This window comes from Paenibacillus sp. JT22N1, assembly GCF_059692155.1.
Genome location: NZ_JCAUAW010000006.1, coordinates 115343 through 173013 on the forward strand (window position 1 = coordinate 115343; position 57671 = coordinate 173013).

General features: G+C 46.0%; 42 protein-coding genes (2 of these 42 running past the window's edge). 8 read left to right on the plus strand and 34 right to left on the minus strand.

Annotated elements, in window-relative coordinates; genetic code table 11:
* The 9 genes from AC58UU_RS13585 to AC58UU_RS13625 all read right to left on the minus strand — a co-directional run.
* A protein-coding gene (locus tag AC58UU_RS13585) for a glycosyl hydrolase family 95 catalytic domain-containing protein (RefSeq protein ID WP_497316401.1) crosses the window boundary here: on the minus strand, positions 1–144 show its beginning. It extends 2232 nt beyond the left edge of the window; 144 of the gene's 2376 nt are visible here — the first part of the coding sequence; its start codon is at positions 142–144; its stop codon lies off the left edge, out of view.
* 26 nt (positions 145–170) lie between these two features.
* Complete coding sequence (locus AC58UU_RS13590) at positions 171–2882, minus strand: hypothetical protein (protein WP_497316403.1); 2712 nt, start codon at positions 2880–2882, stop codon at positions 171–173.
* Positions 2883–2913: 31 nt separating this feature from the next.
* Complete coding sequence (locus AC58UU_RS13595; protein ID WP_497316405.1) at positions 2914–4218, minus strand: alpha-L-fucosidase; 1305 nt, start codon at positions 4216–4218, stop codon at positions 2914–2916.
* 36 nt (positions 4219–4254) lie between these two features.
* Positions 4255–5025 (minus strand): SDR family NAD(P)-dependent oxidoreductase, encoded by a 771-nt coding sequence (locus AC58UU_RS13600; protein ID WP_497316814.1) that lies wholly within the window; start codon positions 5023–5025, stop codon positions 4255–4257.
* Positions 5009–7717 carry a family 78 glycoside hydrolase catalytic domain gene (locus AC58UU_RS13605; protein ID WP_497316407.1) on the minus strand — a complete coding sequence of 903 codons (2709 nt, stop codon included), beginning with the start codon at positions 7715–7717 and terminating at the stop codon, positions 5009–5011. Before AC58UU_RS13605 ends, AC58UU_RS13600 begins: the two co-directional genes overlap by 17 nt.
* 196 nt (positions 7718–7913) lie before the next feature.
* The gene (locus AC58UU_RS13610; protein WP_497316409.1) at positions 7914–8552 is read right to left on the minus strand and encodes an SGNH/GDSL hydrolase family protein; all 639 of its coding nucleotides are present in this window, start codon (positions 8550–8552) and stop codon (positions 7914–7916) included.
* A 92-nt stretch (positions 8553–8644) separates the two neighbouring features.
* Positions 8645–9586 (minus strand): dihydrodipicolinate synthase family protein, encoded by a 942-nt coding sequence (locus AC58UU_RS13615; protein WP_497316411.1) that lies wholly within the window; start codon positions 9584–9586, stop codon positions 8645–8647.
* A gap of 19 nt (positions 9587–9605) precedes the next feature.
* Complete coding sequence (dapA, locus tag AC58UU_RS13620) at positions 9606–10499, minus strand: 4-hydroxy-tetrahydrodipicolinate synthase (RefSeq protein ID WP_497316413.1); 894 nt, start codon at positions 10497–10499, stop codon at positions 9606–9608.
* A 440-nt stretch (positions 10500–10939) separates the two neighbouring features.
* A complete protein-coding gene (locus AC58UU_RS13625) occupies positions 10940–12088 on the minus strand; it encodes an iron-containing alcohol dehydrogenase (RefSeq protein WP_497316816.1) in 1149 nt (382 codons plus the stop codon).
* Positions 12089–12326: 238 nt separating this feature from the next.
* Here AC58UU_RS13625 and AC58UU_RS13630 point away from each other — a divergent pair, with 238 nt between their 5' ends.
* Complete coding sequence (locus AC58UU_RS13630) at positions 12327–13331, plus strand: glycoside hydrolase family protein (protein ID WP_497316415.1); 1005 nt, start codon at positions 12327–12329, stop codon at positions 13329–13331.
* A gap of 34 nt (positions 13332–13365) precedes the next feature.
* Positions 13366–16038 carry an alpha-L-rhamnosidase gene (locus AC58UU_RS13635; protein ID WP_497316417.1) on the plus strand — a complete coding sequence of 891 codons (2673 nt, stop codon included), beginning with the start codon at positions 13366–13368 and terminating at the stop codon, positions 16036–16038.
* Positions 16039–16854: 816 nt separating this feature from the next.
* On the opposite strand, the gene AC58UU_RS13640 is transcribed toward AC58UU_RS13635, so the two are convergent.
* From AC58UU_RS13640 to AC58UU_RS13690, 11 genes are all read right to left on the minus strand, one after another.
* Entirely contained in the window at positions 16855–19140 is a 2286-nt protein-coding gene (locus AC58UU_RS13640) for a glycoside hydrolase family 95 protein (protein ID WP_497316419.1), read from the minus strand.
* A 74-nt stretch (positions 19141–19214) separates the two neighbouring features.
* Entirely contained in the window at positions 19215–20675 is a 1461-nt protein-coding gene (locus AC58UU_RS13645; RefSeq protein ID WP_497316421.1) for a four-carbon acid sugar kinase family protein, read from the minus strand.
* Between the two features lie 7 nt (positions 20676–20682).
* Positions 20683–21942: a ribulose-bisphosphate carboxylase large subunit family protein gene (locus tag AC58UU_RS13650; protein WP_497316423.1), complete on the minus strand. Its 1260-nt coding sequence runs from the start codon at positions 21940–21942 to the stop codon at positions 20683–20685.
* Positions 21943–21970: 28 nt separating this feature from the next.
* Positions 21971–22630, minus strand: coding sequence for an aspartate/glutamate racemase family protein (locus AC58UU_RS13655; protein ID WP_497316425.1), 660 nt, complete (start codon positions 22628–22630; stop codon positions 21971–21973).
* A gap of 24 nt (positions 22631–22654) precedes the next feature.
* Positions 22655–24379: a glycoside hydrolase family protein gene (locus AC58UU_RS13660; RefSeq protein WP_497316427.1), complete on the minus strand. Its 1725-nt coding sequence runs from the start codon at positions 24377–24379 to the stop codon at positions 22655–22657.
* A gap of 6 nt (positions 24380–24385) precedes the next feature.
* Positions 24386–25987 (minus strand): response regulator, encoded by a 1602-nt coding sequence (locus tag AC58UU_RS13665; protein ID WP_497316429.1) that lies wholly within the window; start codon positions 25985–25987, stop codon positions 24386–24388.
* 36 nt (positions 25988–26023) lie between these two features.
* On the minus strand, positions 26024–26845 hold the full coding sequence (locus tag AC58UU_RS13670) for a carbohydrate ABC transporter permease (protein ID WP_497316431.1): 822 nt from the start codon (positions 26843–26845) through the stop codon (positions 26024–26026).
* Positions 26842–27711, minus strand: coding sequence for a carbohydrate ABC transporter permease (locus AC58UU_RS13675; RefSeq protein WP_497316433.1), 870 nt, complete (start codon positions 27709–27711; stop codon positions 26842–26844). The genes AC58UU_RS13670 and AC58UU_RS13675 overlap by 4 nt, the downstream gene beginning before the upstream one ends.
* A gap of 25 nt (positions 27712–27736) precedes the next feature.
* Positions 27737–29098 (minus strand): ABC transporter substrate-binding protein, encoded by a 1362-nt coding sequence (locus AC58UU_RS13680; protein ID WP_497316434.1) that lies wholly within the window; start codon positions 29096–29098, stop codon positions 27737–27739.
* 117 nt (positions 29099–29215) lie between these two features.
* A complete protein-coding gene (locus tag AC58UU_RS13685) occupies positions 29216–31051 on the minus strand; it encodes a cache domain-containing sensor histidine kinase (RefSeq protein ID WP_497316436.1) in 1836 nt (611 codons plus the stop codon).
* A 315-nt stretch (positions 31052–31366) separates the two neighbouring features.
* The gene (locus AC58UU_RS13690; RefSeq protein ID WP_497316818.1) at positions 31367–31864 is read right to left on the minus strand and encodes a DinB family protein; all 498 of its coding nucleotides are present in this window, start codon (positions 31862–31864) and stop codon (positions 31367–31369) included.
* 276 nt (positions 31865–32140) lie between these two features.
* Here AC58UU_RS13690 and AC58UU_RS13695 point away from each other — a divergent pair, with 276 nt between their 5' ends.
* The gene (locus AC58UU_RS13695; RefSeq protein ID WP_497316438.1) at positions 32141–32569 is read left to right on the plus strand and encodes a VOC family protein; all 429 of its coding nucleotides are present in this window, start codon (positions 32141–32143) and stop codon (positions 32567–32569) included.
* A 91-nt stretch (positions 32570–32660) separates the two neighbouring features.
* Here AC58UU_RS13695 and cls read toward each other — a convergent pair whose 3' ends face one another.
* The 5 genes from cls to glgB form a co-directional block, all read right to left on the minus strand.
* Complete coding sequence (gene cls, locus AC58UU_RS13700) at positions 32661–34118, minus strand: cardiolipin synthase (protein ID WP_497316440.1); 1458 nt, start codon at positions 34116–34118, stop codon at positions 32661–32663.
* Positions 34119–34281: 163 nt separating this feature from the next.
* Positions 34282–35721 carry a glycogen synthase GlgA gene (glgA, locus tag AC58UU_RS13705; RefSeq protein WP_497316441.1) on the minus strand — a complete coding sequence of 480 codons (1440 nt, stop codon included), beginning with the start codon at positions 35719–35721 and terminating at the stop codon, positions 34282–34284.
* A 22-nt stretch (positions 35722–35743) separates the two neighbouring features.
* Positions 35744–36853, minus strand: coding sequence for a glucose-1-phosphate adenylyltransferase subunit GlgD (glgD, locus tag AC58UU_RS13710; protein ID WP_497316443.1), 1110 nt, complete (start codon positions 36851–36853; stop codon positions 35744–35746).
* Between the two features lie 6 nt (positions 36854–36859).
* Positions 36860–38008: a glucose-1-phosphate adenylyltransferase gene (locus tag AC58UU_RS13715; protein WP_497316445.1), complete on the minus strand. Its 1149-nt coding sequence runs from the start codon at positions 38006–38008 to the stop codon at positions 36860–36862.
* A complete protein-coding gene (gene glgB / locus AC58UU_RS13720) occupies positions 37951–39957 on the minus strand; it encodes a 1,4-alpha-glucan branching protein GlgB (protein WP_497316447.1) in 2007 nt (668 codons plus the stop codon). The genes AC58UU_RS13715 and glgB overlap by 58 nt, the downstream gene beginning before the upstream one ends.
* A 172-nt stretch (positions 39958–40129) precedes the next feature.
* Between glgB and AC58UU_RS13725 the strand changes: the two genes are divergently transcribed.
* From AC58UU_RS13725 to AC58UU_RS13735, 3 genes are read left to right on the plus strand one after another with little or no spacing between them, the layout of a single operon-like run.
* Positions 40130–41260, plus strand: a complete 1131-nt coding sequence (locus AC58UU_RS13725; RefSeq protein ID WP_497316448.1) for a peptidylprolyl isomerase — start codon at positions 40130–40132, stop codon at positions 41258–41260.
* A 54-nt stretch (positions 41261–41314) separates the two neighbouring features.
* On the plus strand, positions 41315–42181 hold the full coding sequence (locus AC58UU_RS13730) for a class I SAM-dependent methyltransferase (protein WP_497316450.1): 867 nt from the start codon (positions 41315–41317) through the stop codon (positions 42179–42181).
* A gap of 2 nt (positions 42182–42183) precedes the next feature.
* A complete protein-coding gene (locus AC58UU_RS13735; RefSeq protein WP_497316452.1) occupies positions 42184–42897 on the plus strand; it encodes an RluA family pseudouridine synthase in 714 nt (237 codons plus the stop codon).
* Positions 42898–42923: 26 nt separating this feature from the next.
* Here AC58UU_RS13735 and AC58UU_RS13740 read toward each other — a convergent pair whose 3' ends face one another.
* Positions 42924–43328 carry a MarR family winged helix-turn-helix transcriptional regulator gene (locus AC58UU_RS13740; RefSeq protein ID WP_057301854.1) on the minus strand — a complete coding sequence of 135 codons (405 nt, stop codon included), beginning with the start codon at positions 43326–43328 and terminating at the stop codon, positions 42924–42926.
* 270 nt (positions 43329–43598) lie between these two features.
* On the opposite strand from AC58UU_RS13740, the gene AC58UU_RS13745 reads away from it, so the two are divergent.
* Positions 43599–43766 (plus strand): hypothetical protein, encoded by a 168-nt coding sequence (locus AC58UU_RS13745; protein WP_200957347.1) that lies wholly within the window; start codon positions 43599–43601, stop codon positions 43764–43766.
* Here the strand turns inward: AC58UU_RS13745 and gyrA are convergent.
* The 5 genes from gyrA to AC58UU_RS13770 are packed head-to-tail and all read right to left on the minus strand — an operon-like array spanning position 43757 to position 51019.
* Positions 43757–46198, minus strand: coding sequence for a DNA gyrase subunit A (gene gyrA / locus AC58UU_RS13750; RefSeq protein WP_497316454.1), 2442 nt, complete (start codon positions 46196–46198; stop codon positions 43757–43759). The two genes, AC58UU_RS13745 and gyrA, sit on opposite strands and share 10 nt — an antisense overlap.
* 24 nt (positions 46199–46222) lie before the next feature.
* The gene (gene parE, locus AC58UU_RS13755; protein WP_171692665.1) at positions 46223–48190 is read right to left on the minus strand and encodes a DNA topoisomerase IV subunit B; all 1968 of its coding nucleotides are present in this window, start codon (positions 48188–48190) and stop codon (positions 46223–46225) included.
* A gap of 28 nt (positions 48191–48218) precedes the next feature.
* Positions 48219–49211 carry a DUF2705 family protein gene (locus AC58UU_RS13760; protein ID WP_173184827.1) on the minus strand — a complete coding sequence of 331 codons (993 nt, stop codon included), beginning with the start codon at positions 49209–49211 and terminating at the stop codon, positions 48219–48221.
* 15 nt (positions 49212–49226) lie between these two features.
* The gene (locus AC58UU_RS13765) at positions 49227–50189 is read right to left on the minus strand and encodes an ABC transporter ATP-binding protein (protein ID WP_497316456.1); all 963 of its coding nucleotides are present in this window, start codon (positions 50187–50189) and stop codon (positions 49227–49229) included.
* Between the two features lie 14 nt (positions 50190–50203).
* Positions 50204–51019, minus strand: a complete 816-nt coding sequence (locus AC58UU_RS13770; RefSeq protein WP_497316458.1) for a GDSL-type esterase/lipase family protein — start codon at positions 51017–51019, stop codon at positions 50204–50206.
* Between the two features lie 294 nt (positions 51020–51313).
* Between AC58UU_RS13770 and AC58UU_RS13775 the strand changes: the two genes are divergently transcribed.
* Positions 51314–51535 (plus strand): hypothetical protein, encoded by a 222-nt coding sequence (locus tag AC58UU_RS13775; RefSeq protein ID WP_497316460.1) that lies wholly within the window; start codon positions 51314–51316, stop codon positions 51533–51535.
* A gap of 561 nt (positions 51536–52096) precedes the next feature.
* Here AC58UU_RS13775 and AC58UU_RS13780 read toward each other — a convergent pair.
* From AC58UU_RS13780 to AC58UU_RS13790, 3 genes are all read right to left on the minus strand, one after another.
* Positions 52097–53944 (minus strand): ABC transporter ATP-binding protein, encoded by a 1848-nt coding sequence (locus AC58UU_RS13780; RefSeq protein ID WP_497316461.1) that lies wholly within the window; start codon positions 53942–53944, stop codon positions 52097–52099.
* Positions 53941–55770 (minus strand): ABC transporter ATP-binding protein, encoded by a 1830-nt coding sequence (locus tag AC58UU_RS13785; protein ID WP_497316463.1) that lies wholly within the window; start codon positions 55768–55770, stop codon positions 53941–53943. Before AC58UU_RS13785 ends, AC58UU_RS13780 begins: the two co-directional genes overlap by 4 nt.
* A 270-nt stretch (positions 55771–56040) precedes the next feature.
* Positions 56041–57671, minus strand: partial view of a dynamin family protein gene (locus AC58UU_RS13790; RefSeq protein ID WP_497316465.1) — the end only. Its footprint extends 2104 nt past the window's final position; the window shows 1631 of its 3735 coding nt (coding positions 2105–3735); its start codon lies off the right edge, out of view; the stop codon is at positions 56041–56043.

The window sequence follows — 57671 nt, forward strand, 5'->3', positions numbered from 1 at the left end:
AAGCGTGTCCTCGTTCAATTGAATGTGTTCTCGGTCCGTACCGCCATACACCATACCGCCAAACCGGCCGTTGCCGATAGGTAGCGCTTCGAACCAATCCTTGGCCGGCTGAGTATACCAGAGTGTGGATCTCTTTTCGGACATAGACTCTCTCCCCATCTGTCGATTACTTACTCATACAGCCAATCCAATGTGTTGATGCCATCATTTTTGTGCTCGACATTCCTTGGTCGAATTTCTAGATCAGCAGGTACGACGCCTAAAACCAAGTAAGCTCCCTTGCCGAAATCAAGCGAATGCCGTCCTGCTTCGTAACGAAACGTATGGACATTGACAGACGGATACGCGTATAGACGCAATCCTTTTTGCAATACCGGAGCATACCCGCCCAAGTCGTCCGCGTGTGTGTTTTCCTCCAAGCTTGGGACTTGGAGCCACTGCTCATCCTTCGAATTGAAATATCCGATCAACACCTTGGATGGCTGATGTAATTCGATATCGATCGTTACTCCGTTCAGACTCGCTTCCATTTGGCTGAATCGGATTCCCGTCAAACCATCCAGCTCTTCCGCACAACCGACGATGTGAATATCCCCATCCATAAACACTTGTGCTTCTTTCTCAACTAGGAATGTTTCCGCGTTACCGGACAGCAATGTGAACGGCACCTCCCGGCATGGAACAATCGGTTCTTTCATGTTCTTCAGCGCCTCAGGCATTGTGCCTGACTTTAATTCATTCAGATGGAACTGGAAGCGTTCCAACTCTAACTCATAGACTGGCAAGCACCCCGTCCAGTGCTTGAATTCAAGACCATTACGGATCGGAACTTTCCGCTGCGGCGTCTGCATACTGTTGGCGAATAAATATGACTTTTCCGTCAAAGCCGTCAGCAGTCGATAGCTATTCAAGCTGCTCTCTAGCTGATCAGCGGCTTCTTCCAACCATTCCAATTGTTTGAAAAACTCCCCGAAAACCGTATGCTTGTAGGTCAAAATTAGCAGTGCCGCCCGGACTTTATGCACATACACCTGCACCATATGATGAATCGCATGCATGTCATCGAACAAGCGATTAAATTCATCCCAGTTTCGTTTCACCAACTTGCGCGCCCGTTCAATCGCTTGCACCGCATCTTTCGCATGCCTACTGACATCAGCAATAATTTCCGGCGGCGTCTCTCCGACGTGCGGTTCGCCTTTCAACTCCCGGATCACATATTCCTCCAGTCGTTCACCTTGAGGCGACTGGGACTCCCATAAATCTGGCCACGGCATGTGCCGTTCCGGATTCGTCAATTGACTCATGGTCATCCCCAGGCTCATCGTTTGACGGTTGCCTTCGGTAATGCCGAACCGCCGCAGCAACTTGGGCGCACATTCTCCGGACGCTTCGTATGCGTCCAGTATCGCTTCGCCTGCTTCCGGGCTGCCGTATCTGTTGCCAAGCACTTCAATCCAGTAATGCCTTTCGGCTGCTGGATCGCGATCCGGGTTCCAAGCGTAACGGAACCAGGCTGTGAACCAAATCCAATCGCGATCCAATTGTTTCAGCCTAGGCTGTGCCAAATCTGGTGAAAATGGCCAATCCCAGAAAAACAACGGATACAGATGAAGCCCGTTCGCTTTCAGCCGATATTTGGCCGCCTGCATGCATTTTTGGATAAACGAAGGCGCCCCGTAGCGGAAAGGTTCCAGGTTAGCAAGTATATGTACATTGACGATATGAATCGTTTTCAGCGAGCCGAGACGGTTGTGAATATCCTGCCATTTGCCGCGTGGCGTATACGTAGTCAACGATTCGCCGTTATATTTGGCCTCCGTATACAGATTCGGATACAGAGGCAGCGCCGCTTCAATGACTTTTTGTGGCTCTATCGCGTGTGAACGTAGAATAATCGGCGGTTTTTCCTTCACATCTGAATCCTTAAGTCCTTCCAACAAGCCTGCAAGAATCGTTTCGTTAAACCATTCCACTCCGTAAATCTGTCCTTGCAGCGCTTCCCCAAGGCAGACCATCATCCCCACGTTAGGGAAAGTTCGGACAAAAGCGGCGATCGATTGCTTATAGTAATCACTTGTTATAGGTAGCGGCTTCGGCTGATGCAGCTTCAACCCGTGCTTCTCCGCAAATGGAAGCGGAATATGTATATTATAGAACTTCAATACGAGCCATATGCCCCGCCGATCCGCTTCTTGCGCCACCCAACGGAATGTTTCAACGTTCAGTGCAAACTCGTCTTCCGTAACTTCAAGCGCCTCCGGGTAATCAGCCAATCTCACTAACGAGGAGAAGGGGTGGCCAGCCCACAAATAGACGATGTTGCACCGCTGTTCCAGCAGCATGTCGAGAAAATCCTGCCACAATGACCGGTCGTAAAACCAGGGGAATCGCGTGGGGGTAATCGGATATTCATACGTCTGACGTGGCGGTTCGACGGTTGTTTTCTGCAGTCCGATCGCCGGTCCCCTCAGCGCAAAGTGCGGAGCGTCTCCATAGGCGATATCTTCGGGCAGAAGCCCTGCAGTGCGAACACGCTGCGCAAGCTCCATGCAGCCGTACAGAACTCCAGAATCGCTGCCCCCGGAAACCGTCATCAGATTCCCCGGCAAAGCGGCAATATAGAATCCTTCTCCTTCCGGAGCTTCCGTATGATACAGGAGTACGTCACGTTCTTCCAACTGCCGCAGCAATTCAGATTCATTGCGGTTTCCCACAAAGATTTTTCTTCCCGTTATTGACCGATAGCTGTCCCACGTCCAGGACACTTCTTCAACTTTCACATCATATCCGTAGTCCAGCAATGCTTGTTTCAGCAGCCGGATGCCATTTTCCACCCGCGGGGCAGGATTGGGTGCGTATCCAAGAGTGATAGCTTTCATCGTTTTTACCCAACCTCCATTCTTTTTTGCTTTATTTTAAAAATAGTTCGATGACCGGCACCGTAACATTCGGTTTCTTGACAGGAAGCGATAACGTCACTGTATGCTCATCTCGCCCTTCCTTGAAGGCTCCATTATCAATACCGCTTGGCACAAAACCTTCCTTAAATCTGATTTCCGATGCGTCGTTTAGAAATTGAGCATATTCCACTTTGCCTGCGAATCCGTGAAGATGGATATTTTTAAACGGCCAACTGTATACATGCAAATACATGCGATTCATCTGCGGATTGTAGGTTAACCGACAATCTTCGGGGCATTCGAACGTTTCCGGAGCCTGTGTACATCCGTATATAGAGCGGTTGTGCCGCTTCATCCATTCTCCCATTCCCTTCAATCGTTCAATCGCACGCTCGTCGAATTCACCACGTCCGGTAGGGCCAACATTCAGCAAAAGATTGCCTCCCTTGCTGACAACATCAATCATCATTTTGATTAGTACTTCAACGCTCTTCCATGACTCTTCTTCACGGTGATAGCCCCACGAACCGCTGAAGGTATGGCATGTTTCCCATACGACGCGCTTACCGTTTACCTGGACCCATTTGGTCGGCATATACTGTTCAGGAGTTGTAATATCGCCCCCAACCTGTAAGCGGTCGTTCAATAAAATATTCGGCTGTAGGGTCCGGATCATCCGGACCAACTCTTCGCTGCCCCAATCTTCCTTGCCTTTGCCCGCCAACCCGTTTTCTTCAGGGAATGAAAAATCATAAAACATCAGATCCACTTGTCCGAAATCCGTCAGCAATTCCTTCGTTTGTCCGTACAAATAGTTCCGGTAATTGGCGAAGTCCAGCGTGGTGTTCCCGGCGATACGATTGGGATCGAAGCGAAGCGGATGCTTCGGATCAACCGTATAATGGGGGTGATGCCAGTCGAGCAGCGAATAATAAAAGCCGACTTTCATATCGCGTTTGCGAAACGCGTCTACCATCGGTCTTAACACATCACGGCCGGCCGGCGAGTTCGGTGCTTTGTAATCGGTGAGCTTGCTGTCCCATAAGCAAAAGCCCTCATGGTGCTTCGTCGTCACCACGAAGTACTTCATGCCCGCGTCAGAAGCGAGCTGTGCCCAAAGATCGGGATCGTACAAATCGGGATCAAATCTTTTGAAATATTTTCGGCTGTACTGTTCCCCGCTCAATTTTTCCCGGGATTGCAGCCATTCATGCCTAGCTGCAAGCGAATATAGTCCCCAATGGATAAACATTCCGAATCGGTCATGTGTAAACCATTCACTATCTCCTGCGGTTTTCTCAACTTCGAATGTCATAGTCTCTCTCCCTTGTTATGATTAACCGTTCGATCTTTAATCGAAGACCTGTAGCACGGACCTGCCACCGTCCACAACGAGATTCGCTCCGGCAATGAATCCCGCTTCATCAGAAGCAAGAAAAACGGCCGCATTCGCCACGTCTTCCGGTTTACCGAATCGCCCGATAGGGTGTGTTGCCAGCATGGCATTGCACTTCTGTTCTCTGTTCGAAAAGGACTGTATGTAGGTCTCGGCAAGCGGGGTCTCGATATACCCCGGGCTAATGGTATTCGCACGGATTCCCTGACCTCCGAAATCGACACAAATTCCTTGGGCCATCGCAAGCATGCCTGCTTTGGAAGAGTGATAAGGGAAATGATTTCGTTGCGTACGGATAACATGGGTCGAGCCGATGTTGACAATGCTGCCTCCACCCTGTTCCATCATGAACGGAATTGCGTGCTTGCAGCAGTACCACGCGCTTTTCAAATTCAAATTCATCACGTGATCCCAAGCTGCTTCGTCAGCCGTTACGACATTCGTACTGCAAGTAACCCCGGCGTTGTTAACGAGAATATGCAGGGCACCGAAATATGTTTTGGCGGCTTCCATCAATGCCATTACGCTGTTTTCGGCGCGAATGTCGGCTCGGACAAACAAGGCGTTCCCACCTGCTTCTTCGATCTCTTTGACGACACGCACTCCCTCTTCGGAAATGTCATTGACGATCACGCAGGCTCCCTCTTCGGCGAATCGCCGTGCGACGGCTTCTCCGATACCGGAAGCAGCTCCGGTAACAACAGCTACTTTACGCTCCAATCTCATGTGTGACACTTGTCTCCGCTCCCAGACTCAATCCAACATCTGTCCACCGAGAAATGAATGTATAACTTCCTGAACCGGCGCTGTAAACGGATTTGTTGTATTCTGTCCCTAAATAATGAACTCCCTCGGTTTCGTGCCCATCCTCATTCATGACGGCACCCGGCACATAAATCGTGGCCGTTGTGTTCACAGGAATTTGCACTTTCAAAATGAACAACGACCGCTCCAATTTCCACTCTACTCGGATCCTGCCGTATACAGAATGAAATTCGCCTTTGGCAAAATGGAGCCCGCCGCCCGGTCGGGGATGGATCACGATATGCTTGTAACCCGGTCTGTCCTCGTCTGTGTTGATCCCCATAATATTTTGATACATCCACTCGCCAACTGAACCCAATGAGTAATGATTAAACGAATTCATACCCGGATTTTGGAATCCGTTTGTTTCTGTCCAGGCGTCCCATCGTTCCCAAATGGTCGTAGCTCCATGCTTGATGGAATAAAGCCAAGAAGGGAAAGTACCTTGATTGAGCAAGGTGTAAGCAAGATCTTCTCTCCCCCCTTCGGTTAAAGCGGGAAGCAGATACCCGACGCCGAGAAAACCTGTCGTTAAATGATTACCGTGGAGCTGAATATTTCCCGCCAAATGTCGAACTGCAAGTTTGCGCTGCTCTTCTGTCAGTAGGTTCATCTTAAGTGCAAGTACGTATACGGTCTGCGTATCTCCTTTGATACGTCCGGCCTCATCCACAAACGCTTCCGTGAAAGCTTGTTGGATCCTTTCAAACAAATCCGCGTATTTACGCGTATCTTCTTCCTTGCCAAGCGTCTTCGCAGATTTGGACAACAGTAAGGTGCTGTAGGCGAAATAAGCGGTATCGAGCACGTCTTTTGGCGTGTCCGCATGGATGGAGAGCCAATCACCATAATTCGAGTAACCCGTTCGGATCAAGTTCACCGAGTTCGCTTGTAAATACTCCACCCATCTGACCATTGCCGGATAGCATTCTTCCAAATTTCTTTGATCGCCATACACCTGGTAAACGGTCCAAGGAATAATAACCCCCGCATCCCCCCATCCGCCATTGTCAGGAGCATGCCAGTTAAGTTCCGCATGATTATGCTTAAACTCTTCCCAGCCGGAATCCGGCGCCACATCAGGAAAAGCTCCTGAAGGACGCTGGGCATCGATTACATCGATCATATACTTATTGAAAAAGCGTCCGACATCCATATTAAAACTGGCCGTACGAGCAAAAATTTGCGCATCTCCCGTCCAACCAAGCCGTTCATCACGCTGCGGACAGTCCGTCGGCACACTGAGAAAATTGCCACGTTGTCCCCACTCGATATTGCTTAGAAGCTTATTCAACATGACATTGGAAGTTTCTAACCAACCCGTTTGCGGCGTAGCCGAATGAACCACTCTGCCGATGACCGTTTGCAGCGTGGGCGAACTCGTCAATCCTATTACTTCCACATACCGGAAGCCGTGAAAAGTAAAGTGAGGTTCCAGACATTCCTCCCTATCTCCTCTCAAGATGTATGTCTCCTGCTGAACGGCTTCGCGCAGATTAATGGTGTATAACGTATTGTCTTCATTCAACATTTCCGCGCAGCTGACAGTAACTTCCTGACCCTCTTGCCCGTCTTCAATTTGAAGACGAACCCATCCGACCATATTTTGTCCCATGTCAAATAGGTAAGAGCCACGGGGTGTTTTCTTCATGCTGATCGGCAGTAGTTCCTTCATGACTTGAACAGGAGGATCTACTTGTGCGGTCAGAATCCCTTCGTAACGTTCCAAAACGACAGGCGTCTCCCAAGAGTCATCATCAAATCCCGGCAAGCTCCAACCCTTCGGTTCCAGACGGGCATCAAAGCTTTCGCCTTTTAGTAAATCTGAATACAGAATTGGACCTGCAAACGCTTTCCATGATTCGTCGGTCACAACAACATGATTGGAACCATCCTCATATTCGATATGCAGCTCAAGGAGCAGATATGGGTTGTCTCCGTATCTGTTCGGACCGAACATTCCCACGTGACCGGCATACCATCCTGTGCCTAGGATCGCACCTAGAGCCATACTTCCGGTAATCAGATACGCCGTTACGTCGTAGGTCTGAACCTGTACCCTGATATTGTAATCTGTCCACCCAGGGGCAAAATAATCTCTCCCAACCCTTTCACCGTTGATGTGCAGTTCATACAAGCCCAAAGCACTTGCATAAATGAAAGCCTGACGGACCGGCTTTTCGATTCGGAATGTTTTTCTCATATAGGGAGATGGCAAAAGCTCTGTGTTCTGAGGTTTTGTTCTGCCAATCCAGCATGCTTGCCATTCATTTTGGTTTAGAATACCCATCGACCAATGAGCCGACCTGCTCCACTCAGACACGATATCGCGTTTATCCCAAACCCTGACCTGCCAATAATAAACCCGTTTTGATTCTAGAGGTGTTCCCCCATAAGAGACATGGATCGATTGGTCGGACTCAACCTTTCCGCTGTCCCATAGATCGCCTTTATTCTCATTCAACAGTTCCGGACGAGATGCTACCAATACGTGATAGGCCGATTGGACCTGACCGTATTCTTCCGATTCCATAATCCAGCTTAAGCGGGGAACGGTCGTAACAATGCCTAACGGATTCTCGATGTATTCCGTTTTTAGCTCAGAAACTTTCATAGTCCTCTCCTCCTATAGACAAACTCACTTTACCGGGATACTTGAGTCAAGTGTATCTAAAATTCAACTTTCGTTTATAGGGCAAATTCACCTATTTTATAGGCGACGCCTTCCACCTCTCCATGAATCTCTTGATAAAAGTCATGAAAAAGACTGCATCCATAGTGAATGGCATGCAGTCTGAATAAAGCAAAAGCTAATTTTTGTTTGGGGTACCTGTAACCGCCTTCAGCCAAGTTGTGGCCATCAGCATATCTCCAAGCGTGTTCATGTGTACGCCGTCAGTCGTTAAGTCCTGACCTGTTTCACACTGTAAGAAATCGATGAATGCTTCATGCGTCGGCACAAGGATGCCATTGAATTCTTCCGTCAGACGGTTGACAATGTCCACGTAAGGCTTCAGTAACTGGGTCCCTGTAGAATCAGGATACTCCTTGATCACCGTAGGTTGCATGAGAATCGTACGACAATTGGGTATTTGTTTCGTTTGATCCAGCAGGTTGCGATACACCGCTTCGAACTTGACGGGGTACACCTGATCCGCATCTGGCGAATCCAATTGCCGCCATACATCATTGATGCCGATAGAAATCGAAACCCACTGCGGTTGGTGATCCATTACGTCGATTCTCCATCTTTTTTCCAAATCAATCACGCGGTTTCCGGATACACCTTCATTGATTATTTTTAACGACAGCTTCGGGTACACCGCAGTGAGATAATCGTGCAGCAGCCGTACATATCCCGAGCCCAGCTTCAAGGGGTCCTTTTTTCTTCCTTTGTCTGTTATGCTGTCACCAATAAATACGATTTTGTCCTTAGCTTTAAACGGCACTGTAACACCTCCTCGTATTTTAACTCCCTGATCGACTGCCTTGAGTCAAACAGGCAGCAGCATCGAATTCCCCAAAAGATCAGCCGTTCTTCTCAAACGTTTACATTTTGTTTTGTCAAAAGCTGCTGCTTGAACAGATGATATAGTGCACCCAGCTGCTCCACCTCAAACCTTTGGTTCTCTCTGAAAGCACTAGAATCTCTGGTTCGGCATTGAATCGCTAGGGGTAGGCCTATTTTTTGTAGATGATATTTCGCATTGACGGGATACATCTGTAGTTCGATCAAGGACGCTGGTCCGACAAACGCTTGTATCATTTCTGCCCTATTGGTCTCTAAATCCCAACACTCCATCAGACGTACATACAGCTCGGGGTGAAAATTGGCCATCACGCCACTGAAGCCGGCTGCGCCCAAACGTAACGATTCGAGCAGTGTTGCAGAATTAGCATTGAATATTTTCAATGGACTTCCTTTCACCGCATCGATTTTCTCGGCAATATGTGTAAGATTGCAACTCGTGTCCTTGAGAAACCCAAACCTGCCCGTCTCTGCGCACCATTTGAGCAGTTTCGGGGTCATCAGCCTTTTGTAAGGATATGGGCATTCGTAAATACCAAAAAGCACATCCGGCACTCGATCCAGCAGCTGCATGGCCCGGTTCAACCACACATCGTCCGATTCTTCCGGCCCGGCAAGCCGGTTGCTGACCAACACGACCGCATCAACTCCCGTGCCAGTCATCCGCTGAAGCTCTTCCACCTGTTCATCGAATCCGTCTGAGATATGGCCAGAAGCTATCACCGGCACACGGCCAGAAGCTTTTTCCTTAACGAACCGCGCGATCGCAACTCTCTCCTCCAATGATAAGTAAAACATTTCACTCGATTGGCAGACCGCGAAAAGACCGTGAACACCTTGGGCAATATACCATTCGACCAATTGTCCTAATGCGCCATAGTCCACTTCGTTGGAATTCGTGAACGGGGTCAGCATCGTTGGCCAAACCCCATTCGGAATGTTTACATCCTTCATCTTCAACACCTCATCCTGATCATTTTATGATGCCTTCACTCATATATCGATCCATCACGATTCTCAGCTCCCCTTTGGCTGACGAAGTGAGAGGTTGAACCGGCAGTCGCGGTTCTCCCGCCGGCAAACCGATCATGTTCATCACTTCCTTCAAAACGGACGGCAGGGTACCCAGTGAGAACGCACTGCGCAGAGCACGCAGCTTTCGCTGCGACAATTCGGCTTCTTCCGGTTTACCCTGCTTCCATAAATCGTAAATGGAACTGACGACCTCCGGGAATACATTGGCTGTTGCGGCGATGGCTCCGTGTCCGCCAGCCATCAGTGTCGGTAAAATGAGCGAGTCGGTCCCTGCTAGTACAGCAAAATCCGGCTCGCACAGCTCTAAAACTTGCAAAATGTTATCAAAACTTCCGCTGCTGTCTTTAATTCCAACAATGTTAGGCACTTTACTTAACTCCATGACCGTCCGAGGTAAAAGGGAGTTGCCGGTCCGCGCCGGAATGTTATACAAAATAATAGGCAGTGCCGTCGCTTCCGCAACCGTACGGAAATGCCCGATCAGCTCCTGCTGCGTAAACGTCAAAAAATAGGGAGTGATTATCGATAACGCATCGGCTCCCATTTGTTCCAAGCGTGCAGCCAACTGGGCCGTTTCCATTGTTCCGACGCACCCTGCGCCCACATAAACCGGAAGTTGTCCTTGCGCTTCTTCTATAACGATCTCGGCAACTCGCAGCTTTTCCTCCATAGTCAAAGTAAAGAACTCCCCATTGGTACCGAGGCAAAACAGACCGTGAACGTTTGCACCCGCGAACCTGCGGACTAATTGTCGCAATGCGGACTCGTTGATGTTTTGAGTTTCGTCAAAAGGGGTGATCATAGCGGGAATGATGCCAGAGGGCTTTAACATCGTATCTCTCCTTATTTGGATCGGATGGTAGAATGAGTAAGGTCATCTGCAATGACAGCGACTTTCTATTGTGATTTCCTCCTTAGAGTTTTGCTTTAGCAAATCTTACTTCGTAAGCATTTACGGTGAAGGGCATTTTTGAATAAGAGTCTTTGGAGGCTGTTAATTTACCATTTTTATCGCTCTTATTGGAAATAGGAGTCCCTGGAAGCTGTTATTCTTCAGTTTTCTCCTTAATTTCGGTGAAAATCAAACTAATAACAGTCTTTGGAGACTGCTATTTGAAGAACTCGATCTAATGTTGAAGAAATAGAAGTCCCTGGAAGCTCTTATTTACAGAACGATAGCTCATCCGCTCACCAACAAAACAACCGTTTCTGGTGATTTCAAGGATAATGAAATTAGCGGGAGAAATTCCAGATATACACTCCCCCCGTACTTCAGGGGAATAGTTTCCTATAAACAGACTTGATCGATTCCAAGTCCATCGGCTTCGGATTATTATTTAATAGCCTGGTGACCTTTGATGCGGCGTCCGACAGATCATCCACATCCCGTTCCGTAATGCCGAATTCTCGCAAATTTTGCGGGATATGCATGTCTGAAGTCCACTCGAAAATTTGCTCGATCACTAGATCGGAGGAGTCCTTTCTTCCCCTTTTTTCCACCTGCAACCCCATGGCTTTGGCAACGTTTCCGAGCCGCCCTGATATGGCATCCATATTATAGGCCATAACATGCGGAAGCAGCATCGAGTTTGCGACTCCATGCGAAATGTTGAACTTTCCTCCGAGCGGATACGCGAGGGCATGCACGGCTGCTGTACCAGCCGCACTCAACGCCATACCGCCGTACATCGACCCGAGCAGCATCTTCTCCCTCGCCTCCAGATCCGAGCCGGTATGATACGCATGAACCAAGCTGTCTGCAATCAAGCGTATCGATTCCAAGGCAAACATGTCGCTTAGCGGGTTGGCCTTATTGGATATATACGATTCCAAGGCATGCGTAAACGCATCCATTCCTGTTGCAGCCGTGATCGGCTGTGGCAGGCTTACTGTCAAAACAGGGTCGATAATGACCAGCTTGGGCAGCAAGTGTCTGCTGATTACACCAACCTTCAACTCTTCTTCTGGAACGGTTACAATCGCATTGGGTGTCACTTCAGAGCCGGTGCCTGAAGTCGTCGGCACAAGCACTGTTGGAATACCCGGTTGCGAAACCTGATCGTTACCGATCAAGCTCTGTAAGTCAACCGGATTCGTCAGCAAAACAGAAAACAATTTCGTAGCGTCAAGAACGCTTCCTCCACCAATACCGATCAGCAAATCTACAGGTTCTGCGGAGATGTTACCGAATACTACGCGTATATTGTCAACCGTCGGTTCCGGTTTCACCTCCGTTATACAACGGCTGGATATACCCACTTGCTTTAGCTCGACGGCGATTTGCTCGATGACCCCCAACGCTACTATGGAAGGCTGTGTAACGATCACTACATGCCGAAACTCACCAAGCAACTTGATTCGCGGAATCAGTTGGGCGATGATGTTACGTCCGGCGATAATGCTGCCAGCTGTCTGAAACATGTACGGATTGGATACATAATCGACTTTCACTTTAGTCCCCCTTTCGAACAAAGCTTCCACAATTTTCCCTCATCCTACGCCCGCTTACAGACGATGTCAATGCAGCTGTAATTTGAAGATGCAATCGCCCTATATATCGGATTCAATCCCCCCCATAGTAGAAAGAGGTATGATAGTAATCTTAAAAATAGGTTACATCTGTCGCAAGTTCCAACTATAGTTGAGGAGTGTGAAAACGATGAATATTGGGCCCTATGAAACACCTTATAAATTAGGTAGACCGGTGCTTGTCGGATCCGGCATCCCCGGTCATTTTGATGAACGTGCCGTTGATTGCCCCTTTGTCTTTCAGCATAACGATAAGTTTTACATGATGTATGTAGGGTTTGACGGTACAGGTTATCAAACAGCCTTGGCCACAAGCAAAGACCTATTAAACTGGGATCACCTAAGTGTCATCTTACGACGAAATGAAGGTTCAGGTTGGGATTCAAAAAATATAGCAGGTACATGGATATTGAAAGAAAATCGGATTGATGCTCCTCCAGTGCTAAAGAAATGGAACAACAAATACTGGCTGCTCTATCACGCCTATCCTGAGTTCGGGTACGAAGAAGGTTCTGCAAAAATCGGAATCGCATGGACGGAAGATGAACAGTTGCTGGAGTGGCACAGATGCCCTGATCCGATTCTAACCCCGGAGGCAGGTGCGGATTGGGAAAAAGGCGGTTTATACAAGGAATGCCTAATTGAACATGAAGGCACTTTCTATTTGTTTTATAATGCCAAAAACACGAATAAGGGAAAATGGATTGAACAAACGGGCGTTGCTCTCTCCAATAACCTGATAGAGTGGCAGAGATACGAACAAAACCCCATATTACGTATCTCTCCAGAAAAATGGGACTCTGGTTTTGTCAGCGACCCTTGTGTTTTACAGGATAAAGACCAATGGGTCATGTACTTTTTTGGCTATAATTACAAGCAAGCACAAGAAGGAATTGCGCTTTCGAAGGATCTTTTACACTGGGACAAATATCCCGATCCGATCATTCGCGTTGGAGAAGAGGGAACCATCGACTCCATTTTTGCCCACAAACCTTCCGTCATTACGCATAATGGCGTACTATATCACTTCTATTGCTCCTGCAGACCCTATAAGGAAGGCGACCCGACAAAAAATTACGGTAAAGAGTTCCGAACGATCAGTGTGGCTGCCTCACAAGATATCTTTCGTCAATGAATTCCGATTAGAGGACGTTTAAAAGGAGACCGAAATGATGCAACTGGATGAAATGTTTGTAGAAAGCAAAAAATGCCCTCTCGGGATCGATGTCACACACCCTGCTTTCGGCTGGAGCTACAAATCCAGTCTCGTTCGCTCGCAAATGCAAACAGCCTACCGAATCATGGTGTCGACCGATGTGGAATGTGTACAGCGCTTCGTATGGGATAGCGGCAAAATCGCAAGCAGGAAAAACGTGCATGTTTTATATGAAGGCTCTCAGCTTCTGTCCCGCGTACGCTATTATTGGAAGCTTCAGTTTTGGGATCAAAACGATCAAATGACGGAAAGTCCGGTATCGTGGTGGGAAATGGGACTTTTAAACGAGAACGATTTGGCGGCCCGCTGGATCGGCGATCCTGACTTAGAGCCGCAGGAGCGTAGAGCACTTCCGTTGTTCCGATATGAATTCAACCTAGATAAATCTGTGGAAAGAGCAAGAGCTTACATATGCGGTTTGGGACAATATGAGCTTCGGTTAAACGGGAATAAGGTCAGTGATCATGTGCTTTCGCCCGGGTGGACAAACTATGACAAAACTTGTCTTTACTGCGTTTACGATGTGACCGACGAAGTGAACCAAGGCGCTAACGCTGTAGGCGTTATGCTCGGGAACGGATTTTTCAACGTGACGGGAGGCCGTTACAGCAAATTCAAACGTTCCTTCGGTACCCCGAGATGCCTGGTCCAGCTCGAAATCACGCATACCGATGGTACGACCGTCACGATTGCCAGTAATCAGGACTGGGAAACCTCTGCGGGACCGATCACTTTTTCATGCATATATGGTGGCGAGGACTTTGACGCACGCCGTATGCAAGCAGGTTGGGATTTGCCCGGTTTCACGGAACGTGAAGCCTGGGGATACGCAGTCGAAGTTGACCCTCCCGTTGGAAAGCTGAAATCGCAAGCGCTTTCTCCTTTGAAGGTGATGCAGACATTCCAACCAGTGAACATATCGCAACCTACACCTGGTGTTTACGTTGCCGATTTCGGGCAAAACTTTTCAGGATGGGTTAAAATATCCGTCGTTGGCCAGGAAGGTGCCATGATCACCCTATCCCCAGCAGAACTGTTGAAGGAAGACGGTACGGCCAATCAAAAATGGACCGGCTCCCCGTACAGGTTTTCCTACATCCTGAATGGAGATAGAGAGGAAATCTGGTCACCTCGATTCAGCTATTACGGTTTTCGCTATGTTCAAATCGAAGGTGCGATTCCAACCGATTCGTCCGGGCGGCTCCCAACAGACTGTCCCGTTATTTTCCGCATGGAAGGACAAATGATCTATCCAGATACGAGGGTTACAGGAAGGTTTGAAAGCTCGGATGTTATGTTGAACCGGACGCACGAGATTATTAATCAAGCAATTCTTAGCAACATGAAAAGCCTGTTTACGGATTGTCCGCATCGAGAAAAGCTCGGATGGTTGGAACAAATTCATCTGATGGGCCCATCCGTAGCATTCAATTATCAGATTGAACCCTTGTTAACGAAAACGATGGAAGATATCAGAGATGCCCAACTGCCCAGCGGGATGGTGCCGACGACGGCACCCGAATATGTCGTGTTTTCCGATAAGTGGCACTGTTTCCGCGATTCTGTTTCGTGGGGAGGTGCGTATGTGTTGACAGGCTGGAACCTATTTCGTATGTACGGCAATATGCGGATTTTGAAAGAACATTATGAGGGTATGAAAGCGTACATCGATTACGTGGCTGAAGGCTCCGATCATTTAATCGTCAGTCGAGGGCTTGGTGATTGGTATGATGTCGGGGAAAATGGACCCGGGTTCGCACAAAATACACCTGTCTCTCATACTGAGACAGCGATGTTTTACCATATCGTAGATATATTTGCACAAATCGCAAGCTTGTTAAACAACAGCCAGGACGCCGTCAACTACGCAGCCCTGCGGGAAAAGATCAAATCGGCGTTTAATGGCGTATTTTTCAACCAGGAAACATCCAGATATGCTACAGGAAGTCAAACCTCGAACGCCATGCCGCTTACATTGGGACTTGTCGATGATCATTGCAAGGAAACCGTACTTTCCCATTTGATCGAAGACATTCGTCAACATGGTTATCATACGACCGCGGGCGATGTCGGGCATCGTTCTGTGCTTCTTGCACTCGCGCTGAATGGCCGTTCGGACATCATTTACGAAATGACTCGAAAAACTGATCACCCAAGCTACGGTTATCAAATCGTTCACGGTGCAACGACGTTGACGGAAGCGTGGGACGGTCCAACCGTTGGCAAATCGCAAAACCATTTTATGCTTGGTCATTTAGAGGAATGGTTATACGTCGGTTTAGCTGGAATCGATTATCGATATGACCCTGACTTTGAAAGCTATAAGGTGACGATTAAACCGGCATTGCCCCAAGGCTTGGAAGAAGTCAAGGCTGAGCATCAGCTGCCAATTGGATGTTTGCATGTAGACTGGAAACGAACTACTCATAATCAGTTGACGTTAAACGTGGTCATTCCTGCAAACTGTTTGGGGGATGTCTATGTCCCGGCTTTATCCGTGGATAAGATTACAGACAACGGATCTAGGATTACGGATGACCCGAGCATCGAAATCATCGGCTATGAATCCGGGTATGCCGGTCTTCGCGTTTCTTCGGGACAATACTGTTTTGTCAGCGAAATATAAAACCTTACTAACAACCTTACAGACATGCTCACTTCACAAACCCGCTCTTTTCTCGTCTGTAAGATTGAAAAACATCGTTACAGACGCGCTTCCGCTTTCACTAGCGTCTGCAACGATGAAAAACAACCTTACAGACTCACTCAGCGCACAAATCCGCTCTCTTCTCGTCTGTAAGATTGAAAAACATCGTTACAGACACGCTTCCGCTTTCCCTAGCGTCTGTAACGATGAAAAACAACCTTACAGCCCTCGCTCACTTCACAAATCCGCTCTTTTCTCGTCTGTAAGATTGAAAAACATCGTTACAGACACGCTTCCGCTTTCCCTAGACTCTGGAACGATGAAGAACAACCTTACAGCCTCACTCAGCGCACAAATCCGCTCTCTTCTCGTCTGTAAGATTGAAAAACATCGTTACAGACACGCTTCCGCTTTCCCTAGACTCTGGAACGATGAAAAACAACCTTACAGACTCGCTCATTTCACAAATCTGCCCTTTTCTCGTCTGTAAGATTGAAAAACATCGTTACAGACGCGTTTCCGCTTTCCCTAGCGTCTGTAACGATGAAAAACAACCTTACAGCCCTCGCTCAGCGCACAATTCTGCCCTCATCTCGTCTGTAAGATTGAAAAACATCGTTACAGACGCGCTTCCGCTTTCCCCAGCATCTACATGTACAATGGTTCGGTCGATTTCCCTTCAAATGTGCAGTTTCAACCGTTATATTTCTTCCTTCAACAACAAAAAAAGAGCTTTCAACCGATGTATGGACTACATGGTGGACAGCTCTTTCTCTACTTACATAGGGTTACGAGTTAGACCGACTCGATCTCATACACCATACCCGGGACCGTGTTAAACCTCACCACTTGATCCAATATCGAATAATCTTTCAAGAGTTCAGCTCCAACTATACGAACTTCGACACTCGTTCGAAGACGGCAAAGACCGCCGAGTCGGGAACGTACCGCAGCCGTTTCGAGTTTTCCACTCCTCCATTTGATATCCACTTCAAAGCCCCCTCGTGCCCTCAGTCCCTTCACTTCTCCGTCCGACCATGCCAATGGCAGCGCCGGCAGCAAGTGAAGCTCTCCGGCATGGCTTTGCAGCAGCATTTCGGCGATGCCCGCAGTTCCCCCGAAGTTGCCATCGATTTGAAACGGAGGGTGGTTATCAAGCAGGTTCGGCAGCGTCGATTTGCATAGCAGAGCCATGACGTTCTCATAAGCGGCCTCTCCGTCTTCCAGACGAGCCCAGAAATTGATGATCCACGCCCGGCTCCAACCTGTATGCCCGCCTCCGTGAGCAAGTCTGCGTTCCAACGTTTTACGCGCTGCCTCGGCCAATGCTGGTGTTTCACGAACGGTAATTTGGCGGCCGGGATGAAGTCCAAACAGATGAGAAATATGCCGGTGTCCGGCCTTCTTCTCTTCGTAATCCTCGATCCATTCTTGTAGTTGGCCGTAACGGCCGATCTGCGGCTCCGGAAGTCTGCTGCGAACAAGAGTCCACTCTTCTCGCAGCGTTTCATCCGCATCCAACAATTCGCTCGCCCGAATACACCCTGTGAACAAAGCGTGCAGGATTTGATTATCCATCGCTGGTCCCATTGTGAGGCAGCCTCTTTCCCCACTTGGCAGCACATAGGTATTTTCCGGCGATACGGAAGGGCAAGTCACCAGTTTCCCGTCCGGAGTTTCTATTAAATAGTCAAGGAAAAACAATGCTGATTCTTTCATCGTTTCATAAGCGCTCAGCAAAAATTCGCGGTCGCCGCCAAATTCGAAATGCTCCCACAGGTGCAAACAAAGCCATGCAGCCCCCATCGGCCAGTACGTTGCCGGAATGTATATGTCCTGCGGAGAAGTATCGCCCCAAATATCCGTATTGTGATGCGCAACAAATCCTCGGCAGCCGTACATGATTTGTGCAGTCTTCCGTCCGCGCTCGCGCATCCGCTCGAGCAGGTCGAACAGCGGCTCGTGGCACTCCGACAAATTACATGTTTCCGCAGGCCAATAATTCATCTGAGCATTAATATTGATCGTATATTTGCTGTCCCACGGCGGCTCAATTTTATCGTTCCAAATACCCTGCAAATTGGCAGGCAAAGAGCCTGGACGGCTGCTGGATATGAGCAAATACCGGCCATATTGAAAATAAAGCGGGATAATCCCGGCATCTTCGCCGCCTTCGCGAATACGCTCCAGCCTCTTGTCTGTCGGTAAATCTTCGCCCTCATCCGTAGTAAGGGAATCCAACTTAAATGAAACTCGGTCATACAACCGTCCGAAGTCTTCCTGATGGTCGTTCTTCAACCGCGAGTACGTTTTCGCTGCCGCTTCCTCCACTCGTCTGACGCATTCTGCCTCCGGATCGTCGTAACGGAATGAGGTGGCTGCCGCCACGTAGAGCGTCACGCTGTCGGCTCGATCCACGATCAAATGCTCACCGACAACGCTCACGGCGCCGCCCTGAGCCTCCGCATATAACACGGCACAGAATTCGGAACCACTGCCGCCGCAATTACCGCGAATCGCAATGCTGCGGTCGGAAAGTTTTCCTATTTGTTCCGCATACTTGTTTTTCTCGCCCCGTTTAAGCCGCGCGGTCAATGATAAGGAGCCGGGTCTGTCTGCCTCCAGCCGAACAGTCAACACCTGATCGACGTGGCTGGACAGCATCTCACGGATATAACGAATGCCGCCAGTCTGATACGTTACGGATGCAATGCCGGTGTTTAAATCAAGCTCCCTCTGGTAAGCGTTGACCTCTCCAGAGTGACCGGCAAAAGCCAGCGTCAGATCGGCGAGCGGCATATAATGGCGCTGCCCTTCCGGTACGCCGGACAGAGCCATCACTGCAAGCCGCTCCGCATCGTTGATTCGCCCTTCCGCGATCCACTGCCGGATTTGCTGAAGATGCTGCAGGGCATCCGGATTGTCGCGTTCCTTCGGTCCCCCATACCAGACCGAATCCTCGTTTAGTTGGATCTTTTCGCCAGCAACCTTGCCAAAAATCATGCCCCCCAGCCTGCCATTTCCGATCGGCAGCGCTTCGTTCCATTCGGCAGCCGGCTGCCGATACCAAATTTTATCCATGAATACCTCCTAATTATTTACGCAATGCACGACCAACGACACCCGAACGACATACCGCATTGACCTGTACAATTTTATAATTTCGTCCCAACTCTTACCTTTTCAAAAAAATTCTCACCTCCGACTTGTCCGCCTTTCAGCACAAGCTCCAGATCGTCAAACTGCGGCTCTTTCGAATATGCACGGCATAAAGGTCCACCAGGCTCAAGCGCCGCTTTACAGGCTAATGCATAGATACTCAACTCACGTGTTATATAACCTGATGTATCCCCGCCAGCGATAAGAATGCGTGACACACCCGTCTCTGCCACTAATTCTCTGGTCAGCTTACCAAGCGCCTTACCCAAAAGACGCCCGCTGTCTTCGGCCTTAAACCCTTGTGCAGCAAGCGTTTCACGGATGAGAGCAATCGTCTGGTCCTGTGGTCCCGAGGCCGTATACAGCACCACGCTTCGACCACTCTCCAGCACCGATCGCGCCTCTTGTTTCAATTGCAACTGCGCTTCCTGCATTAGCTCCGGTCGAATCAATTCATTCATAGGAACCCTAATTCCGATGAATCCTGCTTCCAAAGCACGCTGAATTTGTTTCTCTGTAACCGGTGAGCAGCTGCCCGACACCACTAACAAGCGATCGACTGATTCAACTGCTTCTACATCATGCTCTACGGATGGTAAGATACCCTCTGCTTTCCAGCAAACATTGAGCGCATATTCAACACCGGATGAGCCGACTACAAACAGTCCCTCGCCATTACTCGCTTCCTGCCAGATCAAACGCCCCGCTTTTTCAAGTCGAGGCTCATCCAGAACATCGAATAACACGACATCAGGCTGTTCGTTTTCAATTAATTGCTCTAATTTCCCGTGCACCTCTTCATCGTATCCTTCAAGCGCTAAAATATCGAACAATGAAGATTGCAGTTTCGTCTGCTTATGCAAATGCTTCCGCAAATCAGCCTCCCCCATCGGTGTCATTGGATGCTGAGACATCGTGGGGTGTCGGTCGAGCCTGTGTATACGCTCTCCTCCTGCCGCAAAATGATTGCCAAAGAGTGTATACCTTCGTAAATAGGGCACGCCCACTAATAAAGGCACATAACGTCCACCGAACACATCCCGGCCTATCTCCATCGCTTTTCCGATGCTGCCTATTTCAGGTGAAGAATCGAACGTGGAGCAAATCTTATAATGCACTACAGCCGCTCCGGCTTGCTTCATTGTTGTAAGCAACGGGCGCAATTCCCTCTCCATGTCATCAGGTGACAAGGACCGTCCCACACCCGCCACGCCAAAACAGTCCAAGTCTCGAAATTGCTCCCGCAGCATATCTAGAGTTGGTGGCTCCAGAAACAAGATCGTTCTCAGTCCTGCTTGAAACAAAGCTTCGAGGACATCGGTTGACCCGGTAAAATCATCTCCGTAGTAACATAACAATCGCTTGATCTGATCTTGATCTTGATCTTGATCTTGATCTTGACCTTGACCTTGATCTTGAGCCTGTTCCTGATTATCGGATAGCTTCATCGCGTCCATAGGTGGTTCAACCTTTCCCGTATTTCTCTATCGCACGTTGAAGCGGTGGATGCTGCTTAGCATAACTTTCAAGAGTAATCCCTTGTACAGCGGCCTCCCAGCCGAGCTTCATGCTCTCAAAGCCTGCTGCTGGACCATCTGGATGTGCCAGCATACCGCCTCCAGCCAAGTGCATCACATCAACGGAACGTGTAGCTTCATAGGTGATAGGAGCTGTACCTGCCCACTGCATGGACGAAATGACAGGCATCGAATGATACCCGCCTAATAACGGCATTGTGCATGCTTGAATGGAGCGAAGTACGGATTCATTGCTTTCATAGAACTTACTGTTAAAGCCATTGACATGAAGATGATCGGCACCGGCAAGACGGCATAACTTCTGATAAGCGGTGAATTCTATTCCGAGCAGGGGACTCCTTGTCAGCATCCCCCACTGATTGCGATGACCATGAATCGGCACTTCACTGTACTGGTTCAAGTAAGCCAGGCCACTTAGTCCCACACTCAATACGCTGACCATAACGCATGTACCACCTGATTTCACAACGAGATCATGATTGCGGCGAAGCTCGTCAATGTCGCCGGTAATATTAAAAGCATACATCAGCTTCTTTCCGGTTGCGTCCGCAGCTCGTTCGACGGCTTCCATAACTGCCTTTACTTTTTGCTCCAAGGGAGCACACGGAGGATTCGCATTCAACTCATCATCTTTGATAAAATCCATCCCAGCTATAGCAAGCTTCTTCACTAGTTCGGACAATTGTTCCGTAGATAACCCTATACTGGGTTTAATAATTGTGCCTAGAATGGGTCGATCATGCACCCCTGTCAGCTTTCTTGTGCCTGCAATGCCAAACTTCGGTCCGGGATAACGGGTCGTAAATGATTCAGGCAGATCCAGATCCAAAAGACGCAGTCCCGAGAGTTCCTGGAGCTCATACAGATTTCCAGCTACAGCAGATAGCAAGTTAGGAATCGAAGGGCCAAAATTATGCAGCGGAAATGAGACTGTTACGCGTCCTTGACGGTACTTACCGTCATGCCCAGCAGGCGGCTTCGCTCCTGGTAAGGAAGGTGTATCAACTTCTGCTAGCTGTTCAATATGTTCGACTATTGCACCGAACTTCGCTTTTAATTCATCCGTTTCCCCTGGGACGGACGTAAAGGTGCCCGTTGATTGCTCCCCAGCAATCGTAGCCGCTGCACGCTCTAAAGAATATGGCGTCTCTACCAGATAGGTAACTCTAACACGTTCTTGATTCATCCTGCCTCTCCCCCTATGCTTGATACTGTTACGCTTTTTCCAACAAAGCTTTAACCGCTTCAACGCCCATTCGAGGAGAAGAAAGCACCGGTTTACCGGTTGTTTCTTTGAGTTTCTGTTCCATGCGTGCCATCGAACCCTGTGCGAGTACAAGAACGTCAGCCTTATCTGCAATCCGCTTTGCCGTCTCCAACAAAATGCGGTCGTGTTCTTCAGGTTTACCGCCAACAAGCGCATCAAAAGCGCCTTCAGCAAGTCCGTTAACGAGCGTCACCTGTCGGCCAGCTGCCTCAGCTTGCTTCTGTACGAGCCGCATCGTAGGCTCAAGTGTCGATGGCAGGGTCGCTAGCACCGCAATGCGTTCATAGCTAACAGCCGCTGCAGCCATGGATTCATCAATTTTCACAATAGGCACACCGATGAGTCGGCGGGCATCATCAACCACTTCGCCTACAGAGGAGCAAGTATTCAAGATCACATCAGCTCCTATTTCTTCTCCATGATGAAAATACTGGATTAACCTTCGTGCCACTCCGGGCGGAACATGCCCTGCTTGCACCACATCGCTAATCAGGCTATCATCGATAATATTCACAAGCCTGCAATCTGGGAGCAATTCCTTAAACACCGCTTTTAGCGGGTCGGCCAAACCCTGGCCGGTATAGACAGCTACAACAGTCTTCATCATTCTTCCTCCTCCAAAATAAAACCTCTACCACACAAACTCTTTATTCAGCCTGCGGTAATCGCCTTCACGCATCGGTGCCTCATTGTATACTTTACGCCCGCTGTAGAGCGGCTTCTTCTCGCCTTTTGGCGTGATATTCACGACATCATCTCCGCGCCATTCCGCTTCGAACGTCTGGCCTACAGCGTTTTCCAATGTTTTGCGGAAACTGAGCGGGAATGTTACCGTAATTTTTTCCCCGGTGATTGCTGGACCAAGCAGTAGGAAATGCTTATTGACCCATCTGCTCTCCTCGCTTCCTTTTCCTTCTGTAACCTGACCATGAAGCTCTCGAGTGAAGCGAATTTTCGTAAAACCAGCCCATTCCGGAATTCGAATCTGAAGTCGTTGAACATCCATATGAACATCTATAACGACTTTGCCTTCATGCGGCAAATAACTGCTGACATCAAGCCATTTGGAACCTCGATTCAGCAGGAAGTTGATGCTGATTGTCCCATTTTTCTCGGTGATGCTGTTACTCCATCCCATGAACAATCCGCGCGTGCCAGAACCGAGACAGCATAATTGCAAATCGCTCGTATGTCCCCGGCCTTCATTCACATCGCATATGAAATCGTTAGGAGCTGAATAGCCGGCAAAAGATCCCCGTGTACGCTCGGCCACTTTGTAAAATGATTTGTTAGCTGGAATGTCATTCGATTTATCATCTGTCTGTTCAACCCAATCTAGATCAAGAAGCTGTGATTCCGTCAAATGGTTCCGCAGGAAGCGCTCTACCGTTCCCCAGTACTCCACGTAACCACTCTTAGCCAAGGTGATTCCTGTCGCAATCAGATCCACAAGGGAGCAAGTTTCATGCTCATAAGCTTGTTCATGCAAATCTCCGGGCGTCCAGCCAAATGACGTACACTTGGTTAGCGCCCAATCGTAGCACTTCTTCACCCAACTGATCATCGCCGCATCGCCCGTGAAGGCACCGAATCGGGCAATCGCATCTAGTGTGCCAAGACGTGTATGGAAATGACCGCTGCGATAAGCCAACGAATCGTTAAAGCTGCCATCCGGATGAAAAACGCCGCTGCGCTCTATAATCAGAGCCGTGAAAAACTGACACAATTCAAAAGCATCTTGATTCCCTGTCAGTTCGTGATATTTCAAGAGCGGCATGACTAATCGGCCGCAGAATGCAGCCGGATCTGGAGCGAGCCTCAGCTGCACACCATTGGCGGAAGGCCAGCCCGTTTCTTTGTATTCGGATGCCGGGTAGTACCACACATCTCGCTCTTTGATAGCAATTCTTTTCAGCGCTGCCACATGACGGTCTGCTGCTTCCTTTACTTTCGGGTCACCTGTTTCCATAAACCATGTCGTCAAAGATAAAATAACGGCACGTTGATCTATCAGATTAGCGTTTGGCTCCCAATTACGGGAGGGATTAATTTGTCGGTAGCTCATGCCATCCTCTTTAAAGAAGGAGAGCAAGTTAGCACGGTAATGCTCCTCTACATCTTTACCGAATGTTTCCCCCGACATATGCCTTGCAAGAATCAAGCCATCGATCATCCTGCCATGCGAAGAGCCGTAATCCCAATCCCCATGTGTCATAAAAGCAGGCTTGTGTAACAGATCCGCATTAAAGAACGGAACATAATTGTGATCTTTGTCAGCCATCCCCACCATTGCATTAATAGCATGTCCTGCTCGTTCTTCCAGCATCAGTGTATCGGGAATTAGTCGTCTTTCCATCTATATTCACTCCTTAGTCATCATTGATGTAGTTTCGGCAGCAATCCGGTATTTACCAATGGTCATTCCTGTTTTTTTCTTGAAGATTTGACTAAAATATCGATAGTCCTCGTAGCCAACCATTTGAGCAATCTCGTAATTTTTATAGCTAGACAACCTCATTAGTTCTTTAGATTTATTAATTCGGAATTCAGTCATATAATCAACAAAATTGTGACCTGTCGTTTTTTTAAATAAACGGCTTACATAATCCGTGTTCATGTAATGACTTTCAGCAATCTGATGTAGGGAAAGCGGCTGATCATAGTTGTTTTCTATCAAATTCTGAATGATACGGACAATCTTCTTGCCTTGTTTTTCATGTGAACGTTTGTAGTACTCAAGTACAGAGGGAATGATCTCTTCATCGAAAATCCGTTTCACAGCTGCCGCATCGTTCCGTTGCCGGATCATCTCTGTATACATTTGTGGATTTTTACCGCTTACTTCCTCTAGCCGATTTTCCGTTCCTCTAAGCTGTTTTTCAATAGAGTGGACAAGCAAAAAGGCGCTCCTCTGCAAATGATCTACAGTCATTGAATCCTCACTAATTGCAGCAAACAGCATGTCGCATTCTTGCTGAGCCTCTTCCTTGTTGCCCATTTGAAGAGAAAGGAGAAAAGCATTTTCCTTCTCCTGAGGATAATTAACTCGCTCATTACTCATGTCATTTTCAGCCCAAAGGACGGTACCTGACACACCCAGCCTTTTCTTTTTCAGTGCTTGCCCTGCCTCCAGATAAGCACGCCGTAAATAGTGGGCATCCTCTTTTTTCAAGCCGATACCCAAGCTGTAGCTGCCCAATTCCATTTGTTTGAGCAACCTTTGGACGGTTTGGCATAATTTATTCATTTCCTCTAGCTGCAGTCGCTCACCGACGATAGCTATAACGAATTCCCAATTTGCTTCCGGGGCGGTTGTTACGACGAAGTTCCATTCTCCCCCAAACAAAAATGGTTTGTTCCGGTTTAACTGTTCCCTCAGTTGCCCAACAAGTTTGTTTGACTCGCATCCATCTCGAAATGTATCCCGCTGCCCGACCATCACATAGGTTTCGCCGCAAGACCATCCTTCAGGAAGAGGAAATTCTTCCTCATTCTCGCGAACTTCTACATCTGTGACCGCATGGTACAAAACTCTTTGAAGCCAGTCTCCCTTACTGTCAAACTGCCCTGTTCTCTTCTTAGTTTCCTGCTGTTTCATCCTTGCTACTGCTCTCTCCAGTACAGAAACTAGCTCATCTTTTTTAACTGGCTTCAATAAATAATCAAATGCTTTCTGTCGGATAGCTTCTTTCATATATTCAAAGTCGGAATACCCGCTTACGACGATCGTCAATAAATCCGGTAAATCACGATGCAGCATTCCGAGCAGTTGTTTGCCATCCAGCCCAGGCATCCGCATATCCAGAAAAAGTAGATCCGGTTTCTCGGCAAGCGCGATCCTATGCGCCTCTTCCCCGTCTCCAGCCTCTCCAACAAGCCTGAAACCGAAACGATCCCAAGGTATAGATTGAATAAGCCCCCTCCGTATCCATATTTCATCGTCGACAATGACTACCTTTCGCATGGACCAAACCCTCCCGATGCTTGATTGCACCAATTGTTATCCCTTCAGAGAACCAGCAGTCAATCCATCAATAATATACTTTTGAAGGAACAAATAAATAAGTAATATCGGAGCGACAACGACCACCATAAAAGCGAACACAACGCCCCAATTCGTGCTGTACATCGTGACAAAATTAAAAATTTGGAGCACAATCGTCCACTTCGTGCTGTCTGTCATCAAATAGAAAGGGCCGAAAAAATCGTTCCAAACCGAAACCATGACAACGATCGCGACCGTTACAAGCACAGTTATAATAAGCGGAAGAATGATTTGAACATACAATCGGAAATAACCGCAGCCTTCCAGAAGCGCCGCTTCGTCCAGTTCTCGTGGAATGGATTTCATGAATCCGACTAGCAGAAATACGGCAAAAGGTAGCAATACGGCCGTATAGTACATGATAAGGCTGAAATACGTTCCTCGAATGTGCAAATCACCCATTAGCTTGATGGTGGGAACGATGGAAACTGGCACGATTAAGCCCATGATGAATAAATAGTACGCCGTACGCAAAAAGCGATTGTCCCTTCGTTGAATAATGAAAGCAGCCATAGATGCAAACACATTGACGCAAAGCACCACGCAGCCCGAAATCAGGAAGCTGTTCATGAAACCGCGTACAATATGCGCCTGAGCAAAGATGTCCTTATAATTGCTGAACTGCCACTCTGTGGGGAGGGACAAGCCGAACAGCGCTGATTCACGGATATCTTTGAACGAGTTGACGAGAATCATCAGAAAGGGGATGAGGATCATCAGTGCCAAACAGATAGCCACCAATTCGAGCACAATAAGCATGTTGCGCCGTTGTCTCACAACTCCACCTCCCGTTTCTTCATCTTCATCAGCACCGGCACACCAATGCAAGTAACTAAGATGAACAACACGACGTTAACCGTTGTCGCATAACCGAACTCTCCTGAACTGAACATACTGCGAATATAGGTGTAAAACACTTCTGTCGTATATCCCGGTCCACCTTCTGTCAGTACCATAACCATTTCAAACACTTTCATAGAACCAATCATGGATAGTAACACATTTACGGTAAAAGCAGGTGCCAGGAGCGGGAAAACAATATGTCGGAACCGGCTCCAGTATTGCGCGCCATCCATAGAAGCACTTTCCGTCAAATCTTTCGGAATGAACTGAAGTCCCGCCAAATACACAACCATAGAAAATCCAGCTACGCGCCATATATCCGTCACAATAATAGAAAACAACGCATACTTCGGATCGTTCAACCAATCATGCGCAAGTGCTGCAAGCCCTATCTGCTCCAGAATCTGATTCACAATCCCATGCTCAGGATGATAAATGGCACGGAAAATATAACCAATGACAATCGGAGCGATTACATAAGGAAGGAAAAATATCATCCGCAGCACATTGCGCAGCACAAGAGCTTCATTGAGAATGAGCGCTAAGCCAAGACCACATACGTTTTGCAGTACCGTTACAGCAGCCGCAAAGATTAACGTATTGAACAAGGCGGTTGTAAGTCTTGGCTCTTGAAAGATCGCCGCATAGTTTTGAAAGCCTATGAACCGAATATCCTTGGCATTGATGTTCCAATCGGTGAAGCTGTAGTAAAACCCAATGAGGGTTGGAGTTATAAAAAACACCAGAAAAATAGCCAAAGCTGGAAATGAAAAATAGAGTGGATACTTGCTTTTCCCCAATGCCTCCCCCTCCTTCAAGTTGGCGTTATTCGAATCCTGCTAAACGTTTGGACTTACCGTCTTTTTTATAGTTGGCATCGAATTCCTTCACTGCCGCATCTACATTGCCATTAATGAAGAAGTTTTGCAGCGTTTTTTGGAAATCAGCAAATGTTGGTGTTAGACGGTTTTGGACGTTGATTTTTGCTTTGCCTGTATCGATTAAGCCTTTAACCGTTTGCTGCACAGGATACAATTCACTTTTAGCATCTTTAAAGATAGGAATGCCAGGCGCTGTTTGATAGTATAGATTGACCATATCAGGAGTAACCATGAACTTGATCAAATCGACAGCTTCTTTCGAATGTTTTGCTTTTTCAGGCACCATTAATTGGTTAGGAGGCGTAATCAACGCAGTACCCGCATCATTCGCCGCAGGGAATGGGAAGAACCCCATATGATCTTTAACAAAGTCTTTGCTGAATTTTTTCTCCAATTGTGGAATAATGCCATCGAGCATAAACACCATGGCTACTTTACCATCACCCATCTTACTTTGCATTTCGTCATACGTTCCCGCCATCAAATTATCTTGATATAAGCCGAGATCTTTCAATTCTTTCTGCTTCGTAAATAAATCTTTCACCTGTGGTATATCAGCAAGACCGAGTTGGTTTTTCTCCAATTTCTGAACGCCTTCATCGCCGATTGCCGGATCTACACCCGATACCCAACCTGTCAAATAAAAGATTTGCGCCGGCCATCCATCCTTCACTCCTTCATAGAAAGGTGTCACGCCTGAAGCTTTTATTTTCTTGGCTGTCTCAATTAAATCTGTATAGTTTTTAGGCGGCTGAACGCCAACCTTGCCAAATACATCTTTGTTATAATAAACACCCATCATACCCGTAGCCCCGAATGGAACACCATAGATCTTTTTGTCCGGCGTTGTTTGGAATTCTTTCATCGATGGAATGATTCGATCCCATACTGCTGCATCTGCACTCCATTCATGAAGCGTTTCCTCAGCCCTTAATTTGACGTTTTGCTTCGTACCTGGCTGCATCAAAAATAAATCAGGAAAATCGCCTGTTGAAAACCGAGTTTTCATCATATTATCGAAGTCACCGCCGGGTAACGCTTGTAATTCGACCTTATTGCCGGTTTGCTTTTGATAAGCTTCGAATATTTTGTTAAATGGAACAGCGTCCACTGTATTGGGAATTACAAACGTAAGGGTGACAGGATCTTTCGTCGGAGCTATAGTCCTGGTTGGCGTATTCGTCGCTGTCGCTGATTTGCTTACTTCTGGCGTTCCTGTAGTGGCATTGTTACTACTGCATCCCGTAAATGAACTAGCTGCCAGACAAACCGTTAACATCGACAAAACCGTTTTCATTTTTCTCATTTTTGTAGTACCCTCCTTTAGGAATCGCTTACAAGTCAATTATATGAAAACGTTTTCCGTGACTCTATTCACGATTTCGACTAAAAATGTTTAATTTTCTTACCCTGAGAGTAATAATTATACGTCCGCTACAAAGTTCCATGATGAAATGATGAGGGTTACACGAGTCCCTTCCCCTACTTTACTCTCTATTTTACATTCGAATTGCTTGCCCAAGCGGATTGCATATCTGGCATAGACATTGCGAATACCAATGCCCCCGCCCGCAGCAGAAGAAACAGGCATATCTTCTGACAATCGCTGTTTTCTGAGTTCGTTTCTTAACGCCTTCAGTCTCTCTGCCGAAATACCGACCCCATCATCACTTACTGTGATGAGCAAAGATTCACCTTCTTTGTGAGCAATTATTCGGATCGTGCTTTTCCCAATCTTCGGCTCCACCCCATGGAACACCGCATTCTCCACAAGTGGCTGCAGTGTCATTTTCAGCAGCGGGTAATCGAGTAAATTGTCCTCGATATCCTGAATATACGTAATTTTGTCTTCGAAACGGATTCCCTGAATGTTCATATAAGAATCTATTTGTTCCAACTCTTCACGAAGGGTAACCATTTCATCCTTATTTTTGATATTGTAGCGGAACATATCTGCAAGTGACTGAGCCATATCTCCGATTTTCTCAACATCATAATAATCGGCCATTGCCTTAATGCTATCTAGCGTATTGTATAGAAAATGCGGATTAATTTGTGAATAGAGCATAGCAAGCTCGACTTGCTGAAGCTTAATTTGGTATATATATTTGGATTCGATTAAGTTTTGAAGTTCAACCTGCATGTCGTTAAAGTTCTTCGCGATTCTTCCGATTTCATCGCTTCTTTTAACTTGGACTCGAACCGAGAAGTCGCCTCTTTTCACTCGATTGATCGTTCTATATAAGTCCAGAATTGGATTGGTAATTCTTTGCCCGAACAAAAAGGAAATAATAATAGTAACCAAAAAGGCTATCAGCGTTGTAAGTAGTGTTGCCGTCTTGATTCGATCCAGTGAACCGAATATCTCATGCTTAGGCATCGCAAGTACGACTTTCCAATTGGAATAATCCGACTGTGTATATGTAACAAGCAGGTTGTCCTGCTCACCGCCATACCAGAACTTTCCGCTGCCGTTTGTGATACGTGATAGCATATCTTTACGGAGAACAGCATCAGACTGCTTAAAAGAGGCGTATACTTGTTGATTATTTTGATCTAAAATGAGCAATTTGCTGTTCGTGGAAAGGCTATCGTTCTGACCAATATGGAGAAACAATTCAACATTGTATTCCGCGCGTACAACAATAAAATTGTCGGGATTAGCAAAGTCTCGAATTAAAATGGACGATGAATATGCGGTCTCATCACTTCCAGAAACCGCTCCTTTAGACGGACCGGTAAAATGCACACGACCGTCATTGATTACCGTCTGCTGGAACCAATCGGATTGCTGAACTTCATCGGCTGTCCAAGGCTTCTGATTATCCGAAGCATTTAGCATTTCTCCGTTATTGTAATAAATTTGAACCCGGATAAAATCTCTGATTGGTGTAATGTTAAAGCTTTTCAGAAATAAGTTTCCAATCTTTTGCCTGAACAGGAATTGATCCTGCTTATCCATCGTCGCATACGCATTAATTCCATCTATATACTCCTGACTGAAATAAGGCGCCAGCAGAAGATTTCGCTTGTTTTGAAAATCATTATCCATATTTTTCTCAATTTGTCGAACGATTTGAAAACTTGACGATTCTACCTGCTCCGATACAGAGCGATAAGAAATATAGAAGGAAATAGCTCCTACCGATGCTATGCAAATAAAAATAATAATGAAATAACTGAAGAGAAGAACGATACGGATTTTGGAAAATAAGGATCGGATTTTCCCGAAAATCCCCCAAAGCTTACTTCCACGCATGATAACACCCCCCTAACTTTAAACGTTTCAACTAGGAATGGGAATATTTTACCATACACCTCTTCGATCGGAGTAGGTTTATTTCAGAGCATTTTATATTAATTCTTACTTTTACTCATAAACAAAAAATTGTTAAGCAATTTAGCTTTAAGAAAAAGAATATCAAACCCCGCATCGCAAGGCCTAACCTGGCTAAACGCGCGCACTAAAATAAAATCCCTTGCTTTCGCAAGGGATTTTCAATGATATATATCATCAGCTATTCAACAACAAAACACGCATCTTTCCAAGCGGCTGTTCCACCATCGATATAAGTTATGCGGGGTAACCTCCGCCAGGCGGCGGCCAAGCTCCATTCATTCGGCGGAGCAAAACGATTTCTCCCAAGTGATAGGAATTATGTGAGGCAATGTTGCGCAAAATCCCCGCTTTCGTCTCCGTCGGAAACTTTTCAAGTATTTCATCCAGTTGTGTCGTTCGAGCAATTTTACAAGCTCTCTCTACACCTTGCAGAAAAGATTGAATAGTCGACTCCCATTCCACTTCATTCTCCGGACGTTCTGTGCTAGGCCAACTATCCATGACGTGCGAAGGCAATTCAGGCTTGCCTCCCTCAAGGTAAGTCAACAAAAATTCTTGCCAGTAGCTCATATGCTTCAATAACTGATAAATGGTGTATGGCGCACCCGCGGTACGAGTGCCTGCAAGCTCAGAAGTAATATCCAGCAATGCTCTGGTTATCGGAATATGTCCTCGCTCTCCAACTAATGATTTCACAAGAGCTTCACCAAATGCTCGATTGGATTCATTCATAGACATGGCTGTCATCTCCAACCTCCTCCATTCATTTATTATGTATGCTTTTAATTTGATAACCTCAAATTAAATTGCACAAAATATAATTGCATAAACTATAGTATGCCAAATTTATTCAAAATGTCAAGTTGGTTCATTTTCCGCAGGTATGTGTTCCTATCACCGATATTCATATAATTTTTATATTTGTTCATGAGCAGGTATATTGGTTTTAGAACTGTTAAATGATACAATATGGAAATGATAGACAATCAAACCTAAGGAGTGAAATTAATGGCTATTGATGTATATCTTAATTTTAATGGAAACACTCGTGAAGTTATTGAGTATTACGCTGAAGTTTTTGGACTAGACAAGCCACAAATCATGACCTTTGGAGATACACCACCCGACCCATCCTTCCCTCTTCCTGAGGAAGCCAAACATTTAGTTATGCATGCACGTCTTAGCATTTCTGGAAGTACTGTTATGTTCTCCGATGTTTTCCCAGGAATGCCTTACGTTGCCGGGAACAACATTAGCCTTTCCTTAGTCAGTAAGGATATCGATGAAGTGAAGTCAGCCTTCCATAAGCTGAAAGAAGGCGGCAAAGTAGGCATGGAGCTTCAAGAAACTTTCTGGAGCAAATGCTACGGCAGTTTAGAAGATAAATTCGGCATTCAATGGCAGTTTAACTATGACAATGGTGAATCGGTTTATTAATTAATCTTTTCACAATACAAAAAGGATATTCAATCTTTCTTTCTCAAGAAATGATTGGATATCCTTTTTTTTGCATAGACTACACTTTTGCTTACAATATGGGAGAAACCAACTTAGAAATGGACTCCAGAAACCGAATCCGTAATGAACGCTTATCATATTCCTCTAACGTCAGTTCCATACAGCCATCCATATCTTTCCAGAAGGTGTTCTCCAGCTTCTTCGCCGTCTCTGCATGATACATCAAGGCGTTAGTCTCGAAATTAAGCCGGAGGCTGCGAATATCGAAGTTGGCCGTCCCAACAGAGGCAACCTGCCCATCGACGATGATTGTTTTCGCATGAAGAAAGCCTTGATCATATAAGTAGCATTTCACTCCTGCTCGCAGCAATTCTCCTACATAATACAAGGAAGCCCAGTGAACAAACAAATGATCTGCTTTCGCAGGGATCATGATTCTAACGTCAATGCCCGATAGAGCAGCAATGCGCAGCGCATTCAACATGCTCTCTTCAGGGATAAAATAAGGAGTCTGCAGGAGGATTCTGCTCTTGGCCATGTGAATCATTTTCAGGAATGTATACACGAAATGCGGCCATGCTTCATTGGGTCCACTTGCCACAATTTGCATAGGCACGTGTTCCAAGCTATTGGCTTCCACCATAGAATCGGGAAAATACTCCGGCTCAACTTCCAACTGCTGAACGGATGCTAAGTTCCAGTCCAGAATAAATCTCGACTGCAAAGCGCGAACAACACTTCCGGTCAAACGAAGGTGCGTATCTCGCCAGTAACCAAATCGCGGATCTAAACCCAGATATTCATTACCGACATTGAATCCACCCATGTACCCAATCTGACCATCAATAATAACCAATTTACGATGATTGCGATAATTTACCCGATAGTTCAGAAATGGAATTCGCGATGGGAAAAATGCAGCTTTTTGCCCGCCAGCCTTTAGGAAATCTCGAAAAAAGGACTCTTTCAAGGACCTTGAGCCAATATCGTCATATAAGAATTTAACTTTGACACCCTGCTCTGCTTTCCTCGTAAGAGCTTCCATGACCTTGTGACCCAACGAGTCATTCTTAACGATATAATACTGCATATGTATATGCGACTCAGCAGCTTCAATTTTCATCAGTAAATCACTGAATTTAGCCACACCGTCTGTGAAAATATGTACACCATTATCTTGCGTGAGGAACGCATCATTCGTTGCGACATTCAAATAAATCAAATCTCGATATTGACTTACCATCGGATCAATATAGGGCAGCGTCCCGTCGATCAGCTGTTCCCGCTGCTCTGAAATGACGGTCTGCACTCTTTCCAGCATACGGCGGTTCCATTTATACAGCTTTCTGCGGCTCAAATTTTGTCCAAGCATCACATAGAGCAGGAAACCGAGAATCGGAATGAATAAGAGCACCATGAGCCATGACCAAGTTGCCGCCACGTTTCGACGTTCTAAGAACACAACCGTTATGGCGAGTAAAATATTGATTACAAAGACGACAGTTAGTACATGCGATATCCAGTCCATAACACCACTCCAAACCATTTATATCAACTCATCGCTATTATACCTGAATTTCGACAAATTAGGAAAAGACCCCCTATTCACAAGGTGAATAAGAGGTCATCAAGAATAAAATGAAGAGGAATTAGACAGAAGAGACTGGAAGCAAAATGCCTCCAGTCTCCTTTTAAGCGTTGTTAGTAAGCATTACTTTATAAAGTGCGATATACTGCTGTGCTGACTTTTTCCAGCTGAAATCGCCTTTTTTCATATTTTGCTGAATTTTCAACCATGCCTCTCTATCATTCTTGTAGAAAAACACAGCACGGCGAATGATATGCAGCATGTCATGCGCATTATAGTTGCTAAATGTGAATCCGGTACCCTCACCCGTGAACTCATTATAAGGCTGCACGGTATCTTTCAGTCCGCCAGTTTCTCTAACAATGGGTACAGATCGATAACGTAGTGCTATCAACTGCCCAATCCCACAAGGCTCGAACTGTGACGGCATCAAGAATAAGTCAGATGCAGCATAGATTTGATGTGCAAGAGATTCATCGAAGTAGATTTGAGCAGACACCTTATCTGGATGCGTTTGAACCGCATATCGGAACATTTGCTCATACCCATAGTCGCCTGTACCGAGAACGACAAGTTGAATGTCCAAAGCGAGAATCTCTGATATGACATGCTGGATGAGATCAAGTCCTTTTTGCTGCACCAAGCGAGTGACCAACGCAATCATCGGTACATCACTATTCACAGGCAGACCCAAGCGCTCCTGCAGAGCTAGCTTATTCTGCTGTTTCTTCGGTAAGGAATCTCGATAATTCACAGCCAGATGCGGATCGGTCATTGGATCGAACACGTCGTAATCAATGCCATTCACGATGCCCGTTAACTGATCTTTGCGATGACGCAGCAAGCTGTCCAAAAATTCACCATAAAAGGGAGTTTGTATTTCCTCAGCATAGGTCTGACTTACCGTTGTTATCCGATCCGAATAGAGAAGTCCGCCTTTGAGGAAGCTTGCGCCACCATGCAATTCAAGCGCAGTTCCTGTAAAATGATCGTCTGATAAACCGAACAAATCCTTTAATAGGGATTGATCAAACACACCTTGGTATTTCAAGTTATGAACGGTAGACATTGTCTTCATCTCGCTATAGAAAGGGAGGTGTTGATAATGTGCCTTCAGCAGCACAGGAATCATACCCGTTTGCCAATCATGGCAATGAATCACATCCGGCTGGAAATCAAGTAACGGGAGCGCCTCAATAATCCCTCTGCAGAAGAACCCAAAACGCTCCGCCTCGTCTCCATAACCATAAATGCCTGGACGCTTGAAATAAAACTCATTATCCACGAAATAAAAGGTGACTCCCTCATGCTGAAGCATCTCAATCCCGATGTATTGCTTTCTCCAACCGATGTACACATCAAATGTGGCTACCTTCGTCATTGCTTCCCGATAAACAGCAGGGATATCGCCATACTTAGGTAAAATAACCCGCACATCCAGTCCTTGACGAGTAAGCTCCTTCGGTAAGGAGCCAATTACGTCAGCTAGACCGCCTGTTTTAATAAAAGGTACAGCCTCAGATGCAGCAAATAGTACTTTCATCTTCCTACTCCTTTTATTTGAACTAGATCACTTTCGTTTTCGCAGCAATGAATGGTGCTTTGTTATCTCCTGTTAAGACACGTCCACGACTAATGAAGACATCCTTATCCAGGATTGCGTTCTCAATGATAACATTCTCCTCAATCTCACAGTTTTGGAGAATGATGCTGTTCTTCACGTACGCGCCTTTCCGGATTTTCACACCACGGAACAGGATACTATTTTCCACTTTGCCTTCGATGATGCAGCCGTTTGCGATGAGCGCGTTTTTAGCTGCTGCGGTATCCAAGTACTTCGCAGGCGGTTCATCTTTAACCTTCGTGTAAATCAGGTTTTTCTGGAAGAAAAGCTCTCTCCAGATCGCCGGATTAAGCAGCTGCATACTGTGCTTGTAGTAGCCTTGAATCGAGTTCACAATCCCTACATGGCCTTCGAATTTGTAGCCATACACACTGAGTTTGTCAATGTTTTTCATAATGCCATCGCGAACCAAATGATCGTAACCTTGCGCTAAGCAAGATTCAACCATATCCAGCAGCAGCGCTTTGCTCATGATGTACATTTCCATTGAAATGTTGTTTGTACGCAATCTTCCTGTGTGATCCTCCATGAGAGTCACTTGCCCGCTATCCTTGACCGCTAACCGACGGAATTTTCCTTGAATATCCTCATCTGTTTGCTTATAGATAACCGTAATGTCTGCTTGGGAATCCTCATGATAACGCACAGCGTCACGCAAATCGAGGTTGCACACCATATGGCTTCGTGAAATAATGACAAGCTCTTCTTTACCACGATAGAAATAATCTCTATGGCTATAGAACTGGTATAAATCACCACGTGATATCCCTGTTGGTTCATTGAGCACAGAAGGGAGAACGAACAAGCCACCCCGCTTCCGGTCCAAATCCCATTCTTTCCCAGAACCAAGATGATCCATGAGCGAACGATATTTATGTTGAGTGAATACAGCCACATTATCAATGCCGGAATTCACCATATTTGACAATGTAAAATCAATTAGTCGATAACGACCGCCGAACGGCACGGATGCTGGGCAACGAAAGTAGGTCAGTTCCTCCAAATCATCCGGTTCATTCACTAAATTAATGACTCCCATCACATGTTTCACTCAACATCATCCCTTCTGATTGGCATTCGCTGTTATCCGTTCATTGCCACCAATAAGTACAATTTCCCCTTTGCCATCTACCACAGCACCGTCTTCAACGACCGTGTTTTCGCCGATAATCGCTTTGTTAATCGTAACGTTATTACCAATTTTGGCATTAGGCATAATGACGGAGTCACGAATCTGGCTTCCTTCGCCAACCTGTACACCGAAGAACAATACCGAGTGATCGACATCTCCGAATATCGCGCAGCCTTCATTAACGAGTGAACGCTTAATATTCGCAGTTGGTGCCACATATTGAGCCGGCTGGTAAGGATTCTGGGAGTAAACCCGCCAGTCCTTATCATTTAAATTAAGCTCATTATTGTCGTCCAGCAGGTCCATGTTTGCTTCCCACAGACTATCGATCGTACCTACATCTTTCCAGTAGCCTTCAAAAGGATAAGCGAACATTCTCGCCTCATCTTTCAGCATCATTGGAATAATATCTTTCCCAAAATCTTTACTGGAGTTAGGATTTTCCTCATCCTGGGTAAGATAAGATTTCAATACGCTCCAATTAAAAATATAAATACCCATCGAAGCCAAATTACTATTCGCTTCTTTCGGTTTTTCTGCAAATTCAGTTATTTCTTGTTTCTCATTGACGCTCATGATACCGAATCGGTTCGTTTCCTCCCATTTAACTTCAATGACAGCAATCGTTGCGTCGGCTTTCTTCTCTTTGTGGTAAGACAGCATCAGATCATAGTCCATTTTATAGATGTGATCACCCGAGATGACCAAAACATATTCGGGATCATATTGCTCAATAAAGCCGATATTGCGATAAATGGCATTCGCGGTTCCTTTATACCAATCCCCACCTTTTTGTTCCATGAACGGCGGCAAGACCGTCACACCGCCATATTTGCGGTCAAGGTCCCATGAACTTCCAATTCCAATGTAAGTATTTAGTACGAGAGGTTGATACTGGGTTAGGACACCAACTGTGTCGATCCCTGAATTCGTACAATTGCTGAGGGTAAAATCAATGATACGATACTTCCCGCCAAAATGAACGGCTGGCTTGGCTAAATTGTTCGTCAGAACGCCTAATCTTCGTCCTTCTCCTCCAGCGAGGAGCATGGCAACACATTCTTTACTGCGCATATCTGATTTCCCCCTTCAACTTCGTCAATCACAGTTTGGAATTCACTCACACATTTTATATAAACAGCCGCAAGCGGCGGAATACACAACGCTAAACTATTCGGCAGCCCGTGCCATGAACGCTTTTCACTGGATATTGGCTCTGAGTTACCTTGACCAGAACCACCAAACTCGGGTGCATCGCTGTTAAATACGACTTCGTACACACCATGCCGAGGAACGCCAATTCGGTAATCCGGGTGTACCACAGGGGTGAAATTACAAACGAGAATCAAGTCATCCTCAGGCAATTTCCCTTTGCGCATAAAGGTCACAACGCTCTGGCTCTCATCATGAGGGTTGATCCACTCGAACCCATCCTGATGATGATCCAGCTGCCACAATGCCGGTTGGTCCAAATAAAATTGATTAAGTGCCTTGACATAATGATGCATTTGACTATGTTTTTCATAGCCTTCAAGTAGAAACCAATCAAGTTCTTCAAGATCTTTCCATTCGTCGAATTGCCCGAATTCACTGCCCATAAACAGCAGCTTTTTACCAGGGTGACCCGTCATATATCCATATAGAACGCGAAGGTTAGCAAATTTCTGCCAATAATCGCCTGGCATCTTATGAAGAAGTGAACGTTTGCCATGCACCACTTCGTCGTGCGAAAGCGGCAGTACATAATTTTCACTAAAGGCATACATGAATGAGAACGTGATCAGCTTGTGATGATACTTGCGGTTAATAGGATCTAATTTCATATAACGCAGCATATCGTTCATCCAACCCATGTTCCACTTATAATTAAATCCGAGTCCTCCATCGTGGACAGGCGCAGTAACGAGCGGCCAATCGGTAGAATCCTCAGCCATCATCAGCGCATCAGGGTAGAAGGAGAAGACAGCCTGATTCAGCTTGCGCAGGAATGCGATCGCTTCGGGATTATCATCCCCACCCCATTGATTCTTGATCGGTTCCTCGCTCCATCTGCCAAAATTCAAATGCAGCATAGAAGCCACAGCATCCACTCTAATCCCATCAATATGATACATGTCCATCCAAAATACAGCATTTGAGATTAAGAAACTTTGAACCTCGGGTCGACCAAAATCGAAAGTAAGTGTGCCCCATTCCAACTTCTCGGCTTTGCGAGGGTCTTCATATTCATACAGCGGCTTCCCATCAAACTGCCTCAGTCCATGACTGTCCTTACAGAAATGGCCAGGGACCCAATCCATAATGACCCCAATCCCCTTTTGGTGACAGCGGTCAACGAAATGCATGAATTCCTTCGGAGTACCGTGACGGCTAGTAACGGAGAAATAGCCTGTTGCTTGATAGCCCCAAGAACGGTCAAACGGATGCTCTGCGAGCGGCATTAATTCAATGTGCGTATACCCCATTTCAACTGCGTAATCGACTAGCTCTTCAGCAAGCTGATCATAGGTATACAAATCTTCACTATGTCGATCCTTTTTGCGCCACGTACCCAGATGAACCTCATAAATAGATAATGGCTTATTGTAAGCGGGGCTTTCCTTTTTCTGCTGCTGCCATGCCTGATCCTTCCATTCATAACCTTCTAGATCAACAACACGCGATGCGGTACCCGGACGTAATTCCGAATAAAAGGCATACGGGTCTGCTTTCAACAAAATCTGGCCCGTCTCGCTATGAATTTCAAATTTGTAATGATCGCCTTCACTAGCTTCTGGAACGAACAATATCCATAAGCCAAGAGTACTAAACTTCTCCAAACGATGTGTCCCAGATTGCCAACTGTTGAAATCACCAAGCAAGTAAACCTGTTTGGCATGAGGTGCCCATACGGCAAAACGAACTCCCTCTTGCCCTTTTGTTTTGCTTACATGCGCCCCTAAGATGCGATAACTGTGGTAAAGGGATCCTTCATGAAGCAGAAACAAGTCTTCTGAGCTAGGTATACCAACATTTGCCCCCACGTTATCCCTCCTTAAATTCGTTAAAACTGGATTTTACTTATAATCGCCTTACGTTACAAATACAACAACCAAGCAAAGAATCCTTCATTTTTACATTAAAAAAAAAAAGGAAATTACTTAACCCTTGGTGAATTATTTGAGGGACATTATATCGAGAGGTGGAACACAAATAATGAAAGATAAAGTAAAGGGTCTCATCGTTGGTTTAACGATTGGTTCCGTATTAAGCGGGACTGTAGCATTTGCAGCAAACAGTCAAATTGAAGTCGCATTCCGAAGTCTTAAGTATATGTTTGACGGTGTTGAGAAAGCACCTTCCGAAGCTAAAGGATTTATCTACGAAGGCTCAACCTATGTACCACTTAGATTTGTAAGTGAAGCGCTTGGAAAAAAGGTCGAGTGGGACGAAGAAAATGAAACCATTTGGATTGGTAACAATCCTAGACATGTGGTTGCAACTTACAAGGGTGGAACAGTGACCAAGGGTGAATTTGATACCTTCTTTGCATTGCAAGCTCTTTTCAATGCAGGCCATGCTGCTTCTAAAGATGACCCAGAGTATCAAAAAAAGATGATCACACAGCTCATTCAAAACCGAATTCTTTTCGGTAAAGCATCTGAAGCAGACCAGAACGCTGCCAAAGACGGTGCTGTTAAACAAATCGCTGCTTGGAAAAGCCAATTTGGCGAGGCGAAATTCCTCGACGATTTGAAAAAGGTGAACACGACAGTAACTGATCTTCAGTACTTTCTAGTGGGCAGCATCGGTGCACAAAATTACATCAAGTCCAGTATTTCCGATGCCCAGTTAAAAGCCAAATATGATGAAACACTCAAAGTAGATAAAGATGCTTATACCATTGCCTCCGTGCGTCACATTTTGATTGGATTAAATGACCCCTCAAGCTCTGATAACAAAGTTCTTCGTACGAAAGAGGAAGCACTCAAACGGGCAAAAGAAGTTCAGCAGAAGCTTAAGTACGGTGAAGATTTCACTAAATTAGCCAAAGAATTCTCAGATGACCCAGGCTCTAAAGATGCTGGTGGTCTTTATGCGGATGCCGATGTAAGTCAGTGGGTACCCGAGTTTAAGAAAGCAGCTATTGAGCAGACGATCGGAACAATCGGTGATCCCATCGCGACAGATTTCGGTTATCACGTTATCAAAGTAGAAGCTAGATCCGTTAAATCCTTTGATTCTGTGAAAGAGCAGCTGAAAGCTTCGCTTGAACAAGAGCAATTTCAACAATTTGCAGAAAAAGAACTGAATGGTTTGATTGAAAAGATCGATTTAGGTCAATAAATGGTGTACAATGAATGTTTGTTAAAGTATACAAGTTGAAGGATGGAATGCAGCATGTTTTATGCAAAAGACTGGGTTGATTATGAGCTCCTCGATACAGGCGGCGGCGAAAAGCTCGAGCGTTGGGGTACGATCGTCCTAAGAAGACCAGACCCACAAATCATTTGGCCGTTACAAAAAGAAACACCGGCATGGCGTCAAGCTGACGCCCATTATCACCGCAGCGCAAGTGGCGGCGGACAATGGGAGCAGCACGCTGAGCTTCCAGAACGCTGGACGATTAACTATGACCAGAAGTTGTCCTTCTATATTAAGCCAACCAGCTTCAAGCATACGGGCTTATTCCCTGAGCAAGCAGTCAACTGGAAATGGATGATGGACAAGATCCAAGGAGCCGGACGTCCCATAAAGGTACTAAACCTGTTTGCTTATACAGGTGGAGCCTCACTGGCTTGCGCTTACGCTGGTGCGGAAGTTTGCCATGTGGATGCCTCCAAAGGAGTCGTTCAATGGGCAAAGGAAAATCTGCATCTGAGTGGCCTAGGCAGCCGTCCTGTTCGATTTATCACGGATGACGTATTCAAATTCGTACAGAGAGAACAGCGCCGCGGAAGCAAATACGATGCGATTATCATGGATCCTCCTTCCTACGGACGCGGACCCAATGGTGAGACTTGGAAATTAGAAGATGACCTTTTCCCTTTCATTGAGACCTGCCAATCGATTCTGACGGACAATCCGTTGTTCCTGTTGATCAACTCTTATACAACGGGTATCTCGGCCACTGTGCTCCAGAACATCTTAAGCATGGCGATGAAAGCCAAGCATGGCGGCACGATCTCTAGTGGCGAAATCGGCCTGCCGATTACTCACTCCGGCTTGATGCTCCCTTGCGGTATTCTGGGACGCTGGGAGGCGTAACGGTGGCAGCATCTAGAGATGGCTCGGAAGCATCACAAATTCCGATACTGTTCGAAGACAACCACATACTTGTGGTTGAGAAGCCCGTCAACATACCTACGCAGGAAGACGATTCACGTGATCCTGATCTGCTGAATGTGCTGAAGGCAGATCTGAAGCACCGTCATAACAAGCCCGGCAATGTGTACCTCGGGCTTGTACACCGGCTTGACCGTCCCGTTGGCGGCGTGATGGTTTTCGCCAAAACGTCAAAAGCCGCGTCCAGGCTATCTGACGCGGTAAGAACGAGGCAGCTCGACAAGACGTACGTCGCCGTCGTGCATGGCAAGCCGCCACAGCCGTCCGCTACGCTGCGTCATTGGCTCTGGAAGGACACGCGTACGAATACCGTCAGCGTGGTCAGAGAAGGCCAGCAAGACGCCAAGGAGGCTGTGCTGGACTATAAGCTGCTCGGCAGCCAAGACGGGCTCAGCTTGATCCAGATCAAGCTGCATACCGGGCGGCCGCATCAAATCCGCGTGCAGCTGGCAGCCATCGGCTGCACGCTCTACGGCGACCAGCGCTACGGCAGCGCTGTCAACAAACCCGGCCAGCAGCTTGCGCTGTGGGCCACGGCTCTTGCCTTTGAGCATCCAACGCTCAAAGAGACGCTGCGCTTTCGGTCGCTGCCGCCGATGCAGCGGCCCTGGAGCGAATTTACACTCCCAGAGTTGTAAATTCGCCTAAAACCTTTGGGTCGCTATTAATTGGCGACCTTCCCGAGCAAATAAATAAGCAATTTCTGATTATGGGCGGAAACGCGGCTCAGGTACGAATCCAAAAGTTGTTCCCGGATTCTCATACCTCTCTCGCATTCCGCCTTTCCTTTTTCCGTGACGTTGACCCAAACGATACGGCGGTCCTTCTCATCCCGCTCCCTTGCGATCAATTCACTTTTCTCCATCCGATCTAACAGTGTTGTCACAGCTGCAGGCGTTGTGGATAAATATTCGATTAAATCAGAAGGCTTCATCCGTTCATTCGTCATAAGCAGCTCTAACACGTTAAGCTGTCCTTCTGTAATGGTAGGTGCTAATCCTACCTCCATCTGGTTTTTCAATTCCTTAGACAATTTCAACCATAGCTTCCCAAATTCATCGGAATACAACCTCATCAACTCGCTTCCAACATCTCCTAAGGCAAGTATAGCACGCCTTTTCTTTGGTTTAAAGGTTAATGCCATTAATATTTTCAGACAAAAGCTGCACCGTTTGAGACATGCTGTGGCTTGCTGTCGATCCCTCTATTACTTTGTCCGATTAACAAGAATTCGCCCAAGCTTCTCGACTTCTTTTAACACCTCGCCCACTTCTTACATATACTGTGATGCAGGTATGTACAGTTTTTTTCAAAAGAAATCTCAAAGGAGTGGTCTAAGGTGGAAGCTTGGAAAATAGAGCTAGGTAAAAAGGCACTAGAGGCTGGCATAATGAAAGACCCACAGTGGCTGGATCGATTAGACGAACCGATGCCCCTGTGGGTCCTATTGGAGTTAGCTTTTATGCTCATTGAGAAGCTGGATCCACCTACAGTCAGCTATGATTGAGGGAATCTCAAGATCTCCACAATCGCATCTGTTTTGGAAACAGGTATAAGTTGTTTACCTTGTGCTTTTCGATCCTCCAGAGGTGCTGTCTCTGTTGAGAAACGCAGCTTCTCCCCATTACTCATGACAGCCGTAATGAGATAATCCATTTTCACGATAAATGTGCGAATTAACGCTGAACCATTAGGTCTCACACGCTTGCCTTCTTTAAATTCGAAGGTAAGTATGCCCTTCCCGCCGCGTCCTTGGATGGGATAGTCCACAACTAACGAACGCTTCGCATACCCGAGGTCCGAGATGACCAACACTTCTCCCTCATCCCCATAAATCCACTCGGCCGAGACGACTTCATCGTCTTCCTTGAGCTGGATGCCGCGCACACCCGCGGCCCCACGGCCCATCGGGTTCACTTCCTCCTCACGGAAACGGATGCTCATGCCCTGCTTCGTAACAAGCAATATTTCTTTTGTATTGTCACTTAGGTGTACATGAAGGACTTCGTCATTCTCACCGAGCTTACAAGCAACGATTCCGTTTGACCGGTTCGTCATATATTCCTTCAGCTCTGTACGCTTCACTTGTCCTTTGCGTGTGACGAACACAAGCGACTTAGTCGGATCCTCAAAGCCCTTCACCGGAATAACGTTTACAATGCGATCTTCCTTGGCAATAGGAATGACATTCACAATCGCGGTTCCGTTCTCTTTCCACTTATACTCCGGCACTTGATGGACAGGCAATAAGTAATATTGCCCCTTCTTCGTGAAGATCAACAAGCTTTCGATCGTATTCACGTCGAGCAGGAAGCGCAAGTAATCGCCATCCTTAAGTCCTGTATTCTCTAACTCTCCACCTGATCGTGTGAACGAAAGCTTGCTCGTCCGTTTCAAGTAACCTTCATTGGACAACGTAACAAGGACGTCTTCCGCGTTCACGAGTACCTCAAGATTAACCTTCAGTTCCTCTACTTCACCTTGGATATCCGAGCGGCGGTCGATGCCATACTTCTTACGGATTTCGCCCATTTCATCTTTAATTACACCTAACAGCTTCTTCAAGCTGCCAAGAATTCCACGTAAATAAGCAATCGTTTTCTCTACATCTTTCAACTCTTTTTCAAGCGTTGTGATTTCTAAATTCGTTAATCGGTATAATTGCAAAACAAGAATAGCATCTGCTTGACGCTCTGAGAATCCAAACTTCTCAACAAGGTTGTTTTGCGCATCTTGCCGATTCTTAGAAGCTTTAATCGTTGCGATGACTTCGTCCAGGATGTTAAGGGCTTTGACAAGTCCCTCTAACACATGTGCGCGGTCTTCGGCTTTCTCGAGTTCATATTGGGAACGGAACGTAACAACTTCCTTCTGATGCCCAATGTAAGCTTCAAGAATTTCACGAATACCCAATTGACGTGGCGCTTTATTCACAATCGCAACCATATTGAAATTGTAGGTTACTTGCAAGTCCGTCTTCTTCAGTAAGTAAGCCAAAATCCCCTTAGCATCGGCTTCTTTCTTAAGTTCTACGACAATTCGCAACCCATTACGACCGCTTTCATCGCGTACTTCGGCAATTCCTTCGATTTTCTTCTCAAGCCGAATATTCTCCATGGCTGTAACCAGACGAGATTTGACAACTTGATAAGGGATCTCCGTGATTACAATTTGTTGTCTGCCGCCGCGCATATCTTCTATCGCTGTTTTGGAACGTACGTAAATACGGCCTTTTCCCGTGCGATAAGCTTCGCGAATGCCTTCTTCACCCATGATAATGCCGGAAGTCGGAAAATCCGGTCCTTTGACGATCGTCATCAACTCTTCGACTGTGATCTCAGGCTTGTCAATCATGGCTGTGCAGGCATCAATGATTTCACGTAAATTATGCGGTGGAATTTCTGTTGCGAACCCAGCTGAAATCCCGCTGACACCATTCACGAGTAAGTTCGGATACCGTGCAGGGAGCACAACGGGCTCCTTCGTGGAATTATCGAAATTATCCTTGAACATGACTGTACGTTTCTCAATATCACGCAGAAGTTCCATCGCGATCTCAGAAAGTCTAGCCTCTGTGTAACGCATTGCTGCCGGCGGATCATCATCCAGTGATCCCCAGTTACCATGGCCATCCACGAGTGTGTGGCCCATCTTCCACGGCTGCGCCATACGAACCATACCATCATAAATGGAGGCATCTCCGTGCGGATGGTAATTCCCCATTACATCACCGACGGTTTTGGCCGATTTGCGATAAGGCTTATCAGGGGTATTGCCAGAGTCGTACATTGCGTACAATACACGTCGTTGTACTGGCTTCAAACCATCCCTTACATCTGGAATCGCGCGATCCTGAATAATATATTTAGAATAACGCCCGAAACGATCGCCAACGATCTCCTCCAGAAAGGCAGGTAAAAACTCTTCTAATATGTTCAACTTTCAGTCACCACTCTTTTTGGTCTACTCTACATATTCGGTAAAATCGACGTTCTCGATAATCCACCGTTTGCGTGGATCTACCTTATCGCCCATTAGTGTTGTTACTCGTCGTTCCGCTTTAGCAGGATCTTCAATCTGTACCTGCAGCAAGGTACGGCTTTCCGGATTCATCGTCGTTTCCCACAGCTGTTCCGGATTCATCTCACCAAGACCTTTATAACGCTGCAGCTCGGTATTCTTACCAAGTTCTTTGACAACAACCTGTAGTTGATCGTCAGTCCAGGCGTACTTATATCCACCATTCTTGCCTTTTCTTGTCACTTTATAAAGTGGCGGTTGTGCGATGAACACTTTACCCTGATCGATCAATGGCTTCATATAGCGGTAAAAGAAGGTCAAAAGCAGGACCTGAATGTGAGCACCATCCGTATCTGCATCTGTCATAATAATAATTTTACCGTAATTCATTTCTTCTGCTTCGAATTCAGAGCCAACTCCAGCCCCAATGGCGGCGATGATCGCTTTGTATTCATCATTTTTCATAATATCGAGAAGCTTGGATTTCTCGGGATTCATCGGTTTTCCTTTGAGCGGCAATATCGCCTGGTGCTTGGAATCACGTCCTTGCTTAGCTGAACCACCGGCGGAATCTCCTTCAACAATGAACAGCTCATTGCGCTGCAAATCCTTCGATTGTGCAGGGGTTAGCTTACCATTCAGGTTTGAGCTCTCACTCTTCCCTTTTTTACCGCTGCGAATTTCTTCCCGCGCTTTACGAGCTGCTTCCCGTGCTTTGGAAGCTTGTACAGCCTTCTTCAGCATCATTTGCGCGATTTGTGGATTTTCCTCCAAGAAAACAGTCATTTTATCAGAAACAACCGCATCCACTGCACTTCTTGCATTAGCGCTTCCAAGCTGATCTTTCGTTTGACCAACGAATTCAACATCGCCCATCTTGATATTGATAACAACCATCATTCCTTCACGAAGGTCGGTACCATCAAGATTTTTTTCTTTTTCTTTGATAATGCCCCCTTTACGGGCATATTCATTCATGACGCGAGTATAAGCTGTCTTAAACCCAGTCTCATGGGTACCGCCGCCACGAGTAGGGATTGAGTTTACGAAGGAAGCGATCGTTTCCGTGTAGCCATCATTGTATTGCAGGGCCACCTCTACTTCGATTTCATCCTTTTCTGAAGCAAAGTGAATCACAGGATGAAGAACTGTTTTCTCCTCATTCAGGAATTCAACAAATTGACTTGCGCCACCCTCATATTGAAAAGTGTCTAGCTTATCCGACCGTTCGTCTTTCAAGTTTACGAGAAGTCCTGAGTTGAGGAAAGCAATTTCTTGCAGACGTTCAGCTAAAGTATCGTAATTTATGGTTGTTCCGCCTTGAAATACGCGTTTATCAGGCTTGAAAGTTACTTTCGTTCCTGTGCGATTGGTATTTCCTACGACTTCAAGTCCGGTAACCGGTTCACCAACATGCTCGATTCCTGCATCGTCGACCCAATATTCAAAGCGCATTTTGTGCACCTTGCTATCTCGGTAAATTTCTACTTCCAGCCATTCGGACAGAGCATTTGTTACCGATGCGCCAACACCATGAAGTCCGCCAGACTTCTTATAGCCTGTTCCACCAAATTTCCCGCCGGCATGTAAGATCGTAAATACAACTTGTGGAGTGGGTACACCGGTCTTATGCATACCGGTTGGAATCCCCCTACCATTATCCTGAACCGTAATGGACTGATCTTTATGTATCGTCACATTAATCTTGGAACAATGTTTGGCAAGATGCTCGTCAACCGCATTGTCCACGATCTCCCAGATCAGATGATGTAGACCCGATGCGCTTGTACTACCAATATACATCCCTGGTCTTTTACGAACCGCTACAAGACCTTCCAGGACTTGTATATCATCAGCCTCATAATTCGATGTTGGGGCTATTCCTTTCGCAAATTCTAGCTGCTCGGACATTGAAGCCCTCCTTTATCTAAGTTAACCGTTAATTCAAAACATCTTTTCGTGAAAATACCGTAAATGAAACAATGAGTGAAGCGATCGCCCACACACTCAAAACGCTAAGTGAAAAGGTCAAGTCCATCCCTTTAATTGGCGGAAGGCCTCCTGTTAAATACTTAGTTAAGTCCAAATTGACCATAAACAAATATTTCGCAGTTTCCCAAGATGACACCATGTTCGAAAGAATGGTTCCTGATATTAATACGGCAAGCATGACCCCCATACCTGCTGCTGTGGAACGAATAAGCACGGATAGCATTAGTGACATGAGTGCCACGACTAATGCTGAGAACCAAACCAATCCAAACTCCATGATAAGAAAGAACCATTGATCAACTGCTCGTACTAGACTGAAATCCACTTCCGTGCCTGTCAGCTTAATACCTGTAAATACAGGCATTGTCCATCCGTTATAGCCGAAAACAACACCGGAAATCAAATAACATAAGACACCAGTGGACAATACGGTTAGCGAAGTAAAGAAGACAACCGTAATTAATTTACTCAATAGGATTTTCCATCGCCGGACCGGTCTTGTCAACAATAATTTAATAGTCCCCGTAGAATGCTCAGATGATACGATGTCAGCGGAAATGACCATAATAATGAGCGGAATGAATAAACCAACAGCATTTTTCACAAACTCGCGTGTAAAAGTAACCGCATTCGGTGTACTCGGATCTACATCCTTTTCAAGATAATAGTTAGCGATTTGAATTTGAACTCTAAGCTGTTGTTTCCACTCATCCGGCGTTCGAGCCGAGCTTAAACGCTTTTCCCAGTCGGCAATTTTTTGCCGTTGGTCCGCCTTCCAGTCTGTCGTACCAAACTGCTTTTGTGTATTTTGAGCAACTCGCATTTGAGCATAAGTGAACATAGGGATTAATGCAAGAAGTATAAGTAGGATAACATAAAAGCGTTTTTTCTTAATCATTTTAATACATTCATTCTTAACAAGGGCATATAAACTAAGCAATTCTTTCACCTTCCCCTACTCAATTCTTTCACCCTCGGTTAGGCTCAAGAACAAATCTTCCAGTGTTGGATTTTTGATTTCTACAGCAAAGAGGCTAATTCCTGCTTCCATCAAATGCTGACTTACCTGCGGGACGTTTTCCTTATCCATTTGTGTAACAATTTGTTTCACCGCCAGGGGTAAGCCTATTGGACTTTCTTGAGAAACTTCCTCAATGGCATGCACGAGTGGTGACGCCTCTAAAAGCCCCTCGGCCTTGTCGGCCGGAGACACGGACCACACGACTTTGCCGCCTTGAGCGACCAAATCATCAACGGCTCCCACTTGTATGACTTCACCATGACTTATGATGGCTACACGATGGCACATTTGCTGAATCTCGCTAAGCAAGTGACTGGACACGAACAAGCTAAGTCCACCCGCGGCCAAACGCTGAATGAACTCCCTCATTTCCTTAATCCCTTGTGGATCGAGACCGTTCGTCGGTTCGTCCAATATCAATAAACTAGGCCGCCCAAGCAGTGCTTGTGCAATACCAAGTCGTTGACGCATACCAAGGGAATAAGTACGTACCTTATCGTGAATACGTTGATCCATGGAGACGATCTCAACAACCTCTTGGATTCGTTTCTCATCGACATTCGGCAGCATTCTTGCAAAATGCTCGAGATTTTCCCAACCAGTCAAATAGGAATATAACTCGGGATTCTCGACGATACAACCAACATGGCGCATCGCTTGATTATGCTCCTTGTGAACATCGTGCCCACAAATCTGAATAGACCCTTCAGTCGGACGTATTAAGTCAACGAGCATGCGAATCGTCGTTGTTTTGCCCGATCCATTTGGTCCTAAGAAACCAAAGATCTCACCCGCGTATACATCAAATGAAATCCCTTTAATAATCTCTTTATTTTTAATTCGTTTTTTTAAATTTTTCACAGATAAAACCGTTGTTGGAACTGCTGCTACAGCCATCTGCTTGGCCTCCCCTACTTCAGAATTTGTACAATCCGATCGGCAATGCGCTCATAGCCGTCCCCGTTAGGATGAAAATGATCGGCTGAAGACAAATATTTGATCAAATTTTGTTCAAACAAATCATAGGTTGGGACAATGGCCATTCGAGGATAACGATTCATCATCTCAAAGACACTGTTATTCCATCGCTGTACAATAAGCGAACCTTCTTTTTTGGGATCTAAATCTAGAAAAGGATGATATAAGCCAACATACAACACAGTTGCATTCGGATTGGCCTTATTAATTGCTTGAATAACCTTATCCATTTTGGCCAGCGCAGGTTCTACGCGTTTCAGCGCACCCTCTGGGTTAAATTCCGTCTGATTTTCTCCTTTAAAAAGCCCGTCCCCACCGGCAAAAATATCATTGCCACCAATCGTGAGTAAAATGATATCGGCCTGAGCGAGTGCGTCCTGCGTCTTTTTCAGCGATAAATCAGAGAGAAGTTGGTCACTCTTATAGCCTGGAATCGCCAGATTATTAAGCACGAATACCGGCTTACCGCTTTCCTTCTCCAGCTTTTCGCGGACACGTCCAACGTATCCTTTGCCAGTGTTATCACCTGTTCCTGCAGTTAATGAATCACCAAGCGCAACAATCTGAAGCTTACTTTTACTCTCAATCATTGTTTCTTTCTTAGGCGCAGTCGTTACAAGACTGAGGTCTCCGGATGCTTTGGGAAACCATATTTGATTCGCCGCGTAAGCAAAGCCTACTGCGAAAACAATCGTAGATATCGAAGCTGTAAGGCCAATTGCACCCCACATAAAACGAGATGATCTCAAGGAAGTCCCCTCCTGCGAATAAATGGCATAATTCACTCTAAGAGTATAGCTTCTTGAATAAATTTGCAAACATTACAATACGGTACGGACCCATAAGGGACGTGAGTTACCCGTTTCATTTATTTTGAAAATGGATGCTGCTTTCAAGGAAGCTGGCTGTATTATAACAAAATGCGGCTTTGGGAGGGCGGCAGCAGTTTGAGACGATTGTTTAGGATGTCTCTTGGTAGTTCAACAGCGTATAGGCTGCTGTGATGGCCTATTTTACTCTGAAATCGTGGAGTAGGCTAGTATATGGTAGACAGAGCGCCGTTTTCCGAGCTTTCGCTTGGTGATGATATTAAGAAAAAAACCCTGGCCATTAGCCAGGTCCTTCGATTAACAGCCCCTCCCATCTACTTGGACATCTGTAACAATGTAAAACATCGATACAAGCCACACGCAGAGCGGATGTCAGCGCTTTTTTCATCTGTAACGATGAGAATCATCGTTACAGCGCGAGACAGCCACGACTGAGACATCTGTAACGATGTAAAACATCATTACAAGTACCACGCAGCGCGGATGTCAGCGCTTTTTTCATCTGCAACGATGAGAATCATCGTTACAGCGCGAGACAGCCACGTCTGAGACATCTGCAACGATGTAAAACATCGTTACAAGTTGCACGCAGCGCGGATGTCAGCGCTTTTTTCATCTGCAACGATGAGAATCATCGTTGCAGCGCGAGACAGCCACGTCTGAGACATCTGCAACGATGTAAAACATCGTTACAAGTTGCACGCAGCGCGGATATCAAGCCTTATCTCACCTGTATTAAAGGGTTGCCTCTCTGTCACCCAAAACATATAAATTCTTATTTTATGAGATAAGTTCGTAAACCGAGCTCTCACTTGTCGATACTTACAATAGGCTCGGTTCCGAGCCTATTGTAAGGGAAAATCGTTGCGAAAAATGTAGGCTGAGAAGCCATTTCCCATCAACCCAATCAACTCACTTCCGTGCTCTAAACTCCCTCTATTCACCGAAAAAAGCCGTTTAACCGCCTCAGCAGTTAAACAGCTTTTTCTCAGAACGTTAAACCGCATCCTGCAAAAATTTATATTGGGCTTGAATAAGTCCAAAATAAATCTTTTGTTCCTTCATAAGCTCATCATGATTACCGATCTCCATCATACGCCCATGATCTAGGACTACGATTTTATCAGCGTTCCGAATGGTGGAAAGTCGGTGCGCGACGATGAAGGAGGTTCGACCAGCAAGCAGCGTTTTCAGTGCTTCCTGAATTTTGAGCTCAGTATCCGTATCAATACTAGCTGTTGCTTCATCCAGGATGAGTACACGAGGATTCGCAAGCAGTGCGCGGGCGAAGGAAATCAACTGACGCTGACCCATCGAGAGTACGTTACCGCGCTCTTGAACCTCTGTATCATAGCCACCTGGCAAACTCATGATAAAATCGTGTGCATGAACAGCCTTAGCTACAAGCTCAATCTCTTCATTCGTAGCATCTAGACGACCAAAGCGGATATTATCCCGAATCGTGCCAGAGAAAATAAACGTATCTTGAAGCACGACGCCGATCTGAGAACGTAAGCTTTGGATGGTTACATGACGAATATCTTGGCCATCGATTAGTATTTTTCCTTCATTTGGATCATAGAATCGGCATAATAAATTCATAATCGTACTTTTACCCGAACCTGTATGACCAACCAGAGCGATGGATTGACCAGCCTGTACATCCAGATTAATGCCCTTTAGTGCAGGTCTGCCAGGCTCATACTCAAATACGAGATTCTCAAACTTCACATTCCCTTGGATACTTGATAAATCTTTAGCACCCTCGATTTCAGCTACAGTAGGCTCCTCATCAATAAACTCGAAGATCCGCTCCGCTGAAGCCATTGCAATGAGCAGCTGGGAATACATTTGTCCTAACCGAGTAATTGGTTCCCAGAAATAGCCTATGTAAGTAGCGAATGCAACCAACAAACCGACTGATATTTCTTCCGTTTGAATTAAATGAGCGCCTAGCCAGAACAGAATGCAATAGCCAACGGCTCCCGTAATTTCAATGAGAGGACCAAACGATTGATTGAGCATCGATGCTCGGTTCCAAGACAACCGATTGACCATATTCATTTTCGTGAAAAATTGAATATTTTCTTTTTCTTGCGTATAGGCTTGTGTAACTTTGATGCCTTGTATGCATTCATTTAAATGAGCATTCAGACGGGATTGCTTCATCGTCACATCCTGCCAAGCACGACGAATCTTTTTCCGCAGCTGAGTCGATATGAGGAACATAATCGGGACCGTCACAATGATCGACGCGCCTAATTTGAAATTAAACGTCAACAAAATAATAATAATGCCGCAGAGCTGCACAACATCAATTAATAAGTTAACAACACCGTTCGTAAACAAATCTTGTAAAGAATTCACATAGTTTGTTACTCGAACGAGCACAGAGCCTGCCGGGCGGGTGTCGAAGAAACGAAACGACAGCTTCTGAATATGACTGAATAAATCATGACGCAGATCGTAGATGACGCGCTGACCAATCATATTCGTATATTTAATACGGAATGTATTGGCTAGCCATTGAATGACATATACCGAAAGCATGATCCCAACGATTAGGAAAAGTAGATTCTTATCCTTAGGAATGATGGAATTATCAATGGCTTCACGAATAAGCAGTGGAATAGTCAACTTGGTGATTGCTCCTACCAACATCATAATAATGATAATAGGCAGCATCTGTTTCTTATAAGGCTTCATATAACTAAATAAACGTTTTAACTGACCCCAATCAAAAGGCTTTTCAATCAGTTCATCATCTTGATATACGAATCGTTGCCCCGCTTGGGAATCTTCTTTTTTGGCAGATGCCTCGGCTTGCGTCGAATTAGTACTCAATGTGCTAACCTTCTTTCTTGCAATGGAGAATGGTTTAACGCATCCACATCCGTATCCTTTGTTGCCGCAGCCTGGCTGCTTGCAGCCAATTTCTGAGGACCATCCGCATACTGAATGTCATAGGTTTGACGGTAAAGACCTTCTTGCTGCAGCAGATCCTGATGTGTGCCTCTTTGTACAATTCGTCCTTTATCCAGAACAATAATTTCATCGGCATGCTTCAAAGAAGAAATCCGGTGAGCAATAATGAATGTTGTACGCCCTTTCATAACCTCGCCGAAGCCTGCTTGAATCTCATGTTCCGTTTCCATATCAACCGCGCTTGTCGCGTCGTCTAGAACGAGAATTTTAGGATCCTTGATAAGCGCCCGAGCGATGGCAATCCGCTGCTTTTGACCACCAGACAAGCCTAGACCGCGCTCGCCAACAACCGTGTCATACCCTTCCGGAAGCTCCATAATGAAATCATGCGCTTTGGACAGCTTAGCTGCTCGAATAATGTCATCCATCGTCACATCTTTACGTCCATAGGAAATATTGTTGCGTATTGTTGATGAAAACAAGAATGTTTCTTGGAAAACAGTAGCAATCTGATTGCGATAGCTTTCAACTTGTAAAGAGCGAATATCTTGACCATCTAACATAACCTTGCCTTCTTTAACGTTATAAGCCCTCATTAGCAATGAAATTACTGTTGTTTTACCCGAGCCTGTGCTGCCTAGGAGACCTATAACAGAACCAGGAGGAGCATCAACTGAGAAATCATAAAGTGCAGGCTGCTTTTCCGGATATGAAAATGTAACATGATCAAAACATACATGACCTTTTACATGTTCACTCTTCAAAGCAATCGCTTCTTGTTGATCTTTCACGTGCATGTAGTGATTCAAAACTTCCAAAATTTTCTCGCCCGAAGCTTTAGTTTGTGTGAAGTTATTAATGTGAAATCCTAGACCCCACATCGGTCCAATGATGTACCAGATGAGACTGAAGCAAGCAACGAGTTCACCTAATGTAATGGTATTCTCGATCACCATGTACCCACCAACTCCGAGCAAAGTGACGACACTTAAATTCGCCAAAATTTCCATGATTGGAAAATACTTCGCCCAGATCCCTGAGGTTTCGATATTCATTGCCTTATAATCCTCATTACGTGCTGAAAACTTCGTTACTTCATGAGGTTCGCGGGCAAACGATTTCACCGTTCGAACGCCTGTAATGTTCTCTTGTACCGCAGTAGTCATCGTACTGAGAGATTGACGTACCATCCGGAATGCCGGATGAATTTTACCTTCAAACCGAATTGCCGTAAATGCCAGAAAAGGCATTGTAATCATCGTAAGTAAAGCTAGTTTCCAGTTAATCGAAAACATCATCCCCATGCCGAAAACGAGCATCAACATCACGTTTAGGAGCTGAGCAAAGCCGAAGCCGATAAACTGTCGAATGGCCTCCAAATCAGCAGTCAATCTAGACATTAAGTCCCCAGTTCTTGCCTGATCATAGTATTGAAAAGATAAGTACTGAAGCTTCTTGTACAGCGCATTACGTAAATGATACGCGACTCGGTTACCTAAACGACCTCCGCATAAGCCATGAAGAAATTGAAACATCCCTTTCATTGAAACGACGATTACGACTACAAGCGCTAACCTGGGAACGAGTTCAAATTGTTTCTTTGTGATCACGTCGTCGATTAAATACCGAAGTAAATTCGGATAAACGAGACCAAGCGCGGTTGCCACCGCTAAACATGCAATTGCTCCAAAAAATAATTTTTTCTCTGGCCAAAAATACGGTTTCAGTTGCCTGAACACTTCCACTGTGGGGCCCCCTCCTCAAGAAGGATAAATTGGAAAAGCTTAGAAAGCGTTTTAATACCTAATGAATCTTAACACCATCCCTATTAGCGAGCAATCAGAGGATACGAGGATTTAAACGCTTAAATGCCCATAACTTCACAAAAACTTGCAGGAATCCCCCCTATTCTTTAAAATCATCCCGATACCCTTCAATGTAAGCCCTTACATGGCAATACGCAATAAAGGGTTGGCCAAGTTCAATAGAACCCGACCAACCCTTTTGTTTAATCATTAAACAAAAGCCTTTAATTGATGCTGTTTGGATATAAGTTCGTTCAAATCGATCTTCATTTCAAGAGCATCACGAAGCCCTTCTGCATGTTCATTCAGCTGTTGCAGCATGAGATTTTTCTGAGTTGCAAGCCAGTTTTCCAACTGATCCGCATAAGCTTGTTCAAGCTCCATTGTTTGCTGTTCAATAAATTCTGCCACTGGCGTGTTCATCCGATTTTCTAAATCTGTTCTGAGCTTGCTTTTTCCATCGCCTTCGAAAAATTGCTTCGCATTTTTGAAATGACTATGGAGCAGCTTCAAGCTTACATCTGGAACTTCCAGTTTAGACGTAATTTCAGGTGTTACGAACTTACTTGATTCATACGTTCCACTTTCGAATCCTTCCATCAACTCACCAAGCTGCTCTTCCCAGCGCTTTACACGGTTGCTGCTTATCAGATTCATGCGATTTTCGACCCGGAGCGTTGTTGCCAATACCTCTTGGGATAAATCGTAGCCAATCATTCGCAGCAGCTCACCCCATGCGGATTGCAGAGCTTGCTTCGGATCTCTGGCATCATCCCTGAAGGTCGAAGGATTAAAGGCATAATTGTATAATTCACCGAAGCGGTACATCGTGCGCTGCTTGACGTAGTACAAAAGCTCCTGAATTTCTTTCTTTAATTCTTTGAGCTCCGCGTCATATAGGGTATTTTCCAGAAGCTCTGTACCAGCAAGCTCCGCTTGTCTAAGCTTGGTTAACTGAAGCTTCCGTTCTTCCTCCCCAGACTGCGCACGCTCCAGCCATTGCTGCATGGTAGCAATCGCGCGATTCAGCTCCAAATTAGCTGCATGGATAGCAACATCGCTAAGCTCATTGAACGTAAACTTCACGAATTCTTGCTCAAATGGCTGAATGCCAGATTGGGTAATCAATGCTTCGTTCCCTGTTATTTTACCCTCTGCGGCCAAATAACTGGATATTGGATAAATACGCGGATTTCGTATGCCGTGCTGCAGCAAATTCGTTTCCACATGTTTAATTACGCCATTTAATTCTTCTGAGCTAGCGGCAAGATCAGCTGCATTGACGATGAAAAACATTTTATCCATCTCAAAGCTATCCTTAACCCGACCGAGCTGTAAAAGAAATTCACGGTCTGCCTGCGAGAAAGCGTGATTGTAATAAGTAACGAAAAGAATTGCATCCGCATTTTTAATATAGTTAAAAGCTACCCCAGTATGGCGGGCATTAATGGAATCGGCCCCTGGCGTATCAACGAAAATAATGCCTTGTTCCGTCAATGGATTGGAATAGTATAATTCGATAAATTCAACAAAACAGGACTTAGATTCGTCTGCAACATAGCTTGGGAACTCGTCTTTGGTGATTTTCAGTTCAGTGCCTAAATGATCTTGGGCGAGGGCCCAACCTTTCTCCACTGCCTTCAGGAAGGAATAGTGCGGCTTTCCTTTGGCCGTAACGTCCGCTGGAGAAAGTGCGCTTATGCGTTTGAGGGCAGATAGCATGTCAGTCGCCTGCACGCCGAGTATGTCCAAAGAATAGAGAACGTCCTGCAGAATCGCGTCCGTCTTTTTCATCTTGACCTTGGCTGTGCCATGCGGCCAACCTTCCTGCGGCGGCATGA

What these genes read in the sequence shown, in the direction of transcription:
- AC58UU_RS13590 (WP_497316403.1), bottom strand. Translation starts at nt 2,882, where the DNA reads ATGAAAGCTATCACTCTTGGATACGCACCCAATCCTGCCCCGCGGGTG.
- AC58UU_RS13595 (WP_497316405.1), bottom strand. Translation starts at nt 4,218, where the DNA reads ATGACATTCGAAGTTGAGAAAACCGCAGGAGATAGTGAATGGTTTACA.
- AC58UU_RS13600 (WP_497316814.1), bottom strand. Translation starts at nt 5,025, where the DNA reads ATGAGATTGGAGCGTAAAGTAGCTGTTGTTACCGGAGCTGCTTCCGGT.
- AC58UU_RS13605 (WP_497316407.1), bottom strand. Translation starts at nt 7,717, where the DNA reads ATGAAAGTTTCTGAGCTAAAAACGGAATACATCGAGAATCCGTTAGGC.
- AC58UU_RS13615 (WP_497316411.1), bottom strand. Translation starts at nt 9,586, where the DNA reads ATGAAGGATGTAAACATTCCGAATGGGGTTTGGCCAACGATGCTGACC.
- dapA (WP_497316413.1), bottom strand. Translation starts at nt 10,499, where the DNA reads ATGTTAAAGCCCTCTGGCATCATTCCCGCTATGATCACCCCTTTTGAC.
- AC58UU_RS13625 (WP_497316816.1), bottom strand. Translation starts at nt 12,088, where the DNA reads ATGTTTCAGACAGCTGGCAGCATTATCGCCGGACGTAACATCATCGCC.
- AC58UU_RS13630 (WP_497316415.1), top strand. Translation starts at nt 12,327, where the DNA reads ATGAATATTGGGCCCTATGAAACACCTTATAAATTAGGTAGACCGGTG.
- AC58UU_RS13635 (WP_497316417.1), top strand. Translation starts at nt 13,366, where the DNA reads ATGATGCAACTGGATGAAATGTTTGTAGAAAGCAAAAAATGCCCTCTC.
- AC58UU_RS13640 (WP_497316419.1), bottom strand. Translation starts at nt 19,140, where the DNA reads ATGGATAAAATTTGGTATCGGCAGCCGGCTGCCGAATGGAACGAAGCG.
- AC58UU_RS13645 (WP_497316421.1), bottom strand. Translation starts at nt 20,675, where the DNA reads ATGGACGCGATGAAGCTATCCGATAATCAGGAACAGGCTCAAGATCAA.
- AC58UU_RS13650 (WP_497316423.1), bottom strand. Translation starts at nt 21,942, where the DNA reads ATGAATCAAGAACGTGTTAGAGTTACCTATCTGGTAGAGACGCCATAT.
- AC58UU_RS13655 (WP_497316425.1), bottom strand. Translation starts at nt 22,630, where the DNA reads ATGATGAAGACTGTTGTAGCTGTCTATACCGGCCAGGGTTTGGCCGAC.
- AC58UU_RS13660 (WP_497316427.1), bottom strand. Translation starts at nt 24,379, where the DNA reads ATGGAAAGACGACTAATTCCCGATACACTGATGCTGGAAGAACGAGCA.
- AC58UU_RS13665 (WP_497316429.1), bottom strand. Translation starts at nt 25,987, where the DNA reads ATGCGAAAGGTAGTCATTGTCGACGATGAAATATGGATACGGAGGGGG.
- AC58UU_RS13680 (WP_497316434.1), bottom strand. Translation starts at nt 29,098, where the DNA reads ATGAGAAAAATGAAAACGGTTTTGTCGATGTTAACGGTTTGTCTGGCA.
- AC58UU_RS13685 (WP_497316436.1), bottom strand. Translation starts at nt 31,051, where the DNA reads ATGCGTGGAAGTAAGCTTTGGGGGATTTTCGGGAAAATCCGATCCTTA.
- AC58UU_RS13690 (WP_497316818.1), bottom strand. Translation starts at nt 31,864, where the DNA reads ATGAATGAATCCAATCGAGCATTTGGTGAAGCTCTTGTGAAATCATTA.
- AC58UU_RS13695 (WP_497316438.1), top strand. Translation starts at nt 32,141, where the DNA reads ATGGCTATTGATGTATATCTTAATTTTAATGGAAACACTCGTGAAGTT.
- cls (WP_497316440.1), bottom strand. Translation starts at nt 34,118, where the DNA reads ATGGACTGGATATCGCATGTACTAACTGTCGTCTTTGTAATCAATATT.
- glgA (WP_497316441.1), bottom strand. Translation starts at nt 35,721, where the DNA reads ATGAAAGTACTATTTGCTGCATCTGAGGCTGTACCTTTTATTAAAACA.
- AC58UU_RS13715 (WP_497316445.1), bottom strand. Translation starts at nt 38,008, where the DNA reads ATGCGCAGTAAAGAATGTGTTGCCATGCTCCTCGCTGGAGGAGAAGGA.
- AC58UU_RS13725 (WP_497316448.1), top strand. Translation starts at nt 40,130, where the DNA reads ATGAAAGATAAAGTAAAGGGTCTCATCGTTGGTTTAACGATTGGTTCC.
- AC58UU_RS13730 (WP_497316450.1), top strand. Translation starts at nt 41,315, where the DNA reads ATGTTTTATGCAAAAGACTGGGTTGATTATGAGCTCCTCGATACAGGC.
- parE (WP_171692665.1), bottom strand. Translation starts at nt 48,190, where the DNA reads ATGTCCGAGCAGCTAGAATTTGCGAAAGGAATAGCCCCAACATCGAAT.
- AC58UU_RS13765 (WP_497316456.1), bottom strand. Translation starts at nt 50,189, where the DNA reads ATGGCTGTAGCAGCAGTTCCAACAACGGTTTTATCTGTGAAAAATTTA.
- AC58UU_RS13775 (WP_497316460.1), top strand. Translation starts at nt 51,314, where the DNA reads ATGGTAGACAGAGCGCCGTTTTCCGAGCTTTCGCTTGGTGATGATATT.